This window comes from Buttiauxella ferragutiae (assembly GCF_022637515.1).
GTDB lineage: Bacteria > Pseudomonadota > Gammaproteobacteria > Enterobacterales > Enterobacteriaceae > Buttiauxella > Buttiauxella ferragutiae.
Genome location: NZ_CP093332.1, coordinates 692059 through 749729, shown reverse-complemented (window position 1 = coordinate 749729; position 57671 = coordinate 692059). Strand labels below are relative to the sequence as shown.

Sequence of the window (57671 nt, the reverse complement as noted above, 5' to 3'; positions counted from 1 at the left end):
TTGAGCGGGCAGGATTAACACTAGCGCTGTAGTGATGAGTAAGTTAGTCTCTGACCGTTTGCCGACGCTATACCCTATAGCATTCAATATGAAGCAAAGCGGCAATTGAGAAAATATCCCGTCATTAAGTTAACCCAATGACAGGAACCACCAAATCTGTTCAGAGCAGATTTGGACGCTGCTTAGAGCGGCCCCAAAAGGGTGAGGCTCATGATGAGTCAAATAACTAAGTGCCGCCAACGCCTCTGCATCTTGAATGATGATGGGTATAAGCCATTGATGACGGAACAACGAATAACACGTATGAAAAAACGTATTCCCACCTTGCTGGCCACCTTGATTGGCGCAGCGCTGTATAGTCAACAAGGCATGGCGGCCGATCTCGCGTCGCAATGTATGCTTGGCGTCCCAAGTTACAACCGCCCTTTGGTTGAAGGGGACACCAACAACCTGCCTGTCACTATAAATGCCGATCACGCAAAAGGAAATTATCCTGACGATGCGGTATTTAGTGGCAATGTGGATATACAGCAAGGCAATAGCCGCCTGCAATCTGACGAAGTTCTACTGCATCAGAAACAAGTTGAGGGTCAACCTGACCCCGTTCGTACTGTTGATGCCGTTGGCAACGTCTACTACGACGATAATCAGGTCATTCTTAAAGGGCCAAAAGCCTGGTCAAACCTGAATACCAAAGATACCAATGTCTGGGAAGGCGACTATCAAATGGTAGACCGCCAGGGTCGTGGTACTGCCGACCTGATGAAGCAGCGCGGTAATAATCGCTACACCATTCTGGAAAATGGCACCTTTACTTCCTGTTTGCCAGGTTCTAATACCTGGAGCGTGGTAGGTAGCGAAGTGATTCAGGACCGCGAAGAAGAAGTCGCGGAAATCTGGAACGCCCGCTTTAAGGTGGGTCCGGTTCCGATATTTTACAGCCCATATTTACAGTTGCCAATCGGTGATAAACGCCGTTCCGGTTTCCTGCTCCCAAATGCGAAATACAGTAGCAATAGCGGTCTTGAGTTCACTCTGCCGTATTACTGGAACATTGCACCCAACTTTGATGCCACCATTACTCCGCACTATATGGAAGAGCGTGGCATGCAGTGGCAGAACGAATTCCGTTATCTGACCAAAGCTGGGGCAGGTATCATTGAATTCGATTACATGCTTTCTGATAAAGAATATAAAGACAACACGGCTGCTAACCCAGACCAGGACGAGCGACGCTGGTTGTTCTACTGGAACCACGGTGGGGTGGTAGATCAGGTGTGGCGTTTTAATGTTGACTACACCAAAGTCAGCGATCCAACCTACTTCACCGACTTTAGTTCGCAATACGGTTCCAGCACCGACGGTTACGCAACGCAGAAATTCAGTGTCGGTTATGCCGTTGAAAACTTTGATGCAACGCTGTCAACAAAACAGTTTCAGGTCTTTGGTTCCCAGTTGAATAGCGGCACTAGCTCTTACAGTGCACAACCGCAGCTGGATATGAACTACTACCAAAATGATGTTGGGCCATTTGATACGCGTATTTACGGTCAGGCCGTTCATTTTACTAACGTAAATGACAGCCAGCCCGAAGCGACTCGTCTGCATATTGAGCCAGTCATTAGTCTGCCAGTGTCTAACGGCTGGGCAAGTCTGAATACTGAAGCCAAAGTGATGGCAACGCACTATCAGCAGACCAATCTGGATTCCTACAACGCTGCTCACGCTGATAATCAACTGGATGAGACTGTTAACCGTGTTCTGCCGCAGTTCAAAATGGATGGTAAGCTGATTTTCGACCGCGCCATGGACTCAGCCCTGGGCTGGGAACAAACGCTGGAGCCGCGTGTACAATATTTGTATGTGCCGTATCGCGATCAGAGCAATATCAATAACTACGACTCATCTCTGCTGCAGTCTGACTACAACGGCTTATTCCGTGACCGTAGCTATGGTGGGCTTGACCGTATCGCCTCCGCCAATCAGGTCACAACCGGTATTACCACCCGTATTTATGATGATGCCGCAGTTGAACGTTTTAACGTTTCTGTGGGTCAAATCTACTACTTCACTCCGTCTCGTACCGGTGACGAGACGATCAACAGTGAAAAAGGTGACGAAACTGGTTCTGTTGTATGGGCTGGTGATACTTACTGGCGTATGACCGATCGTTGGGGTGTACGTGGCGGTCTACAGTACGATACGCGTCTGGATAACATAGCGACCGGCAACGGCGTTATCGAATATCGCAAAGACAACGATCGTCTGGTTCAATTTAATTACCGTTACGCAAGCCCGGAATATATTGGTGCAACAATCTCAAATATTGATGTTAATGCGCCACAATACAAGAACGGCATCTCGCAGGTTGGGATGACAGCAAGTTGGCCAGTTGTTGATCGTTGGTCTGTCGTTGGGGCTTATTACTACGACACCAAAGCACAACAAACCGCAGACTCCATGCTGGCGGTGCAGTACAACTCTTGCTGTTATGCCATTCGCTTGGGTTACGAGCGTAAAATTAATGGCTGGGAAAACGACGAAAGCAAATACGATAATGTAATTGGCTTTAACATCGAGTTACGTGGCTTGAGTTCTAACTATGGCCTGGGCACACAGCAGATGTTGCGTTCAAACATTCTGCCGTATCAAAGCTCGATGTAATTCACTTTGACTAGTAAAACGTAATCCGCTTTGCGGCTAAGTAAATGGAAAAAGTATGAAGAATTTGAGAACGCTGCTTCTCGGTGTCGTCCTGGTGGCGAATACCTCTTTCGCGGCCCCGCAAGTGGTCGACAAAGTTGCAGCCGTAGTGAACAACGGTGTTGTGCTGGAAAGTGACGTTAACGGAATGATGCAGTCAGTGAAGACAGGTGCCCAACAAGCCGGGCAGCAACTTCCTGACGACAACACGCTGCGTCATCAAATTATTGAACGTCTGATCATGGACCAAATTCTGTTACAAATGGGCCAGAAAATGGGCGTCAAAGTGACAGATGAACAGCTTGATAAGGCGATCGCTGATATCGCAGCTCAAAACAAGATGAGCATGGATCAGATGCGTAGCCGTCTGGCCTATGACGGCATTAATTACAACACTTACCGTGCTCAAATCCGTAAAGAGATGACGATTTCGGAAGTGCGTAATAACGAAGTCCGTCGTCGTGTATCCATCCTGCCGCAAGAAGTCGATGCTCTTGCACAGCAAGTGGGTAGCCAGAACGACAGCAGCACTGAGCTGAACCTCAGCCACATCCTGATTCCATTACCGGAAAACCCAACCTCTACTCAAGTAGATGATGCGGAAAAACAAGCGCGTGACATCGTTTCACAAGCGCAAAGCGGTGGTGATTTCGGCAAACTGGCTATCACCTACTCTGCTGACCAGCAAGCCCTGAAAGGCGGTCAAATGGGTTGGGGACGAATCCAGGAGCTGCCATCTATTTTCGCACAGGCGTTAAGCACTGCGAAAAAAGGCGATATCATCGGCCCGATTCGTTCAGGTGTAGGTTTCCACATTCTGAAAGTGAACGACCTGCGTGGTCAAAGCAAGAGCATTTCTGTTACCGAAGTTCACGCCCGACATATTTTGCTGAAGTCGTCGCCAATCATGAATGATGACCAGGCGCGAGCTAAGCTGAACCAGATTGCAGCTGATATTAAGAGTGGCAAAACCACTTTCGAAAAAGCGGCAAAAGAGTTCTCCGACGATCCAGGCTCTGCTAACCAGGGTGGGGATTTAGGTTGGGCTTCAGCAGACATTTATGATCCGGCGTTCCGTGATGCCTTGATGAAACTGAACAAAGGCCAAACGAGCGAACCTGTTCACTCATCATTTGGTTGGCATTTGATTCAGCTTATGGATACACGCAACGTTGATAAGACTGATGCAGCACAGAAAGATCGTGCATATCGTATGTTGTTCAACCGTAAGTTCTCTGAAGAAGCACAAACCTGGATGCAGGAACAACGGGCTTCTGCTTACGTAAAAATTATAGGCGACAATGGCTAACATCCATCGTGTGGTCATCACTCCCGGCGAACCCGCCGGGATTGGTCCTGACCTGATTATCGCACTGGCAAACCGTGACTGGCCTGTTGAGCTGGTTGCGGTTGCCGCACCTGAACTCCTTCAGGAACGTGCAGCCCTCCTCGGCCTTCCTCTACAACTCAAAACTTACCAACCAGGCACACCTGCAACTCCGCATGTTGCCGGAACCCTGACCGTGCTCCCCATCGAATTACGCGCTCCAGTCATCCCTGGGCAGTTGGATGTGAGAAACAGTGAGTACGTGGTAGAGATGTTGGCTCGTGCCTGTGACGGCTGCATTAACGGCGAATTTGCGGCACTGATTACCGGGCCGGTGCACAAAGGCATCATCAACGATGCTGGCATTCCGTTTATCGGGCATACCGAATTTTTCGAAGAGCGATCGCACAGTGAAAAAGTGGTGATGATGCTGGCGACCGAAGAGCTACGTGTGGCTCTGGCGACAACACATCTGCCGCTAAAAGCCATTAGTGATGCAATAACGCCAGATTTATTACGCCAGATAATCACCATCCTGTATCATGACCTGCAAACCAAGTTTGGTATCGCACAGCCGCACGTGCTGGTTTGTGGCCTCAACCCCCATGCCGGGGAAGGTGGTCACATGGGTACCGAAGAAATTGACACCATCATTCCAGTACTGAATGAAATGCGCGCTCAAGGGATGAATCTTTCTGGCCCACTACCGGCAGATACCCTGTTTCAGCCTAAGTATCTCGATAATGCCGATGCAGTTCTGGCGATGTACCACGATCAAGGCTTGCCAGTCCTTAAGTACCAGGGCTTTGGCCGCGCAGTCAATATCACGCTAGGCTTACCTTTTATCCGCACTTCGGTTGACCATGGAACCGCGCTAGAACTAGCGGGTCAGGGGAAAGCCGAGGTCGGCAGTTTTATTACGGCGCTTAATCTCGCCATCAAAATGATTGTTAATACTCAATGAATACTCGTGTCCACCAGGGCCATTTAGCCCGTAAACGTTTTGGACAAAACTTCCTTAATGACCAGTTCGTTATCGACAGTATTGTCTCTGCAATTAATCCACTCAAAGGCCAGGCAATGGTTGAGATCGGCCCCGGCCTCGGCGCATTAACCGAGCCTGTGGGTGAACGCCTGGATGAAATGACCGTCATCGAGCTGGACCGCGATCTTGCCGCTCGCCTGCAAACGCATCCTTTCCTGGCACCAAAGCTGACAATTTATCAGCAAGATGCCATGACCATGGATTTTGGAGAGCTGTCGCAAAAAATCGGTAAGCCGTTGCGCGTATTTGGCAACCTGCCGTATAACATCTCCACGCCATTGATGTTCCATCTCTTTAGCTATACTGATGCCATTGCTGATATGCACTTCATGCTGCAAAAAGAAGTGGTAAACCGTTTAGTTGCTGGCCCTAACTGTAAAGCGTATGGTCGTTTATCAGTGATGGCGCAGTATTATTGCAATGTGATTCCAGTGCTTGAAGTGCCACCAACCGCCTTCACACCGGCACCAAAAGTGGATTCTGCCGTCGTGCGCCTGGTACCACATGCAACAATACCGAACCCAGTAAAAGAGCTGCGCGTATTAAGCCGCATCACTACTGAAGCCTTTAATAAGCGTCGCAAAACGATTCGTAACAGCCTTGGCCATCTGTTTAGCCCAGAGGTGATGGCGGAGCTGGGAATCGACGCAACTCTGCGCGCTGAGAACATCTCAGTTGCTCAATATTGCAAACTGGCAAACTATTTGGCTGAGCACCCACAGCAGCAGCCGAAGGAGAGTTAACGATGTTAAATTCGCCCCGCGTATGCATTCAGGTACAAAGCGTCTATATCGAATCACAGTCCTCTGTGGAGCACGAACGTTTCGTCTTTGCTTATACCGTAACCATCCGTAACCTGGGGCGAACACCGGTGCAATTACTTGGCCGTTACTGGCTTATCACCAATGGTAACGGTCATGAAACTGAAGTTCAGGGCGAGGGTGTGATTGGCGTCCAGCCGCATATTGAACCGGGCAACGAATACAGCTATACAAGCGGTGCGGTACTTGAAACACCGCTTGGCACCATGCAAGGCCATTACGAAATGGTCGACTCTCAGGGCGATGCCTTCCGCGTCGCTATTCCCGTATTCCGTTTGGCTATTCCAGCCTTCATTCACTAATCCAATGTCTACATACCTGATTGGCGATGTTCACGGCTGTTACGATGAACTGGTCGCTCTACTGCAACAGGTTGATTTTAAGCCTGGTGAAGATACTTTATGGCTTACGGGCGATCTTGTCGCGCGTGGGCCGGGTTCACTTGAAGTCCTGCGTTTTGTGCGTGGACTGGGTAACAGCGTGCGTCTGGTTCTCGGTAACCATGACCTACATCTGCTGGCCGTTTATGCAGGCATCAGCCGCAATAAGCCCAAAGATCGCGTGTCCCAGCTGCTGGAAGCACCTGATGCTGACGAATTGCTTAACTGGCTACGCCGCCAGCCGCTGCTTCAGGTTGATGAAGAGAAAAAACTGGTAATGGCTCATGCTGGGGTCACTCCGCAGTGGGATTTGAACACCGCAATGGCCTGTGCACGTGATGTCGAAGCCGTGTTATCGAGTGACAGCTATCCGTTATTCCTCGATGCGATGTATGGCGATATGCCTAACAACTGGTCACCAGAACTTTCAGGATTAGCGCGCCTGCGGTTTATTACCAATTCACTGACCCGTATGCGTTATTGCTTCCCGAACGGGCAACTGGATATGTACTGCAAAGACACGCCTGAAAGCGCGCCCGCTCCGCTGAAGCCGTGGTTTGCGATCCCTGGGCCTGTGACTGCTGAATATTCCGTTATCTTCGGGCACTGGGCATCGCTGGAAGGCAAAGGCACGCCAGAGGGCATATACGGGCTTGATACCGGCTGCTGCTGGGGTGGCGATCTAACTTGCTTACGCTGGGAAGACAAAACCTATTTCGTTCAGCCCTCCAATCGCCAGAAAGATGTGGGCGATGGTGAAACGGCTATCGCTTCATAAGAAAAAACCCGGTCATTAACCGGTTTTTTTCTTTTCCAGCCCGTCTTATCGACGTTCCAGAACCTCGAAACAGTAGCCGTGCGAGTTATTCTCGTCCGCATCATGGAATTCGCTGAACGTTGACTGCCACTCGTCCGGGTCGTAATCCGGGAAATGCGTGTCACCTTCCACTTCTGCGTCAATGTGCGTCAGATACAGACGCTGTGCTTTTGGCAGGAACTGTTCGTAAACACGCCCACCGCCAATCACCATAATTTCTTCCGCATCGCCACAGGCTTTAATAGCGTCCTCTACGGACGAAACCCACTCAACGCGGTCATCGGTGCCTGGCTTGCTGCTAATGACGATATTCTTGCGCCCTGGAAGCGGACGACCGATAGATTCCCAGGTCAAACGCCCCATAACGACAGGTTTATTCAGTGTATTACGTTTAAACCATGCCAGATCGGCAGGGATGTCCCAGGGCATGGCGTTTTCCATGCCAATTACACGATCTACCGCTAATGCAGCAATCAGACTGATCATTCTATTAACCCACGGGTGGTGAAAAAAATTGCCGCCACTATACGGAAAGCGCAATCTTTCGTCGACTATCCACAAGCTTCTGCGTAAGAATTTTTTCGTTCTGCGACTGTAAACCTGTCACGTAATGCTTCCTGATATAACAGGAACAATGAGTTAGCGTAAAAGCGCCCAAAGTAACGTAAAAAATTCTTAACTGTGGCCTGCCACAGACTATAAGTCTATGCTCTAGCTGCGGTATAGTTCACGATTATTGATCGTATCTTTACCGGACATTGCCATGCTGGAAACCACGCTTTTTGTCGCCACTATTGCCACTTTGGGGATGCTCTCCCCTGGGCCTGATTTCTTCCTGGTTATTAAGAACGCCGCTCGCTATTCACGCTCGGCAGCAATGATGACCTCGCTGGGAGTTATCAGCGGAGTGGCAACGCACATGACTTATTGTGTTGCCGGGTTAGCGGTAGTGATTACCACCACTCCGTGGTTGTTCGGCTTGCTGAAATATGCCGGTGCTGCATATCTAATTTGGATTGGCGTACAGGCACTGTTAGCACGCGGCGGCGGCAAAATGGATGTCAGTAATATTGAACGCCAGCAAACCGCGCTAACAAAAGCCTTTTTACAAGGCTATCTGTGCAACCTGTTGAACCCGAAAGCAACTTTGTTCTTCCTCTCTGTTTTCACCCAGGTTTTGAGCATCCATTCAGGCACCATGGAAAAACTGTGGTACGCAGGCGTCATCCTGATGCTGTCCGTCGTCTGGTGGCCGTTATTAGTGGTGCTGATTCAAAGCGAGCCGGTGCGTCGTGGACTTGCCAAAGCGCAGAAAATTGTTGATAAATTGCTGGGCGGGATGTTGATAGCTCTGGGAATAAAAGTCGCCTTGAGCTGATTTCTTACCGCAAAAAATCGGTGGATGTCGCTAACGCTAATCCACCCTAAAACGGTTTGCGTAGGTCGGATAAGCGTTAGCGTCATCCGACACAGCCTTTAGCTACTCGGGCTTAACAGGCGGTTCATCAGCCAGTTTCCCCGAATGAATCCCCTCCTCAGTACCCTGCCAACCATGGCGCTGAATCACATTGAGATGCGCACGGTCTTCGTTAATCACATCGGCCAACATGGCGCTGGTGCGTTTGAGAACATCGGCGCGTGCTGACCAGTCAGGTGCAGGCACCATTTCTTCCACCATCTGCGCATTGAAGCGGCGGAAATGGTCGGCTCGTTCACGTGCCTCATAACTCCCTACACCCAGCCCTTCGAGCGCCCTACGCCCCACTTTCAACGCACCTTCAAAAGTCTCACGCTCAGGTTGGTCAACCCCCAACTGTCGCAGGCGAATGAAATGGTCGAGGTCACGTGCGCGCGCAATCACTTTCAGATGCGGGAAATGCTCTTGTACAAGTTCTGCTAACTGCATATTTGCATCCGGATCGTCGATGGCATTGATCAGCACTTCCGCTTTTGCAGCACCCGCGGACTCCAGCAAATCCACGCGCGTCGCATCGCCATAAAACACTTTAGTGCCAAACTTTCTCAGCGTTTCGATATGATCTGGGTCGTGATCGAGAACCACCATTTTCACGCCGCTGGTCAGTAACAAACGCCCGGCGATTTGCCCAAAACGACCAAAACCTGCGATGATCACACGCGGCTGTTCCTCATCGATTTCATCCGCTTCTTGCGCCTGCTCTGGGCCTGATTTTTCCAGGCGGTTGAGCAGCACCAGCAACAATGGCGTGGCCGCCATCGATAGCGCGACAGCAAGCGTAAGCGATTTTGCCCAACTGTCGTCCAGTACCTCAGCCATTCTCGCAGTACCAAAAATGACGAATGCGAATTCACTGCCCTGCCCTAACAGGACGGCAAACCAGCGCCGTTGTTTACGCGGCACGTTAAGCGGTTTTGCTACGATCCATAGCGTGATGATTTTTATCGCCAGGAAACCGAGTAACAGAACGATAATCCGCAAAGGGCTCTCCAGCAAAGTGCCGAAGTCTATCGACATGCCCACGCCAATAAAGAACAGCCCGAGCAACAAGCCTTTAAACGGTTCAATATCACTTTCCAGCGCATGACGATATTCAGAGCTTGCCAGTAACACGCCCGCCAGAAATGCCCCCATCGCCATTGAAAGCCCGGCTTCTTCAAGCAATAGGCCAAAGCCGAACACCATAAACAACGCCATGGCACTGAACACTTCGCGCAGGCCTGAACGCGCCACAAACCGCAGAACCGGGCGTGTGACGTAACGCCCAAGCAAAACAACAATGGTCAAAGCGCCAACCACTTTCAGAGCCGAAATAGAAAAGGCGGCAAAGGTCGTGGTTGCGCTACTGCTGGCTAATAAGGGAATCATCGCCACCAGCGGAATTGCTGCAATGTCCTGGAATAACAGCACCGCAAAGGCACTGCGCCCCATTTGTGAAACGGTCAGGTTTCGCTCATTCATCGCCTGCATGGCGATTGCGGTAGAAGAAAGCGCCAGAGTCAGACCGATTAACACCGCCACTTGCCAGCGCAACCCTAAGAACATACAGAACAAGCCGAGCAGCAATCCACACGCCACCATTTGCAGCGCACCGCCGCCAAATACTGACGCACGCAGCGTCCACAAACGTTGTGGGTCCAGTTCCAGTCCGATGACGAATAGCATCAAGACCACGCCGATCTCCGCAAAGTGAAGAATAGTTTCGGCGTCCGTCACCAGTCGCAATCCCCACGGCCCGATAATGCAGCCTGCGATTAGGTAGCCCAACACTGACCCCAGGCCAAGACGCACCGCAATCGGTACTATGATCGCCGCTGAACCGAGGTAAATCAGCGCCTGGATCATGCTGTGGCTATCCATGATTTGCCTCCTGCCAGTCGAGCAAACGTTGCTTGTACATTTCGGCTTGTACCTCGAGGGTATTTTCGTCACAGACAAACGTGAAATGGATAGTGAAATGCGGCAGCCAGTTCATGCCGCAATACAGCGCCGTAGCTTGCAATGGTTGGCCGAGAACAGCAAAACCAGGATGGTCGCCGAGTTCGAAATGGTTATCGCCACCACCAGTGGTAACAGCCCACATCACGGGTTTACCGCGCAGCGCCTTGCCGCCGTGGCCATACGCCCAGCCATGAGCCAGCACTTTATCAATCCACAATTTCATCAAAGGCGGCGTGCTATACCACTGCATCGGATGTTGCCAGATAACCAAATCAGCGCGGCTTAGCGCTTCTTGTTCAGCGGCAATATCGATGTTGAAATCTGGGTATAACTCATAAAGAGAGCGCACTTCCACATCAGGTAGTAGTGAAGCCTGTTCGAGCATTTTTCGATTGGCGTGGGAGTGATGCGGGTAAGGATGTGCATAAATAATTAAGATCATGAATAAGCCTGTTGTTTTACTGCTCTCTTTTAACGAAAGAGTGTAGTCAGTAATTCAACAGGCTAATAGTCAATATTCTTGACGGGTTAAGTGGATAAGTCTGAATTAGTTATCCAGTTCGCCCATTGATTTAACCTGGTCACGGTTAATCTGTTCTGTTTTTCCGGTTTCCGCATTTTTGTATGACACCAGTCCGGTATCATCATCCACTTGCGGCTTGCCATCGGTGACAATAGTTTTCCCGTCAGCAGTTTTCACCGATTGGTTGGAAGAACAACCCGCAACAGACATCAGCGCAATAGCGGCAAGAATTGGAGTGATGATTGATTTATTGAGCATTATTTTCTCCCTGCGTTCAATTTTCATTAGCAGGGTAATTATAGTCAGCGGCATGCGCTTCGCTTTCAGAACCAGAACACTCTTAAACGACAAACGGCCCCTGCAATGAGGAGCCGTTTATTTTTTATCAGTTAAAGAAATTAGCCTTTAATCTGCGCGTGCATTTCCTGAACTGAAATCACTTTCTCTGTCGCGTCAGAGTTCAACGCCATCGCCGTAGCAAAGCCGCCGTTCAGCGTGGTGTCGTAATGCACTTTATATTGCAGTGCGCTGCGGCGGATGAGTTTGGAATCCTCAATCGCCTGGCGGCCTGCGGTGGTGTTGATGATGTAGGTGTATTCGCCATTCTTGATACGGTCCTGAATGTGCGGACGGCCTTCATGCACCTTGTTCACCAGACGCGGGTTAATGCCAGCTTCGCCTAACACCACAGCGGTGCCATGAGTTGCATCCAGTTCAAAGCCCTGTTTCAGCAGTTTTGCTGCCAGGTCAACCACACGCTTTTTGTCGCCTTCACGAACAGAAAGTAGCGCGCGGCCTGGTTTACGCATCGTAGACTGGCTGCCCAGCATCGCTTTGGCGAACGCTTCTGCGAAGGTACGACCCACGCCCATGACTTCACCGGTGGAGCGCATTTCTGGCCCTAACAGTGGGTCAACGCCCGGGAACTTGTTGAATGGCAGAACCACTTCTTTCACCGAGTAATACGGTGGGATGATTTCTTTGGTCATGCCCTGTTGCACCAGAGTTTGCCCAACCATCACACGCGCCGCCACTTTCGCCAGTGCCATGCCGGTCGCTTTAGAGACAAACGGTACGGTACGCGCAGCACGCGGGTTCACTTCAATCAGGTAGACTTCGTTGTCTTTCACCGCAAACTGCACGTTCATCAAACCGCGAACTTGCAGCTCGAAAGCCAGTTTCTGCACCTGTTGGCGCATCACGTCCTGGATTTCCTGGCTCAGCGTGTAAGCTGGCAGAGAACATGCGGAGTCACCGGAGTGAACACCAGCTTGTTCGATGTGCTCCATAATACCGCCAATCAGTACGGTTTCACCGTCGCAGATGGCATCAACATCCACTTCTACCGCATCGTCAAGGAAGCGGTCGAGCAGCACTGGCGCGTCGTTTGAAACGCTAACCGCAGTCTGGAAGTAACGACGTAAATCCACTTCGTCATAGACGATTTCCATCGCGCGGCCACCCAGAACGTAGGATGGACGCACAACCAGCGGGTAACCAATATGGGCCGCTTTCTCGACCGCCATTTCGATAGCGGTGACGGTGGCGTTGGCAGGCTGTTTCAGCTTCAGGCGGTCAACGGCGTGCTGGAAACGCTCACGGTCTTCTGCACGGTCGATGGCATCCGGGCTGGTGCCGATAATCGGTACGCCAGCGGCTTCCAGTTCACGAGCCAGTTTCAGCGGAGTCTGGCCACCGTACTGCACGATGACGCCTTTTGGTTTCTCAACGCGCACGATTTCCAGCACGTCTTCCAGGGTTACTGGTTCGAAGTACAGGCGGTCGGACGTGTCGTAGTCGGTTGAAACGGTTTCTGGGTTGCAGTTAACCATGATGGTTTCGTAACCATCTTCACGCAGCGCAAGGGATGCGTGGACGCAGCAGTAGTCAAACTCGATACCCTGGCCGATACGGTTCGGGCCGCCACCCAACACCATGATTTTGTCACGGTCGTTGTTCGGGTTAGCTTCACACTCGTCTTCATAAGTAGAGTACATGTACGCCGTGTCGGTAGAGAACTCTGCCGCACAGGTATCAACACGCTTATAAACCGGGTGTAAGTTGTATTGCTCACGCAGTTTGCGGATTTCTGATTCGCGAACGCCAGCCAGTTTCGCCAGGCGCGCATCGGCAAAGCCTTTGCGTTTCAGGAAGCGCAGGAAGTCATGAGTCAGACCGGTAATGCCGATCTCTTCTACTTTTTCTTCCAGGCGAACCAGCTCTTCAATCTGTACCAGGAACCAGCGGTCAATGTTGGTCAGGTTGAACACGCCATCAACGGAGAGGCCCGCACGGAAGGCATCAGCAACGTACCAGATACGCTCAGCGCCAGCGTCTTTCAGCTCGCGGCGGATTTTGGTCAGCGCTTCCGGGTCATCCAGATTCACTTTCGGGTCAAAACCGGTCGCGCCCACTTCCAGGCCGCGCAGGGCTTTTTGCAGTGATTCCTGTTGGGTGCGGCCAATCGCCATCACTTCACCGACAGATTTCATCTGCGTGGTCAGGCGGTCGTTAGCGCCGACGAATTTCTCGAAGTTAAAGCGAGGAATTTTAGTCACAACGTAGTCGATAGACGGTTCGAACGAGGCTGGCGTTTTACCACCGGTGATATCGTTCATCAGCTCATCAAGCGTGTAACCCACCGCCAGTTTTGCCGCGACTTTGGCAATCGGGAAGCCGGTTGCTTTAGAAGCCAGCGCAGAAGAGCGCGACACACGCGGGTTCATCTCGATAACAATCAGACGGCCAGTTTTCGGGTTAACCGAGAACTGCACGTTAGAACCGCCAGTTTCCACGCCGATTTCACGCAGCACCGCCATCGAGGCGTTACGCATGATTTGGTACTCTTTGTCGGTCAGCGTTTGCGCTGGCGCAACGGTGATGGAGTCACCGGTGTGAATACCCATCGGGTCAAGGTTTTCGATAGAGCAGACGATAATGCAGTTGTCGTTTTTATCACGCACAACTTCCATCTCGTACTCTTTCCAGCCAATCAGCGATTCATCAATCAGCAGCTCTTTGGTTGGCGAAAGATCCAGGCCACGCTCGCAAATTTCTTCGAATTCTTCACGGTTGTATGCAATACCGCCGCCGGTGCCGCCCATGGTGAATGAAGGGCGGATGATGCACGGATAACCGACGTCCGCCGCAACCGCCAACGCTTCTTCCATATTGTGAGCAATGCCAGAGCGCGCAGTATCAAGGCCGATTTTTTTCATCGCCACGTCGAAACGGCGGCGGTCTTCAGCTTTATCAATGGCGTCTGCGGTTGCACCAATCATGGTGACACCGAATTCTGCCAGCACGCCTTCACGCTCCAGCTCCAGCGCACAGTTCAGTGCAGTCTGGCCGCCCATGGTTGGCAGAACCGCGTCCGGGCGCTCTTTCTCAATGATTTTGCGAACCACTTCCCAGTGAATCGGCTCGATGTAAGTTGCATCGGCCATTTCCGGGTCGGTCATAATCGTTGCCGGGTTGGAGTTCACCAGAATGACGCGGTAACCCTCTTCACGCAGCGCTTTACACGCCTGGGCACCGGAGTAGTCGAACTCACACGCCTGGCCGATAACAATCGGGCCTGCGCCGAGGATCAGGATGCTTTTTATATCTGTACGTTTTGGCATTTTCTTAGCTCCTGATACTTACTTGCTATTAAGAGTGGCGGTAGAACGGTAGTGCTTAATCAATTCGATAAAGTGGTCAAACAGCGGCGCCGCATCGTGCGGGCCAGGGCTTGCTTCTGGGTGCCCCTGGAAGCTGAATGCTGCTTTATCTGTACGATGAATGCCTTGCAGCGTGCCATCGAACAGTGACTTATGAGTCACGCGCAGGTTCGCCGGAAGTGTTGATTCCTCTACGGCGAAACCATGGTTCTGAGCAGTAATCATCACGCAATCGCGATCCAAATCTTTAACCGGGTGGTTGCCACCGTGGTGACCAAACTTCATCTTCACGGTTTTCGCGCCGCTCGCCAGAGCCAGCAACTGGTGGCCCAGGCAGATACCGAATACCGGCACGTCTGTTTCCAGGAAGGATTTAATGGCGCTGATGGCGTAGTCGCACGGCGCCGGGTCACCAGGGCCGTTAGATAAGAAGATGCCGTCTGGATTCATCTTCAACACATCTTCAGCTGATGTTTGCGCCGGAACCACCGTCAGGCGGCAACCGCGGTCAACCAACATACGCAGAATGTTGCGTTTCACACCGTAATCGTAGGCGACGACATGGAACGGTAAATCTTCTTCTTTAGCCGCTTCAGGCAACTCGCCTTCAAGTGTCCAGCTCCCCTGCTGCCAGGCGTAAGCTTCCTTCGTGGTGACTTCTTTCGCGAGATCCATACCGTTGAGGCCAGGGAAAGCTTTTGCTTTTTCCAGCGCCAGTGCGGCATCAAGGTTATCACCGGCAATAATGCAGCCGTTCTGTGCACCTTTCTCACGCAGAATACGTGTCAGCTTACGGGTATCGATATCGGCGATGGCCACAATGTTATGGCGCTTGAGATAAGAAGAAAGGTCTTCGGTATTGCGATAGTTGCTGGCAATCAGTGGTAGGTCACGGATGACGAGGCCTTGCGCATGTACCTGGGAGGATTCTTCATCAGCAGCATTGGTGCCGACATTTCCGATATGAGGATAAGTAAGAGTGACAATCTGGCGGGAGTAGGAAGGATCAGTGAGGATTTCTTGATAACCGGTCAAAGAGGTGTTGAAAACGACTTCCCCAATGGCCGAACCCGATGCCCCAATGGCCCGACCGTGGAATTGGGTTCCGTCTTCCAGAACCAATATTGCTGACTTAATCAAAACGCCCTCCAGGGAATAAACAGTCAATTTATTTGCATATTAATTCAAAATGAATTCAGGAATCAATGCAAAACAGCCTGTCATTTGGATTTTTGACAAACGGCGGCATTCTAGTGAGAGGCCGGGTAAAAGTCTACCATAAGCGCAACTTTTTATGTGTTTTTTACCAATCTAATGGATAAAAGAGGAATTGACCGATGAAATCAACAACTAACTTATAGTGCGTAATCGGTTGCGGACCAGGATGAGCAGGAAAGCTGGGCATGGCGGCATGAAAAGTGGACCAAATGGTCAAAATTAGACATAGAACAACGATTATTAGCAGGAAAAGTAAAACTTATGATGGTTACGATTAAAAAGCATAAAAAACACGGATAAAACACAACAAATAAAAAGGGCAATAAAACATTGCCCTATCAATCAAACAGTTATGATTGCAATAACCACATCACGATGGGTAATAACGATTACAAACTATTGAGATCAAGCACATCTCGCATATCGTAAAGTCCACTTTTCATCGAACTCAGCCACAATGCAGATTTGACTGCACCGTTTGCAAAAGTCATGCGACTTGATGCTTTATGGCTGATCTCAATACGCTCGCCGATGTCCGCAAACATCGCCGTATGTTCACCAATAATGTCGCCCGCACGCACCGTCGCAAAACCAATAGTGCCTGGAACGCGCTCGCCGGTGTACCCTTCACGGGAGTAAACCGCGCAATCTTTCAAATCTTTGTCCATCGCATGAGCAATGGCTTCGCCCATTGCCAATGCGGTGCCTGATGGCGCATCCACTTTATGGCGATGGTGCGCTTCGATGATCTCAATGTCGGTATAATCCCCCATCACTTTGGCGGCTTTCTCCAGAAGCTTAAGCATCACGTTCACACCCACGCTGAAGTTGGCCGCAAAGACAATCGGCACTTCTGCTGAAGCATCAGTAATCGCCTGCTTGCCCGCATCATCAAAACCGGTGGTGCCGATAACCATGCCTTTAGCGTGCTGGCGGCAAAAAGCCAAATGATGAAGCGTGCCTTCGGGACGAGTAAAATCGATAAAGACATCGAAATCATTCACTACCGCATCCAGGCTATCGCTGACGATAACTCCCGTTTTAGCGACGCCAGCTAATTCACCCGCGTCGCTGCCCACTAAGGATGACCCCGTGCGTTCAAGCGCTGCACCCAGTTTTACGCCATCCATCTGTAATGCTGCCTGAATCAGCTGTCGCCCCATGCGACCACCCGCACCCGCGATTGCAACGCGGACTTGTGACTCATCCATATCGACTCTCTTTTCTTTATTCAATAACCAATGAAACTGTTCTCAGATTAACGAGGCCTTGGGAGGCTCGCCACATGAAAACACCGATAATAAGAAATTTATGACAAAACGGCGGAATTATCAGTAAAACCCATTAATGCCTTAAAAGAATTATGGAATTGAATGAGTTTGATACAGTTCCCGACGCCGCCAGTTCACATCTGCCACCGAATCCCCCGGCTGAATGGAACCCTGAAGCAATAAATTAAAGCGCGGGCTGACTTCACGCATTAAACGACTTTGCAGAACATAAACCGCTTCGCTGCCCAATTCACGGCAAGGCTGGCAGGCCGCGGATAAACCGAGCTGTTTAATTTCATCCATTTCATGGGAATAGGCGCAACTCATCAGAGAAATATCCTCAGGTACTTGCAGATGCTGGTTTTTTAGCTCACTCAATACGGCCCGCGCAATGGCTGCGCTGCCGCAAAAAATAGCCGAAGGGAGTTCGGCTTTAGTGCGCGACTGGAGGTATTTTTTGAAATTGGCGCGGGCTTCGGTTTCACCATAACCTTTGGTTACCAGCAAATGCTCGGATTCATCAAACACCAGGTGGTGGTCGAGGCAGGCTCTTTTAAAGCCGTCAAGACGCTGGATCATGGTTTCACGGCGCAAATCGGTAAATAGCAGAACGGGACGATGCCCCTTCTCTAATAAATAGTTTGCCGCGCTATAGCCAATGGAATAATGGTCTGGCGAGACACAATCAAGACGCATTTTCTTATCTCTGGCATTTATCGTCACGATAGGCTTATTGCTTTCCGCGGCTATGCGATACAGTGATTCATCATCAATACCAATAATTATTACGCCATCAACATCCGACTGACTAATCGACCTCATGAATAATGAAGTATCAGCTTCATTAATATCAAGAGAACACTTTTTAACATGCGTATCATAATGTGAGACAGCGGAAACAACCCCCTGAATCACTTCGTAATAATAATGATCACCATGAGGAGTAAACGCTTCCGCAGGGGCACATATTAATAATGAGTTAATAAGTAAACGGCTGGCGGGAATATCCCGTAAAATATCCATATGACGAGCATGGTAAAATACCTTTTCTTTGGCCTGCGGGCTGACATTACTTTTACCAGCCAGCACCCGTGACACAGTGCTCGGTGACAGCCCTGTCAGCACAGCTATCTCTTTAATTTTCAGCTTCCCCGTCATTTTGTGATCGATACCTCATTAGAGAAATTACATTATTTTCACCATCAACTCTTTATAATCCAGAGCATTTCACTTTCTGCTTGCCCGTAATATTTTCGTCGTGCAATTCCTGTCATAAATAGCTGTTGTGTGCAAAAAAAACCATAACTATGCTCTCAAAAAATGATTCTTGTTGAAAATAAACAGTAACTTTTATTGTCTGTATCAAACGCTACCCTTGATAAGAGAGAGCATAATGCAAAGAATCGCAATTATCGGAACCGGTAATATTTCCCACAGTCACATCCAAAGTTATCTTGAATTTCCTGATCGTTGCCAGATTGTCGCGCTGGTAGATATCTACCCAGAAAAAGCTGAAGAAAAGAAAAAACATTACGGATTAACAGCCGCAAAAGTTTACAACAACCACCAGGATATTCTTAATGATCCCACCATTGATGTGTTCGATATCTGTACCCCGCCTTATGTTCACGCCGCTATTTCTATTGATGCGCTGAATGCGGGAAAACACGTCCTGTGTGAAAAACCGATGGCTGCTTCACTTCAGGAATGCGACGCGATGATCAACGCCGCCGTGGCGAGCGGTAAAACGCTGTCTATCATTGCCCAAAACCGTTTTACCGATGCCTTCTGGCGTTTGAAAAAAGTGCTCGAAAGTGACCAAATCGGCAAAGTTTGCCACGCGCAGGTGGATTCATTCTGGTGGCGTGGCCACTCCTATTACGACCTGTGGTGGCGCGGCACATGGGAAAAAGAAGGCGGTGGTTGCACGCTCAACCATGCGGTACACCATATTGATGCCATTCAGTGGATGCTGGGCTTCCCGACTGAAGTGGTTGCGGTCACCACCAACGTCTCCCATGACAACGCCGAAGTGGAAGACCTCAGTGCGGCAATTTTCAAATATGGCAATGGTGCACTCACGCAACTGACCTCCTCCGTGGTGCATCACGGCGAAGATCAGAAGATTGTGATTCAGGGTGAAAAAGCACGTATTTCCGCACCATGGGATAAATTCGCCAGCATCGCCGCCGCCAACGGTTTCCCGCTTGAAGAGCGTAATACCCCGCTGGAAAACCAGCTTGAAGATAGCTACCAGTCGGTGCCGCGCCTGGCCTGGACACTGCACACCGGGCAAATCGATAACTTCCTGCACGCGCTACACACTGGCACCGCCCCGTTAGTTGATGGGCCGCAAGGCAAGCGTTCGCTGGAACTCATCACCGCAATCTATAAATCCGCCATCACCCGCAGCTTTGTCTCATTGCCGATCGCGGCCAGTGACCCGTATTACCTGACTGGCGGCCTGGTCAACCAGGCTCCCCACTTCTTTGAAAAATCGTCCTCGGTGGAAAATTTTGCCGAACAAGGCGCCATCCCGCTGGGCAAAAATATGGATCAAGGAGCATAAGCATGAGTCTCAACGACGGTATGAATTACGCGCCAACAGGCAAACCGCAGCCAGTCGTGCAACCGGGTGATTTCGTTTTTGCCGCCGCCGCACTCGATCACGGCCATATCTACGGCATGTCCAACGGCCTGATTGAAGCGGGTGCCACGCTTAAATGGGTTTACGACCCTGACCCGCAGAAAGTGGAACAGTTTGTTAAGCAATATCCGCAGGTCAACGTTGCACCATCACTTGAAGTGATTCTTGGCGATGACAGTGTGAACCTGGTTGCCGGAGCAGCGATACCAGAGGAGCGTTGTGCACTTGGCCTGAAGGTGATGGATGCCGGAAAGGACTATTTCACCGATAAAGCGCCGCTGACAACCCTTGCACAACTTGCCACAGCCAAAGAAAAAGTGGCGGAAACCGGATGCAAATATGCAGTGTATTACAGCGAACGTTTGCACGTTGAAAGCGCAGTTTTTGCCGGGCAACTGGTGCGCGAGGGTGCCATTGGCCGGGTTATTCAAACCCTGGGAACCGGGCCGCATCGCGAAGGGCAGGGCCGCCCGGACTGGTTCTACGTTAAGAAGCGTTTCGGCGGCATTCTCTGCGATATTGGCAGCCATCAAATCGAACAGTTCCTGTTTTATACCGGCAACCACGACGCGCAAGTTGTGGCAGCACAAACCAGTAATTTTACCCATCCTCAATACCCAGAATTTGAAGATTTCGGCGACGCCATGCTCAAGGGCGAAAACGGAGCCAGCGGCTATTTTCGCTGCGACTGGTTTACGCCAGAAGGTCTAAGTTCCTGGGGCGACGGGCGTCTTACCCTGCTCGGGACTGACGGCTATATCGAAATCCGCAAATACGTCGACATCACCCGCCAGCAACAAGACGTGGTGTATCTGGTAAATCAAGAGGGTGAATTCCGCTATCCGGTGGCCGGAAAAGTCGGCTTCCCGTTCTTCGGTGAGCTGATTCTGGATTGTTTGAATCGCACCGAAAATGCGATGACACAGGAACATGCGTTCAAAGCGGCTGAATTGTGTGTCCGCGCCCAAATGCTGGCCAATGGAGTGGAAGAATGATGAAAGCGATTCAAGCTGCGGTTGTCGGGTGTGGCGCAATCCACACCTTGCACGTGGAGGCCATTCAGTCCAACCCAGCCTGCCAATTACGGGCCATTGTCGAAACCGACCCCGTAAAAGGCCAGGCACTCGCCGAACGCTACGGTTGCCGCTATTACGCAGATTACTGTGAGATGCTGCTCGATAACGAGATTGATGTGGTGCATATCTGCACCCCGCACGCCGCGCATAAAGAGATGATTACCAAAGCGCTCATCGCCGGAAAACATGTGTTCACCGAAAAACCGGTGGCGCTCAATCCCGCCGAAGTCAAAGACATCAAAAATACGCTGGCGATTACGACCTCACAGCTTGGCGTTTGCTACCAAAATCGCCTGAACCCCAGCAGCCAGAAGATTAAAGCGTTACTAGAAGAGAACCACTACGGAAAAATTCTGAGTATTAAAGCAGTGTTGACCTGGAGCCGTTCGCTCGATTATTACGCGCAGAGCCCTTGGCGCGGGAGTTGGGCCAGCGAAGGCGGTAGCCTGCTGATCAACCAGGCGATTCATACGCTGGATTTAATGCAGTGGTTTGCCGGGGGCGTGGACGCAATAAAAGGTGTGGTGGAAAGCAGTTTTCTGAGCCACGCCACACAAGCTGAAGACACGGCAATGGCCAATATGGAACTGGCAAACGGGGCGCGTGGGATTTTTTATGCAACCAACTGCCATACCACCGACTCGCCGCTGCTTTTAGAGATCCACTGCGAAAACGGTTTACTGCAACTGCATCACAATAATTTGTGGTGCATTTCAGATGAAGGTAAAGAACTGCTGGCCAGTGATGAATCCCCCAATGCCGCGCAAAAATGTTATTGGGGCAGCAGCCACCAGTTAGCAATTAATAATTTTTATCACTCATTGTCAGAAACAAATGCCCGTAATTACGTCGATATTCACCAGGCAGAAATATCGCTACGGATGGTAGAGGCTATTTATCAATCTTCGATAACCAGGAACTGGATAGAGATTTCAGAATAAACACACTTTCCTTTTGCCCTACAAAAATGGAATAACAATATGAAACCTACTGAACGCAGAGTTGGCTACGGAACAGCCATAGGATATGGTGTTACCGATTTATTTGGCGGCGGAGCTTTTGCCATTATTGGCACATGGTTATTATTTTTCTACACCACCTATTGTGGATTATCAGTACTGGAAGCCGGTTCGATATTTGCTATTGCCCGTGTTATTGACGCCGTATTAAGCCCGATTATGGGTTATATCACCGATAACTTCGCCAATACCTGGCTGGGTAAACGTTTCGGTCGCCGTCGCTTCTTTTTACTGCTCAGCGCCCCACTGATGTTCTTATACGCCCTGCTGTGGGTAACAGATATGGGCTATTGGTATTATCTCGGTACCTATCTTTCCATTGAACTGCTGTCAGCAATGGTGCTGGTGCCGTGGGAAACATTGGCCGCAGAAATGACTAACCGCTATGCCGAACGCGCCCGTTTATCGGGTGTGCGAATGATCTGCTCACAACTCGGTGGTTTTCTGGCAGTTTCAGTGCCGGGCGTGATTATGCAGTTCACCGGCAAAGATAACCCGATGACTTATACCTACACCGGCCTGTTGTTCTCGGCTATTTTCTGCATCGCCGTCTTCACTACCTGGATGTGCACCTGGGAAGCGAAAGATGTGCGCGAAGAGTTTGAACCCGAAGCGGAAGGCGCAAATAGCGGCAATCTCTGGCATCATTTAAAGAGCCTGGTTTTAGACCTTCTCTCCTCATTTAAAATTAAAATGTTCCGCCAGCACATTATTATCTATATTGCCTCATTTACGGCGATGGATGTCTTTGGTTCAGTATTTACCTATTACGTGGTTTACGGTTTGCATCAGGATACGGCTGCGGTTTCAGGTTATTTAAGCGTTGCCGCATTTGTTTCTGTTCCGGGAACATTTGTCTTTATGATGCTCCTTAGCAAATTTGACTTCTCACCGTCCGCTGCTCTGCGTTTATCTTATGGCTGTATTTTCTCGGTATTAGCCTTCTTATTTTATGCCTATATCACCAACCTGAATGTCTCGTTCATGGTGTTCTCAGCAGTATTTGTGGTATTGGGTATTTCGCGTGCGGGTCTTTATTTTATCCCATGGAACATTTACAGCTTCATTCCCGATATTGATGAAATTGTCACCAAAAAACGCCGCGAGGGAATATTTGCCGGTGTCATGGTATTAACCCGCAAAAGTACCGTGGCGATAGCCATCATGTTGATTGGTGTGGTGTTGGAAGAGAACGGTTTTGTTAAAGGCCAGGGCGAGCAACCTATTCAAGCCTTGCACGCCATTGTTGGGCTAATGATCTTTGCCACCGCAGCCTTACTGGCTATCAGCTTCTATATGACGTTCAAATTCAAGTTAACGCGTGAATCCCACAAGACGCTAATCAAAGAAGTGGCGCGCCTGAAACTGGGCGGCAATCTGGAAGATTGCGACATGGAAACCCGCAAAGTCATCAAAGATCTTACCGGTTATGAATATGACAAAGTCTGGGGCAATACGCCGGGGCGTAAAACCACCGCAACTTTAACCCCAGATGCACCGTAAAGGAGCCGACACATGCGTACCCAATGGAGCAAACAACAAGCCGCAGAATGGCACAAAAATCAGGGCTGGATCTGTGGCTTTAACTACCTGCCCCGCAGTGCCGTGAACTGGACAGAACTGTGGCAACGCGAAACTTTTGACGCCGAAACCATCGACCAGGAACTGGGTTGGGCGCAGGAGATTGGCTATAACCAACTGCGCATCAATCTGCCGTTTATTGTCTGGCAGAACGACCGCGACGGGCTGCTGGAGCGTATCGAACAGTTTCTGGCGATAGCCGATAGCCACAGCATAAAAGTGATGCTGACATTAATGGATGACTGTGCGTTTTCCGGGGACGAACCATTTTTAGGGCCACAAAAAGCACCGGTTCCCGGCAAACATAACAGCCAGGCGGCAGCCAGCCCTGGGCGAGAAATTGTCTGCAACCGCGAGATGTGGCCGCAGCTTGAGCGCTACGTGCGAGACATTGTGCGCCATTTCAGAAGCGATTCGCGCATCGCTATCTGGGATTTGTACAACGAGCCAGGCAACCGTGGCACGTTTACCAGCGGGCTTGAGGAAATACAGTTCGATGAAAAACTGGAACATTTTGCGCTGGAGCTGCTGCATAAAGTTTTCGCCTGGGCGCGTGACGAAGATCCTGCGCAACCGCTGACTGTTGGCGCATGGCATATTTCGCAGGATCCCGATCAACCGCTAACGGAGTATTTCGCGCATCCAATCGACGTTGCCGCCGCCAGGCTTTCGGACGTGGTGAGTTTCCACGCATATCTTGCAACGCCGAAAATGCTGCAAGTATTGCGCTTCTGGCATACGTTCGAGCGCCCGCTGTTATGCACTGAATGGCTGGCGCGCCACGTCGGTTGCGTTATGGAGGAGCAACTGCCGCTGTTTGCCGCCCTGAACGTCGGTTGTTACCAGTGGGGGCTGGTACGCGGCAAAACGCAAACCACCCTCCCCTGGCCGTCAGTACGCAAAAGCGGCGTGGATTATGCGCAATTATGGTTCCACGATGTGCTCGACGAATACGGCATTCCCTTCCGCCAGCGCGAAATGGAATTGGTGCGCCGTTTAACTCATTCATACCCTAAATAATTCGAGTTGCAGGAAGGCGACCAGGCCGTAAGTTCCCAGGAGCATAGCTAACTATGTGACTGGGACGCGCGGGTGCAGTCAACGCACCTGCGGCTTGAAGTATGACGGGTAACCACATGACTCCCGCACCACCAGCGTGGGCGGGAGAATAATCCGTTTTGGCGGCTCGTCGTTGCCCTGAATGCGGCTAAACAACAACTCTCCGGCTTTGCGGCCAATCTCTTTGGCTGCCACCGAAACGGTGGTCAATGCAGGCTGCACTAACGACGCTTCGGTAATATCGTCAAACCCCACCAGCGCGAAATCCACACCGGTCTGACGCCCCATTTTGCGCAGCGTCTGCATCACGCCCAATGCCACAATATCCTGATAACACACCGCTGCCGTAATTTCCGGGTAACGGCGGAACAACTCCTCGGCCACCCGCGCCCCATCACTTTGGCTGGCAAGCGATGAAACCACCCATTCGCTTTTCGGCTGTATTCGATGCTCCAGCAATTTGCTGCTGTAACCACCGATACGCTGCGCCCGGCTGATAGAGTTTTCACTGCCGCCGATAAACGCAATATTGCGATGCCCCATACGCAGCAAATGTTGTGTTGCCAGTTGGGTGCCAAGGAAGTTGTCGGTGCCGACAAAATCGAAATCCACGTCATCCATCGGGCGCACCACCATAATCGCCGGAATATTGCGCCGCTTCAGGGTTTCAAAAAACAGCGGAGGCGTTTCCCGCGCCGCGCACAACACCATGCCGCAGGCGTTATTGCGCATCAGAGAATCAACGAACTTTTGCTGACGCTCGCCAGATTCCTCACTGTTTGCCAGAAACAGCAGCAAGTCATGGCGTTCCATTTCCTGGCTAAGTCCCGCCGTCATTTCACCGTAAAAAGGGTTGGTGATGTCGTGCAATAACAGCCCCACCTGGTTGCTGGTGCGGTTGCGTAAATTCGCTGCTGTCTGGTTGTACACGTAGCCCAAATCATCCAGAGCTTTGAGCACGCGTTGGCGAGTAGCGTCAGAAATGCGGCCACGATTGCGCAGCACCATCGAAACGGTTGCGGTGGAAACTTCCGCTTGTTTTGCCACCTGGGCAAGGGTAACGGTGCTCATCGGCACTCCTCGGAATTACGTAATTCCCAATAGATTAATCGAATAACCAAAAATTTGCTTATCCACGTGTGAATGCCATCACAGATAACCCAACTTTAGGCAACATCTTAGCAAAAGTGACAGGTTAATCGCGTTTACCACTCTGTTCAAAGACGGTTAATCGATTAATCTTAATCTATCAGAAACAGGGAGAAAACTATGTATCCGGCATCTTATGACAAGTATCCCGAAGTCCGCGTTTCGGGATTTGACCATCAAGCCTGGCAGGGATGGTCTGCCATCAAACATGCAGTAAGCGAGAAACTGACACGCTCAGCGAAAACCGTGCTGGTGATTGACTGCTATCCCGGCGTTGAACTCGACACGCTCCACGCACAATTGATTAGCCAACTGAACCCGCAATGCGTGATTAACGCGGAATCTGCGCGCATCAGTGAACAACATCTGCATGATTTACTGGCCTATAACCTGACGGATGACCGCGTATTCGGCGTACTTTCTTGCCACCAGTTACCTGAGTTTTTCTGCCCCGACAAACTGGCACAAGCGCAGCGTGAAGTCGCTGACATCACATCAGGCCTGGTGGTGGTTTACGGCCCAGGAGCCGCACTAATTCATAGCGGTGATGTGCTGGTGTATGCGGATCTGGCGCGCTGGGAAATCCAGCAGCGTTTTCGCCGTGGCGAACTCGGCAACTGGGGTGCGAATAACACCGATGAAGATATTCTGCGCCGTTACAAGCGTGCCTTTTTCATTGAATGGCGCGTGTTTGACCGCCATAAAACACCGTTGCTGAAGCGTGCGGATTTCCTGCTCGATACCAATAACGCCGAACAACCGGCGATGGTCAGCGGCGAAGCGCTGCGCTGCGCGCTGCAACAAACCACGCAACAACCGTTCCGCGTGGTGCCATTCTTCGACCCAGGCGTCTGGGGCGGGCAATGGATGAAAGATAAATTCGATCTCGATCCCTCAAAGCCAAATTACGCATGGTGTTTTGACTGTGTGCCCGAGGAGAACAGCCTGTTACTGCGTTTTGGTGATGTGCGGATCGAGATCCCCTCTCAGGATCTGGTGTTGCTTTACCCGCGTCCGCTGCTTGGCGAGCGCGTCCATGCCCGTTTTGGTGCGGAGTTCCCGATCCGTTTCGATTTCCTCGATACCATCGGCGGGCAGAATTTAAGCTTCCAGGTTCATCCGGTAACCGAATATATCCAGCAGCATTTCGGCATGCACTACACCCAGGATGAGAGCTATTACATGCTGGAAGCCGAACCGGGTGCCGAAGTGTATCTGGGGACCAAAACAGGTATCAGTCCACAAGAAATGCTCGACGATCTCGCGGCCGCCCAACGTGGCGAAAAAGCGTTTGATGACGAGAAATTTGTGAATCGTTTTCCGGCGCGTAAACACGATCACTTCCTGATCCCGGCAGGTACCGTGCACTGTTCCGGATCCGGCGCGATGGTGCTGGAAATCAGCGCCACGCCGTACATTTTCACCTTCAAATTGTGGGACTGGGGGCGTTTGGGTCTGGATGGCCTGCCGCGCCCGGTGCATCTGGAACACGGCGCACAAGTGATTGACTGGCAACGCGATACGCAATGGGTGTCCGAACATCTGGTCAACCATTTTGAGTCGATTGCCGCAGGCGATGGCTGGAGTGAAGAACGCACCGGCCTGCATGAACGTGAATTTATCGAAACCCGTCGCCACTGGTTTACTCAACCGGTCACCCACCACACCCACGGCGGCGTCAACGTATTGAATCTGGTTGAAGGCGATGCCGCTCTGGTTGAAAGCCCGCACGGCGCATTCGAACCCTTTGTGGTGCATTACGCCGAAACCTTCATTGTGCCGGCGGCTGTCGGCGAATATCGCATTTCCCCATACGGTTGTGCTGCGGGTCAGCAACTCGCCACCATGAAAGCCTGGGTAAGAGGATAACAAGATGATCAACGTGATTCTGGCAACACATGGCTCGCTTGCCGAAGCATTACTGGCTGGCGGCAAAATGGTCTACGGCGAACTGCCGCATGTTTTCCCCGTAATGCTGACGGAAAACAAGGGCATCAATAGTTTTGGCGATGAGTTTGCCGAAGTGCTGAAACAGGCCGGTAAAGGTGCTGACGGCGTGCTGGTGTTATGCGATTTGCAAAGCGGCACGCCGTGGAATATCGCCTGCCATCATGCATTCGACCCGCAAACGCAGCCACCTATGGCGGTGTTAGGCGGGGTGAATTTCCCGATGGTATTGCTGAGCGATGAAATAAAAGACCTGACCGATGTCGCACAGGCGGCAGAGGTTTTACTGGCAGAAACACACGACACGCTGGTTCAGGCGCAACTGACTGAAACCACACAATCTGATGATTTCTAAGGGGCAACGATGAGTATTTCTTTTGTGCGCATTGACGATCGAGTGATCCACGGCCAGCTGATCACCCGCTGGGCAAAAGAGTTGCCGTGCGATGGGATCGTCGCCATTGATGATGCCGTTGCCGCCGATCCGCTGTTGTCATCGGTGATGAAAGGCGCTGTGCAGGACACCAAAGTCTGGCTGTTTGATACCGCCACCGCGATTGAAAAACTGCCAAAGATCATCGCCAGTGAGAAGCACTATTTTGTGATTGGTAAATCTCCGGTAACGCTAAAACGCATTGAGGAAGCGGGTATCAGCCTGCAAAACAGCAATAAGAAAATCAACGTTGGCCCGATGAGCGCGCGAGCCACCACCACCACCATTGGCCCGAATCAATCTGTGAACCCCGAAGAGATAGCGGCGTTCGACTATCTGCTGCTGCGCGGGCATCAGATTGAATTTCGACTGGTACCTGATGCCAGCAGTTACAGCTGGCAGGATGCTCGACAAAAACTCAAATAAAGGAGTGCATTTATGGCTTTCGAAGCAGCTCTAATCGGCATTCTCTGTTACCTCGGTGCACTTAGCAGCCCATGGCTGCTGGGGTTGACCGGCGGCTGGTATTTAATTACCCGCCCACTGGTTTCAGGGATGCTGGTAGGTTTTATTCTCGGCGATGTGCAAACCGGGATTATCATCGGCGTGGCGGTTCAGGCCGTGTATATCGCGATGGTCACTCCCGGCGGTTCGATGCCTGCGGATCTCAACTTTGTTGCTTTCCCGGCAATCGCACTCGGCATTCTTTCCAATAAAGGCCCGGAAGTAGCTGTGGCGCTGGCTGCGACCATCGGCATTGCGGGTACGGTGTTGTTTAACGCCATGATGGTGCTCAATTCCTGGTGGAACCACCGCGCGGATATTGCGCTGGAGAAAGGCGACGAGCGCGGCGTGTATCTCAACAGTGCTATCTGGCCGCAAGCCACCAATTTCCTGATGCGTTTTATTCCGACGTTTATCGCAGTCTATTTCGGCGCGCAGTACATCAACGCCTTTATGGACAGCCTGCCGCACATCGTTCTTTCCACCATGAACGTGTTGGGCGGGATTCTGCCTGCGGTAGGTATCGCGATTTTACTTAAGCAAATTATCAAGAATTACAGCATGTTGATTTACTTTCTGGTGGGGTTTATCTGCATTGTTTTCCTGAAGCTAAACATGGTGGCGCTGGTGATTGTCGGCGCGTTGCTGGCACTGATTCACTACAACTACAAACCTGAGCCGCAGGCTGAACGCACAGCCTCCACGCCCGCTGATGATGAGGATGAATTCTGATGGAAGAACGTAAACTCACTCGCCAGGATTTGCGCCGTTGCTGGCGCAGTTGGATGATGTACAACCTTTCGTCCATGAGCTTTGAGCGCCTTGAGTCATTCGGCTTTTGTTTGAGTATGTTGCCGGTGGCGAAAAAGCTCTATCCCGATGACGAACAACGCAAAGAGATGCTCAAACGCCATGCGTCGTTCTACAACACCGAGCCGCAGCTGGGGGCGATTGTCAACGGCATGGTGCTGGGTCTTGAGGAGAAACGCGCCAACGGCGAGCCGATAGACGGCGAAACCATCAACACGCTGAAAGTGGGCCTGATGGGGCCAGTGGCGGGGATTGGTGATTCGATGATACCGGGCATGCTGATCCCGATTCTGCTCAGTATCGGTATGGCGCTGGCGGCGGGCGGCAACATTCTCGGGCCACTGTTTTATTGCGTGGCGTGGCTGGCGATTATTATTCCCGGCTCGTGGTTCCTGTTCCTGAAAGGCTACCGCATGGGGTCAACCTCGGTTGAGATGCTGGTAAGCAGCAAATCGACGCGCCTGCGTGAAGCGCTATCGTTATTAGGCGTGTTCGTGATGGGCGGCGTGGCGGCAAGTTACGTGAAACTCGGCACTGGGCTGGAGTTTGTCACCAAAGATGGCGTGAATATCCATGTGCAGCAGATGCTGGACGGAATTTTCCCTAATCTGCTGCCGCTGTTGGTGGTGATTGGCACCTGGTATTTGATGGCGAAACGCGGTGTGTCACCGGTGAAAGCAATGTTGTTGTTATTGGTGTTGGCGGCGGCGGGTGTGGCGGTGGGGCTGTTCTCGTAAAACATGGTGGATGACGCTGCGCTTATCCCCCCTACGACACCAAACTCGTAGGTCGGGTAAGCGCAGCGTCACCCGACTTTTTTAAGGATGGAACCCCACCCACTTCCCGCTCACCATTCCTGGCTTTGAAATAAACTGAAAACGCGCCGGATCATCAATAAATTGTTGATACAGCGGCGCATCGGTAATCCCAAACTCGATATATTGGCGTGGCGAGGTCACCTGTAAACGCCCCGGCATATAACGGCGATTATGCTGCCAGGCAATATGCTCATCTTGCAAAAGCGGATACCACGCCAGCCCCTTGTATGCCCGCACCGCATCGTATTCGAAACCATATTCCCGGTCGCACCAGGCACCAAACGTCAGCGGTTCATCCGGCGAGGCAGAAATCGTCGCGTGTGCCCAACCCGGTGGCACCAGCACTTTCTCACCAGGCCCCGCGCAAACCGCAAAACAGCGCCCTGGGTCGTCAGCTACATATTCCTGCATGTAGATAATCGCTTTACCCTGCCAGATTTCATACAGCTCAGGCGGCGACCAACCGCTGTGTTCACTGATGCGGTGAATATGTCCCTGGCTGCGAATCGGCTCATCGCCCAGGCGGCCAGAAGCGTAAGTCACCACGCCAAACAGCAGCATGCGTTTTTTAAGCTCATCGGTGTCCTGCAAACGCGCCACATCCATCACGATGGCATACACGTCTTCCGGGCCATTGCATGCCGGATCGCGCAACGAGGCGCGGATCTGATCGAGTTTACGGATCTCCGGTACGGGGCCAATCACCTCTTCGCCATAGCTAAAGCCCATCGGCTGGTGGTGGATCGCCATATCCAGCCCAAAATTCAGGTGCTGTTCAGCCATTTTGCACCTCTTTGCCGTGAATTTTTCCGCCTTGCAACACCACGCGCAGCGCAAAGCCTTGTGCCAGCGCCGCGTAATCATGCCCGGCGATAGTTGGCCAAACGGCAAGTGCGGAGAGAACTTCAGTTCCGGTGTTAATCAAACGGTGCGCTGTCGCACCTGGAATAATATGCACTGAACCAGGCGAAACCTGCTCAAAGCGCGCTTTTCCCTGCTCATCTTGCAGCAGCAATAAGCCCGTTCCGCGCAGGCCAAAATAGACTTCGCCCTGTTCGCGCCGCTGATGGAAATGCCCGCGCGTCATGTAAAACTCGTCGCCGATTCGCCCCGGATTCAGGTGCGTGGTGCCAGCATAAAGCTCACCTTCGCCCTGCGGAGATTTCAGCATTTCGACCTGATAGATTGCCGTTTCCGGCGGCAATGCTCGCCAGGCGTCGGTATCGTAAAAAACGCCAGCCAGATCGCCGCTACGGGTAACCTTAGTGATGAGATCTTCAGCCGTAAAATGGCCGTTGTGGAATGCCACGCAAGGCGGCATGTTGACAGAAATGTTCATTTTGTTTCTCCGGCCCAAGGAGAACTGCTTAATCAGCATAGCAAGGTTAATCGATTAACCCTAAGCCCAGGCCGGAGAATGTCGATCTGCGTCGCGTTAATTCATTACGGAGCCATGCTCTCTTATCTTTTAAGTACATACAGTGCGATCAAAGTGCGATTAGCTTATTATGTCGCTCATTTCCAGGTTCAGACTTGATCGAGAAAGTGTAATGAAACTCCCACAGGCCAGCATTTCAGAATCCGTCACCCAGCATCTTGCGCGGCGAATTATGCACGGCGATCTTGCGCCAGGACTGTCATTGCCTGGCGAGAACGAATTAGCCGTTGAATACGAAGTCTCCCGGACTTCAGTGCGTAACGCACTTCAGGTATTAGCTGCCAAGGGGCTTATCTCGATTCAGGCCAAGAAACGCAGCACGGTGAATAGCCGCGAACTGTGGAGCCTGTTGGATATTGATGTGTTGGGCTGGCTGGCTGAAGGTGAACTTGACCTTAAACTGGTTGAGCAACTGATTGTGACGCGCCTGATTTTCGAGCCTAATGTGGCAACGCTTGCGGCGTTAAACGCCAACGGACACGATCTGGCGGCGATGGAAGATGCACTCCAGTTAATGCGCAATGGCCAACTCGAAGCACAAAGATCGTTATTCGAAGAAGGCGATATGGCGTTCCACCATGCGTTATTACGCGCCACGCATAATCCCTTTCTTTTAGCCCTTGGCAACGCGCTTTCCGCCGCCATGGCGCTCTCCTTTAAGCAAACGCTGGAAAAAGATGTGCGCCAGACCAAAGCCGCCGTCGACGAACACTACCTGCTATTCGATGCTATCCGCCTGAAAGAATTCGATAAAGCCCGCCTGCAAATGCGTAATATTTTGCTCAATGCCGCTAAAAAACGCATCTGGCAGGATCGACCGGAAATGTTCGACCACATTATTTGATCCTCATCTGACGTAATTTCGATCTCCCTCACACACTGTGGGTGCTTTTTGTTCTAGCATTCTTGTATTACAAGATTGCATGGTTTGTATTACTTGAATGAAAACTCACTGGATTGCCATCGACTGGGGAACCACCAACTTCCGTGCATTTTTAATGTCCGGTTCGCAACCTGTTTCCCGAATTAGCCAGTCTTGCGGGTTGTTATCCGTTGAAAAGGGGCAATTTGCCTCGACGCTGCAAACGTTGCTGCACGCGTGGTTAGAAGAGCTCGGCAACCTGCCGATTGTGATGGCGGGAATGGTTGGTTCGCAGCAAGGCTGGCATGAAGTGCCTTATGCACCGCTCCCCTGTCTTGCCGAAGATCTGGCTGCTCGTACGCTGGCTTTCACCACCGACTGGGGCAGCCCGGCGTGGATTATTCCCGGCGCGAACGGCAACAGTCGGTTCTCTCAGCCAGACGTAATGCGCGGTGAAGAAGTACAACTATTAGGCCTGGCGTTGCTGCATCCTGCCAGCCAGCACACCGCCTTGTTGCCCGGCACGCACAGCAAACATGCGCAAATGGTGAATGGTGAAATTACCTCGTTCGCCACCTTTATGAGCGGCGAAATATTCTCGCTGCTCAGTCAGCATTCCATTCTCGGGCGTGCGCTGCCAGAACAGCAGGAAGATACAGACGCTTTCTTGTCAGGTGTGAAAGCCGCCCGGCAAGGCGCGCCATTTACCCACTTAATCTTCTCAGCCCGCACCCGCCGCCTGGCCGGCGAAATTGCTGAAACTGGTGTTCACAGCTATTTGTCCGGCTTAACCATTGGCTACGAATTGCAGGCCGTACCCGCCGGGCAACAGGCGTGGCTGGTCGGCAGCCCGTCACTAACCGCCCGCTATCAGCTTGCCGCAGGCGAGTTGGGCCTGAACCTCTCCGCAATTAACGGCGATGACTGTTTTATTCATGGCCTGTGGCACCTCTTTACCCAGCTTCAAGGAAACCCATCATGAGCCCGGAAAATTTCATTGCCCAATGGCAACAAGAGCCGTTACCGCTGGTCGCCATTTTGCGCGGCATCACGCCTGAAGATGCCGTCGAAGCGGCAGAAATCCTGCTCGAGTGCGGTTTTCACTATCTTGAAGTGCCGCTGAATAGCCCGTCACCGCTGGAGTCGATTGCTTTGATGCGCAGCGTGGTGGGCGAGCGTGGCTATGTGGGTGCCGGAACGGTGCTGACAGTTGAACAAGTTGATGCGGTAGCCGAATGCGGCGGGCAACTGATTATTTCCCCAAGTTGCTGCCCTGAAGTGATTCGCCGCACGCGCCTGCTCAAGTTGATCAGCATGCCGGGGATCATGACGCCCAGCGAGGCGTTCATCGCGATCGGCGCCGGAGCCAGCGCACTGAAGTTGTTCCCGGCGGAGCATGTCAGCCCGGTCGTCACCAAAGCTTTCCGCGCGGTGGTTCCACGCAGTGTCGCCATGCTGCCGGTTGGCGGTATCCAGCCAGACGCCGCACAAATGCGCAGTTACATCCAGGCAGGCGCTAACGGTTTTGGTCTTGGCGGCGGTTTGTATCAGGCCGGTTTGAGCATGCCGACCCTTCGTGAACGTGCCCAGGCTTATCAACACGCCTGGCGCCAGTGCGCGGGCTAAATCATGAATCAAGGTATCGGCGGCAATATCGAGGCTATCGGTGAATATCGTGCGCAGTTGGGTGAAACGCCGGTGTGGTGTCGCCGGAGCGGTTCGCTGTTGTGGGTCGATATCTTGCAAAATCGCCTGTTGCGTTACTGGCCGAATCAAGCCGGAAGCGTTGATGTTCGCCCGATGCCGGTTTTCACCAGCGCGGTGCTGCTGACCTCTGAGCCAGAGATTTTCCTGGTGGTCAGCCAGAGTGGTATCTCGCTGTACAACTACCAAAACCAACAGTCGAGTGCGGTTTGTGCGTGGCCGAATGAGGCCCACGGAACACGCCCAAATGAAGCCGCCATTGCGCCTGATGGTTCGCTGTGGTTTAGCACCATGGACCCAACCGCTCAGAAGGCGATTGGCAGCTGGTATCGAGTCTGCGCGGATTCCCCCACGCCTCAGCATTTGCTGGGCGGTTTGGTAGTCCCGAATACCCTGCAATGGATCGGCGAAAACGTCTGGTTTGCCGATTCGTTACGTCACCGTTTTTACCGTGCGACGTCGCAGCCACACGGGCTGCACATCGAACAGGAATACCAGGTCAACGGCATTCCCGATGGCTCGACGCTGACCGACGATGGCGAACTGATTAACGCTTGCTGGGGAAGTTCCTGCCTGGCGCGCTACCGAATAGACAATCTCCAACTGGTTGAATCTGGCCGCATAGCCTTGCCCGTCAGCCAGCCCAGCAGTTGCACGTTCGGTGGCCCAAATTTATCCGATCTTTACATCACTTCTGCACGAGATGGACTTGCCCGACCCGTCGCCCTGGATGGCGCGGTTTTAAAAATAACAACAACAATTGCAGGCACACCCGCCCGCAAATTCAGGATCTAAAAATCCATAACTTTGAGGCGTTATTAATGAATACGATCTCTTCCCCTACACAGACTAATCGGCAGACTTTACTGGTCTGCTTCCTTGCCGCACTCGCCGGGCTGCTATTTGGCCTCGATATGGGCGTCATCGCCGGCGCACTGCCGTTTATCGCTAGCGAATTTAATCTCAGCAGCCATCACCAGGAAATTGTCGTCAGTATCATGATGTTAGGTGCGGCGCTCGGCGCACTGTGCAGCGGCCCGATGTCATCAACCCTTGGGCGCAAGAAAAGCCTGTTGCTCGGTGCAGTGCTGTTTATCGTCGGTTCTCTGGGTTGTGCCGTCGCGCACAGCATGGAAGTGCTCGCGGTATCGCGCTTTATTCTCGGCCTGGCCGTGGGCGTTGCATCGTTTACCGCGCCGCTGTATCTGTCTGAAATCGCACCGGAACGTATTCGTGGCAGCATGATTTCTCTTTATCAGTTGATGATTACGATCGGCATTCTGGCGGCGTTTTTGTCTGATGCGGCATTGAGCGAAGGCGGCCACTGGCGCTGGATGCTGGGCGTTATTACATTCCCGGCGATCATCCTGTTTGTCGGCGTGCTGACACTGCCCGAAAGCCCGCGCTGGCTGGCAATGAAAAACAAGCATGAACTGGCTGGAAAAGTGCTGAAGCTGCTGCGTAACTCCGATAAAGAAGCGCAGGACGAGCTGAATCAAATTCGCGAAAGCGTGAAGATGAAGCAACGCGGTTTGCAGCTTTTCTTGCACAACCCACACTTCCGCCGTTCCACTTATCTCGGTGTACTACTCCAGTTTATGCAGCAATTCACCGGTATGACGGTGATCATGTACTACGCCCCGAAGATCTTTGAGATCGCCGGTTTTGCCACCACCCGCGAACAAATGTGGGGCACGGTAATTGCAGGCTTAACCAACGTGCTGGCAACGTTCATCGCGATTGCTCTGGTTGACCGTTGGGGACGCAAACCTATCCTGAAACTGGGCTTCTCAGGCATGGCCATCTGCATGGGCATTCTCGGTTATATGTTCCATAGCGGTATTTCTAACCCGACCGAGCAATATACCGCCGTTATCGTGTTGCTGGTTTTCATCACCGGTTTTGCGATGAGTGCTGGCCCGTTGATTTGGGTGCTGTGTTCGGAGATCCAACCGCTCGCCGGGCGCGATTTTGGCGTCACCTGTTCCACGATGGCGAACTGGATCGCCAATATGATCATCGGTGCTACTTTCCTGACGCTGATCGACACCATCGGCAGCCCGAATACCTTCTGGCTGTATGGCGCGCTGAACGTGGTGTGTATTGTGCTGACCCTTCTGTTCATTCCTGAAACCAAAAATATTTCTCTGGAACATATCGAACGCAACTTAATGCGCGGTAATGCGCTGCGCCATATCGGCCAGCCGCAACAGAGCAAGACCAGTAACCCAATCACCACCGAATAAAACAACAACAGGCCTGAGCTCAGAATTCAGGCCCCCTACCTCTGGAGATGACAATGAGTAACATAATCGAGAGTACATCAGCGAATGCGGCCGCTGAATCGCGGGTTTACAGCAAGATAACCCGGCGACTGATTCCGTTTTTGATTTTGTGTTATTTCTTCGCCTATCTGGACCGCGTTAACGTCGGCTTCGCCAAACTGCATATGCAGGATGCGCTGAATTTCAGTGACACGGTGTATGGCCTGGGTGCCGGTATTTTCTTTATCGGCTACTTCCTGTTTGAGATGCCAAGCAACTTGCTGATGCAGAAGTTTGGGCCACGTTTCTGGATTGCCCGCATTATGGCAACCTGGGCGGTGCTCTCAGCAGGCATGATGTTCGTCACCACGCCGACCCAATTCTACGTGGTGCGGTTTTTACTCGGCGTGGCCGAAGCAGGTTTCTTCCCTGGCATCGTGTTTTATCTCACGCTGTGGTTCCCGTCGTGGCGTTCTGCGCGCACCCTGGGGCTGTTTATTCTGGTCACCCCACTTTCAACGATTATCGGTAGCCCGCTGTCCGGACTGATCCTCAAACTTTTTGAAGGCGTTGGCAGCCTGCATAACTGGCAATGGCTGTTTTTGGTTGAAGCGATCCCCTCTTTCCTGCTCGCTTTTGTGGTGCTGCGTTATCTCGATAACGACGTGAAGTCAGCGAAATGGCTGAGCGATGCCGAAAAGCAGGTGGTCATTAACGATCTGGCAAAAGATGAAGCCAACCGCGCTCTGCTCAATAAAGGCAAAGTGGATAGCAGCCTGAAAGGGATGCTGAAAAACGGTTATGTCTGGCTGCTGGCACTGGTGTTTTTCAGCTTCAACATCGGCTATTACGGCATCAACTTCTGGCTGCCTTCGATCATCAAAAGCTCCGGCGTGAATGACGATTTGTATATCGGCCTGCTGGCGGCGCTGCCGTATGTCTTCGGCGCGGCATTTATGGTGTGGAACAGCCGCCACTCTGACCTCAAGCAAGAGCGCCGCTGGCATATCGCCATCCCTGCGCTGGTTGGCTGTATCGGCCTGACGTTAAGCGCGTATTGCAGCGGCTCTACCTTCTGGATGATGGCGTGGATTTGCGTGGCGATGTCCGGCACCCTGGCGCTAATTCCAACCTATATCAGTCTGCCTGGCGCGCTGTTGTCTGGCACTGCCGCCGCTGCGGGTATCGCTTTCGTGAACTCGATTGGCAACCTGGCCGGTTTCTTCGGCCCGACTGTGCTGGGCTGGCTGAAAGATACCACCGGGCGTACAGATATCGGCTTATACATTCTGGCGGGTTTCCTGCTGCTTTGTGTGCCGCTCATCCTGCTTTTGCCTGCACGCCTGGCAAACCCTAAAAAAGTGATAGTTCAACCTGAACAAAGCGGTGTGCAGCCTAATGCTGCCCATCAAATCAATGCGGCACCTCGTCGTTAACGAACAAAAAGAGATGGTGAATATGAGCGGATGTGGCGGATGTGCCAGCTGTGGCACGCATTTCAACCCGATCCTCGAAGGTGATGATGGCGCATTGAAACGTGCGCTATACAAATCCATGGGGCATACCGATGAGCAACTGCGCAAACCGGTAATCGCCGTGGTGAACAGTTATACCAATGCTACGGCGGGCCATGCCAACCTGAATGAGCTGACGGCAAAAGTGCTGGAAGGCATCGACGAAGCCGGTGGCGTGGGCATGGTGTTTGGCACCATCGCGCCGTGTGACGGTATCGCCGAAGGGCATTTGGGGATGCGTTATATCCTCGCCGCCCGCGAAGTGATTACCGCGTCTATCGAAGTGATGATGCGCGCTCACCGTTTTGACGGCATGGTGCTGCTTGGCTCATGCGACAAAATCGTTCCGGCGATGTTAATGGCGGCGGCGCGTTTAGATATACCGGCGATTATGGTTAACGGCGGGCCAATGTATCCGGCTGAATACAAAGGTAAACACTGGGATGGCAATATCGTCACTGAAGCCATCGGCTGGAAGATGCGCGGTGAAATCAGCGAAGAAGAGTTTGCCCATATCGAGAATATTGCCGAGCCGGGCCCTGGCTCCTGCACCATGTACGGCACCGCGAATACCATGTGCTGCATTGGTGAAGTATTGGGTATGAGTTTGCCGGGCAGCAGTACGCTGCCTGCGGTGTCGCAAGAACGCCGCGATTGCGCCGTAGAAACCGGGCGTCAGGCGGTGGAACTGGTGCTCAATGGCGTGAATGCGCGCCAGATTATTACCGCGCAATCCATTCATAACGCGATGGTTTATTTGCTGGCAACCGGCGGTTCAACCAATGCAATTTTGCATCTACAAGCCATTTATTACGAAGCCGAGCTAGGCCATCTGCCGCTGTCCGCTTTTGATGAGCTCAGCCACCGTGTGCCGCTGGTCGCCTCGCTGTATCCGGCATCCGAGCACGACATGATCGACTTCTGGGAAGCCGGTGGTGTGCAGGCGGTAGAAGTTGAAATCAGCAAACTGATGCACCTGGATGCGCTGACAGTTGCCGGTAAAACTAAAGCCCAGTTGCTTGCCGACACTAAACGCAGTTGCCGCCCGGAAGTGATTCACACGCTGGCTATTCCGGTGCGTAACGAAGCGGGTGTCGCCGTGCTGCATGGCAACCTTTCGCCGCTGGGTTGCGTAGTCAAACCGGCTGCCGTTCCGGAAAACCTGATGGTGTTCCGTGGCCCTGCGGTGGTGTTCAACAGCGAGCAGGAATCCGTAGAAGCGATTATGTCCGGCCAGATTCAGCCCGGCAGCGTGCTGGTGCTGCGCTACGAAGGCCCGAAAGGCGGACCGGGGATGCCGGAAATGTATAAGCCGATGAAATCGCTGGAAGGCATGGGGCTTTCTGATACTTGCGCGTTGATTACCGACGGGCGTTTTTCTGGCTCCAACCGTGGGCTGTTCGTCGGCCATATCTCGCCGGAAGCGGTAGATGGCGGTGAGTTAGGGCTGGTGGAAAACGGCGATGAAATCTCAATTGATATTCCATCACGCTTGCTGACGCTGCATGTGGCGGAAGAAGTGCTGGCAACACGCCGTGAAAACTGGCAGCCGGTAAACAAAGAAGTGCCTCGCGGCTTCTTACGTTTGTATCGCCGCTGGGCGCTGCCTGCCGCGCAAGGCGCGGTGCTGGCTGACCGGGAGGACGACTGATGACTAAGCACTATACGGCGCAAGACATCGGTGGCGTGAATCCCATTACCGCGATGCCGTTTACGCCTGCGGGTGAAATTGACGAACACAGTTTTGTGCGCCTGCTGGAGCATCTTTCCACCAGCGGAGCGCAAGGCACCACGCTGTTTGGCATCGCCAGTGAATTCCCGAAATTGCACGATCAGGAACGCGATCGGCTGGCACAAATGTTTGTCTCGACGCTGGCAGGAAGCCCGCTTTATCGGGCGATGTCGGTGACCGATCACAGCACTGAGCTGGCGATAAAACGTGCGCGTGACTACGCCAAATTAGGTGTGGATGCGCTGATGCTACTGCCACCGTTCTTCCTTAGCCCTAATCCACAGGCCATTCAGGAACATATTTTTGCCGTGCTGGAAGCGGTGGATATTCCGGTCATGGTTCAGTACGCGCCGGGTGAAACCGGCCTACCGATTACGCCGGAACAACTGGCAACTGTCGCGGCTCGTTATCCGCATGCGGTATTCAAAATCGAGTGTAACCCGCCCGTAGACTACACCCGCGAGTTTCTGAAACTGGCACCACAGGCCAGCGTGCTGAACGGTTATGCCGGGCTGTATATGCTGCAAATGCTGGCGGCAGGCGGAAAAGGTGTGATGCCGGGTTGTTCGTTTACCGAGGTTTATGTGCGGATTTACCAGCACTGGCAACGGGGCGAAACGGCGCAAGCCGAGGCGTTACATCAGGCGTTGTTGCCGTATATCCAGCGCTGGATGACGCACTGCGAATACATCATTCAGGTTGAGAAAACCCTGCTGCAACGACGTGGGATTATTGCCAGCGATTATTGCCGCAAGCCGGGCTGGCAGCTTTCTACGGAAGACCATCAGACCCTTGATCGCTTCCTGAACGAATTCCAACTCTAAGCTTAGCTTTTTGAGGTTAACGAAATGAGCAGTCAAAAATCAGCACGCGTTGTGATTGTTACCGGAACCAGCCAGGGTATCGGCCAGGCCATTGCACAGACCTTTCTGAGCAATGGCGATATTGTTATCGGTTGTGCTTTTTCAGCGCAGGAAAGAGCGCCAAATGCCCAAAAGATGCTGGCTGAATATCCCGAACGCTATTTCTATTTTTCCGTCGACGTGACCAAAACGGAGTCTATTAAGCAATTCGTTATTGATGCCGAAAAGCTGTTCGGCCGCATTGATGTGGTGGTGTCTAACGCCGGTAAAAACGTCTTTAAAGGGATCGATTGTGAAGAGAGCGATTGGGCGCATAACTTCGATCTGAATTTGCGGTCGCACTGGTATCTGGCGAAATGCGCCCGCCCGGCGCTGCAAAAAAGCAAAGGGACGATCCTGGTGATCACCTCGAATCATGCGTTTTCAACCATGCCTGGCTGCGCGCCGTATAACATCAGCAAGCGCGCCCTGCTTTCACTGGTGCAAAGCCTGACTATCGAATGGGGGCCAGAAATTCGCACCGTGGGTATCGCGCCTGGTTTTATCGACACCGACGGCAATCAGGTCTGGTTTGACTCGCATGCCGATGGCAAAGCCGCCCGCGACAAAACTATTCGCAAACACCCGGTAGGCCGCATTGGGCGTGCCGAGGAAGTCGGCGATTTGTGCCTGTTCTTATCCAGCGATAAAGCCGGGTTTATTGCCGGAACGACAATTGTGATGGATGGCGGGCGCAGTGCGATTATGCAGGATGAGGACGACGCGTAAGGAAAAAGGGGAGCAAATGCTCCCCCGAAACTGATGACAAACGTCTTCGTAGGTCGGATAAGCGCAGCGTCATCCGACACTTTTATCTGCAATAACAGGCGTAAATGGTGGATGACGCTACCGCTTATCCACCCTACACTTCTTTCACATCCACACGCAGCTCACGCGGAACTTCGAAAACGATGTTTTCTTCGCGCCCTACCAGTTCACGGGTGTCGCTACCGCCGAGTTCACGCAGGCGAGCCAGAACGTTTTGCACCAGAATGTCGGGGGCTGATGCCCCTGCCGTCACCCCAACACAAATAGCGTCTTTTACCCACTCTTCCTGGATGTCCGCTGCGTCGTCAATCAGGTACGCCGCTTTGCCCATGCGTTGCGCCAGTTCAGCAAGACGGTTGGAGTTGGACGAGTTTTTCGAGCCAACTACCAGCACCACATCTGCTTCGTCAGCCAACGCACGGACCGCTTCCTGGCGGTTGGTGGTGGCGTAGCAAATGTCGTCTTTACGCGGACCGATAATATTCGGGAAGCGGGTACGCAGCGCGTCAATCACGTCAGAAGTGTCATCTACAGAGAGTGTGGTCTGGGTCATAAACGAAAGTTTATTTTCGTTTTTCACATCCAGCTTGCTGACATCTTCCGGCGATTCCACCAGGTACATGCCCCCTTTCGGGTTACTGTACTGGCCCATGGTGCCCTCCACTTCCGGATGGCCAGCATGGCCAATCAGAATGGATTCCTCACCACGACGACTGGCGCGAGCCACTTCCATATGCACTTTGGTCACCAACGGGCAGGTCGCATCAAACACCGTTAAATCACGGCCTTTGGCTTCACTGCGTACTGCTTGAGAAACACCATGTGCTGAGAAAATCAGGATTGCGCCATCAGGCACTTCACTGATCTGCTCGATGAAAATCGCCCCGCGTTCCCGCAGGCTATCAACCACGTAACGGTTGTGCACCACTTCGTGACGGACATAAATCGGCGCGCCGTATATGGCCAGCGCGTTTTCAACAATGCTGATAGCGCGGTCTACCCCGGCACAAAAGCCACGAGGGTTAGCCAACAGGATCTGCATTCAACGCCTCCAGTACCGGGTCAATTTCCAGTACTTCGATATCAAAATGAATGGTTTGCCCGGCAAGTGGGTGGTTAAAGTCAACGGTGATGGAATCGCCGTTAACTTCACGTACTACACCTGGCATCTCGCTGCCATCCATTGCAGTAAACAACATAATGGCACCCGGTACCGGTTCACCCGCGTCAATAAATTCACGACGAGAGAAATACTGGATCATGTCCGGGCTTGGAATACCAAACGCCGATTCCGGTGCCAGAGAGAACGCTTTTTTGTCCCCTGCTTTCAAACCGACTAGCTGGTCTTCCATGCCTGGCGACAGTGTTTCGTCACCCAGCGTGAAGAGTGCCGGTTTGCCGTTGTTGCGGGTCGACTCGGCGGTGGAGCCATCTTCGAGTTTCAGCGTGAAATGCACGAAAACTCTGCTATTAGCCTGGATAGACTCAGCCATGGGTTACCCTTTTTGCTTAGCGGGCTTGTCGGAGGAGACAAAGAACCCCTCCAGAACAATCAGCGCCGCACCGATACAGATAGCCGTATCGGCCAGATTAAACGTGGCGAAGTGCCAGTCGCCGACATAGAAATCGATCATGTCGACCACAAAGCCATGCCATAAACGGTCAAACAAGTTGCCGAGTGCGCCGCCGATGATTAAAGCATAGGCGATGTTATGCAGCTTCTGCGTCGCTTTTGAGCGATACATCATTACCGCTAAAATCACGCATATGCCGATAGCAATACCCGCAAAGAACCAGCGCTGCCAGCCGCCTTTATCCGCAAGGAAACTAAACGCAGCGCCGTAGTTACGGGCGTAGTGCAGATTCAGCGATGGGAACAGGGATACGGTGTCCCCCAGCATGAAATGCTGGAGGATCAGGTATTTGCTGCCAAGATCGATGATCAGTACCACCACCACAAGCCACAGCCAGCTCAGGCCGGTCGAACAAATCGATTTACTCATCAGGCAAATTTACGCTTTTCGCCGTCACCGGCTACGTTAGTTACACAGCGGCCACAGATTTCTGCGTGTTCCGCCACCAGGCCGACGTCGGTGGTGTAATGCCAGCAACGCGGGCATTTTTCACCGTCAGCTTTACGCAGAGCAACTTTCAATCCTTTGAGGATTTCGCTTTGCTGCGCGTCTTCAGTTGCCTGTGCATAATCGGCAACTGCTGCACCCGAGGTCAACAAGACAAATCGCAATTCATCACCGAGGCTGTTGAGCTTCGCTGCCAGTTCGCTGTCGGCAAACAGAGTCACATCAGCTTCCAGAGAACCGCCCACACGCTTATCAGCACGTGCTTGTTCGATAACTTTGTTCACTTCGCCACGCACGGTTAACAGCGTGTCCCAGTAATCATTGTTCATCGTTTCGCTGTCAGCCAGACCGAACAGACCTTCGTACCATTCACCGGTGAAGACATATTTCTCACGGTTGCCTGGCAGGAACGCCCAGATTTCATCGGCGGTGAAGGACATGATAGGTGCCATCCAGCGAACCAGCGCTTCTGCAATGTGGAACAGAGCGGTCTGGCAGCTACGACGCGCTACGCTGTCGGACTTCGCAGTGTACTGGCGGTCTTTGATGATATCGAGATAGAACGAGCCCATTTCGATGGAGCAGAAACGCATCAGGCGTTGCACAACTTCGTGGAAATCGTAGTTTTCATAAGCGGCAAGGATATCGGCTTGTGCTTCTTGCGCACAGCTGACGGCCCAGCGATCCAGTACAACCATTTCTTCCGGTTTCACCATATCGGTTTCTGGATTGAAACCATTAAGGTTCGCCAGCAGGAAACGCGCGGTGTTACGGATACGACGATAAGAGTCGGCAGCACGTTTCAGGATCTCATCGGACACAGCAATTTCGCCGGTGTAATCCGTTGATGCTACCCACAGACGCAGAATATCGGCGCCCAATTTGTTCATCACGTCCTGCGGAGAAACGGTGTTACCGATGGATTTAGACATTTTGCGGCCCTGACCATCAACGGTGAAACCGTGAGTCAGTACCTGGCGGTAAGGCGCTTTGCCTTTCATCGCTGTCGAAATCATCAGTGAAGACATGAACCAGCCGCGATGCTGATCCGAACCTTCCAGATACATGTCTGCCGCGTGGCCGCTGAATTCAGGGCGCACATCAACAACCGATGAATGCGTTGAACCGGAGTCGAACCACACATCTAAAGTGTCTGGCACTTTGGTGTAGTTATCAGCGTCGTCACCAAGGATGTCGCGCGGGTCGAGATCCCACCACGCCTGGATGCCGTCTTGTTCAACACGCTTCGCCACTTCTTCCATCAGTTCCAGCGTGCGCGGGTGCAGCTCTTCAGTGTCTTTGTGGACGAACATCGACATCGGCACGCCCCATGTACGCTGGCGAGAGATACACCAGTCCGGGCGGTTAGCGACCATTGATTCAATACGCGCCTGACCCCAGTCTGGGATCCACTGCACGCCTTTGATCTCTTTCAGAGACTGCGCGCGCAGGCCTTTTTGATCCATGCTGATGAACCACTGCGGAGTGGCACGGAAGATGATTGGCGTTTTGTGACGCCAGCAGTGCGGGTAGCTGTGCAGCAGTTTTTCAACGTGCAGCAAGACGCCTTTATCACGCAGGATGTTAACGATCAGGTCGTTAGCTTTAAACACCTGAACGCCATCCAGACCTTCATAGGTACCAGGCAGGTAGCAACCGTCCGGGCCAACCGGGTTGGCAATTTCCAGATTGTATTTCTGGCTGATAACGTAGTCGTCAGGACCGTGACCACCAGCTGTGTGCACCGCACCAGTACCGGCTTCAAGGGTTACGTGCTCACCCAGAATAGCTGGCACGTCGAAATCTAAGAACGGATGCTTGAAGCGCAATAATTCCAGGTCTGCGCCTTTGGCAGTACCCAGAACTGTCCACTCGACGATTGCCGCGCTCTTCATTACGCTTTCGAGCAAGTCTTTGGCGACGATCAGCGTCTGGCCATCAACCTGCACCAGCACATATTCGAATTCTGCGTTCAGAGAAACTGCGCGGTTAGCAGGCAGCGTCCACGGAGTGGTGGTCCAGATAACCATCGAAACTGGGCCATTAACTTGCGTGGCACCGAATTTCGCTTTCACGGCATCAGCATCGACAGCCTGGAAGTTAACGAAGATAGAAGGAGAGGTTTTGTCGTAATACTCAACTTCCGCTTCAGCCAGGGCCGAACGACAGTCGACGCACCAGTGCACAGGTTTAGCCCCTTTATGCAGGTGGCCGTTACCGACGATTTTACCCAGCGCACGAATGATGTTCGCTTCGGTTTTGAAATCCATGGTCAGGTAAGGACGTGACCAGTCGCCCAGCACACCCAGACGGATAAAGTCGGCACGTTGGCCATCAACCTGCTCTGCGGCGTATTTGCGGCACGCCGCACGGAATTCAGCGGCGGAGACTTTCTCACCCGGTTTGCCAATCAGCTGTTCTACTTTCAGCTCGATTGGCAGACCGTGGCAGTCCCAACCTGGAACATACGGCGAGTCAAAACCAGAAAGCCCTTTGGACTTAACGATAATGTCTTTCAGAATCTTGTTAACGGAGTGACCAATGTGAATGCTGCCGTTCGCGTATGGAGGGCCATCATGCAGAATGAAGGATTTTTTGCCTTTCTTTGCATTACGGATGATGCCGTACAGGTCATCATCATTCCAGCGAGCCAGCATGCCCGGTTCACGTTTAGCGAGATCGCCACGCATCGGGAACCCTGTTTCCGGCAAATTCAGGGTAGATTTAAAGTCACTCATTAGATTCTCGGTTCCGTAGTTAGCTTGCTCAGGTCTTAGACCCAAAAAATTCGCGGGTGGTTACCACATCTTTGGCGATTTGCGCTTTCAGTTCATCAAGTGAAGCAAACCGTTGTTCATTGCGTATTTTTTTACGCAGCACCACATCTATATGGTGCCCATATAAGTCCATTGCAACGTCCAGCAAATGGACTTCCAGCTGTTGGCGCAGACCCGACACCGTTGGCCGCGTGCCTATATTGGCAACGCCCGGCAGCAGTTTATCGCCAAGGCCTGCGACTTCTACCGCAAACACCCCTTTTACCGGGGAAACCTGACGACGCAACGGTAAATTCGCCGTTGGGAAACCAATGGTTCTTCCCAGTTCATCACCGTGGACAACTCGCCCGGAGATGCTAAACGGATGACCCAGTAAACTTTCGGCAAGTGCTAAGTCGTCTTCAGCCAGAGCCTGACGCACCGCTGTGCTGCTGATGCGCACACCGCCTTCACAGAAAGTTTGCGTACTGGTGACGTCAAAGCCATATTCAACGCCTGCCTTCTGTAATAACAAGAAATCCCCCTGGCGACCAGCACCAAAGCGGAAATCATCCCCCACCGCGAGAAATTTTACCCCGAGGCGGTTGACCAACAGATCGCTGACGAAGTTTTGCGCAGTGAAGGCAGCAAAACGACGATCGAAGCGCACGCACAGCACGTAGTCCACACCACATTCGGCCAGATAACGCAGCTTTTCGCGCAGACGTGTCAGGCGCGCAGGAGCCTTATCGCCCGCGAACAACTCAAGCGGTTGCGGTTCAAAGATCATGACCATCACCGGCAGATTGCGCGCACGCCCTTGGGCACATAGCCCTTTTAACAGGGACTTGTGGCCTCGATGAACACCATCAAAATTACCAATGGTGAGGACACACCCGTGGTGGTTCTGGCGTAGATTATGTATGCCGCGTATCAGCTTCATGGCTGGCTCAAGACAGTGGAAATCGGCGGATTATATCAATTACCGCGGTGAAGGTTAACCGGCGATTGTACCCTTAGACATAAAGCATTAAGGATTTCATCGAACTGGCACTGAGTTTCTACATAGATGCGCATCACTGGACGATTTTTGTTGCTTAAAGCTGTATTCATGACCATGAAGCTGTTAGAATCCGCGCCATCACAACGTAAGAGGCACCGAAAATTTAACGGCGCTTATTTGCACAAATCCATTGACAAAAGAAGGCTAAGAGGGCATATTCCTCGGCCTTTGAATTGTCTACACAGATCATATTTGGGAGTTGGACCTTGGCTAATATCAAATCAGCTAAGAAACGTGCTGTACAGTCTGAAAAGGCTCGTAAGCACAACGCAAGCCGTCGCTCTATGATGCGTACTTTCATCAAGAAAGTATACGCAGCGATTGAAACTGGCGACAAAGCTGCTGCACAGAAAGCATTTAACGAAATGCAACCAATCGTGGATCGTCAGGCTAGCAAAGGTCTGATCCACAAAAACAAAGCTGCGCGCCATAAGGCTAACCTTGTAGCGCAAATCAACAAACTGGCTTAATTGCCAACTTGTTGTTAGCTTAAAAAAAACCGGCTTATGCCGGTTTTTTTATGTCTGCAATTCAGGCCTCTTTGAACAGGGCTGAGTAATCACGGTTACATACGCGCTGAACCGCCGGATGCTGAATCATACGTTCGGCAAATATCGCGTGATATTCTTCCATCACATTCTCAACGCGCCCGATTTCAACAATGCTCTCATCTTTGTAGGTGTCTTCACCGTAAAGCGTCGGTGCGACAAATATCGCATTGTGTGCCGCACCAAAGGCTTTCATTAGCGCCGCATCATCAAACTCACCCAGAATTTCGACGTTCAGTCCTTGAGTGTTAATCCAGTTCAGGATCTTGCGCCCTAACATTGAACGACGGCCAGGAATCAGCAACCGTCGGGTTTCAAGGCATGCAGGGAAAGGTAAATCGGGTACTGGATTCTGGCTCCAGAAGCTAATGCCGCATTCGCCAATTTTCACCGAGAACAGCCCTTCTTGCTGAGTTGAGTCAATCGGGCAATCCGAGATAATCATATCGAGTTTATGCTGGCTGAGTTGCTCAAGCAGCATTTCGTGAGTTGATTCGAAACAGCGCAGGTGGATTTGCTCATCTTCAACGACAGCCGCATCAAGCACACCACTCACCAGGCGTTTTGACAACGCATCCGCAATACCCACATCAAACAACAAGCTGGACTCTTTGCGATAGTTAACGATATCCAGCATTTCCTGGCTTAAAGTAAACATACGATCCGCATAACGGAAAACGAGCTGCCCCAATTCAGAAGGCACCAGGCCACGGCCCTGACGGCGGAAGAGTTTACCTTGCAGGCGTTCTTCTAATGCTTTGATCTGACCGGTGATGGTCTGCGGCGTTAAATAAAGTGCTTCCGCAGCTCCAACAACTGAACCTTCTTTGCAAACATGCCAGAAGTAGTAGAGATGATTGTAATTGATGTGTGACATACGGTTTTCGCTCCCTGATCAACAGTCCATGAGATAACGGCTCCTGAGGAGCCGTTAGTGGAAATATTAATTGTGTTGGTGTTGTGGGCTGAAGCGGCTTCTCAACATCCAGTAGCCAACCACAGCCGAGAACAGCGACCCCAACAGAATACCCAGTTTCGCCCAGGTAATGAGTGCCGGGTCAGCGCCATCAAACGCCAGTGAAGCGATGAAGATAGACATCGTGAAACCAATGCCACACAGTACGCCCACCGCCATAATTTCCTTGCACGTCGTCCCTTCTGGCAAGGTCGCCAACTTCAATTTGAGAGCCGCCCAGCAAAACAGGCTAATACCCAGCGGCTTGCCGATAAACAGACCCGCCATAATTCCCATTGGTAGCAGTGAGGTCAACCCTGCAAATGTGACTCCACTTAACGACACACCGGCATTGGCGAAAGCAAACAGCGGCAGAATCAAGAACGCGACCCAAGGATGAAGCACATGCTCGAGTTCTTTTGCTGGGGAACGGCCTTTTTCGTCTTTGAGCGGAATAAGGAAACCAATAATTACCCCAGCAAGCGTTGCGTGTACGCCCGATTTTAACACCGCCGTCCATAACACTACGCCGACCAAAATGTACAGCCCGGTGCGACGTACGTTGAAGATATTCAGTAATGCCAGAACTGCGATAGCACCTGCTGCAACAGCCAACGAAAGCATAGAAAGATCATTGGTGTAGAACAGGGCAATGATAACAATCGCGCCCAGGTCATCGATGATAGCCAGTGCCATCAGGAATACTTTCAATGCTACCGGCACTCGATTGCCCAGCAACGCCAGAATACCCAGCGCGAAGGCAATATCTGTTGCTGCGGGAATCGCCCAACCTTCACGAGTGATTGGGTCCTGGAAGTTGAACAACAGGTAAATTGCCGCAGGGACAACCATCCCCCCCAGAGCAGCAATGACCGGGAATGACGCCTGGCGCATGCTGGCAAGCGATCCACTCACCATTTCGCGTTTTACTTCAAGGCCAATCATCAGAAAGAAGATCGCCATCAACGCATCATTCACCCACAACAACAGGTTTTTACTGATATCCAGTGAACCGATGCGAACTTCAACCGGTGTATTCAGAAATGATTGATACAACTCGCTGGTGGAACCCAGATTAGCAAGAACCATTGCCAGAACTGCTGCAAGGATTAAAAAGATACCGCTTGAGGCATCGCTATGGAAAAAGCGTTTTAGTTTTTTTGTCATTATTTCACCCAACTTATTTTTACTGCCTTAAACATTTAGGGCATTAATATGTATTAAGCATAACCCAACCAATACCTCGATAAAAGTAGATTATATGTCACGAATAACTCGAAAAAATCGAATTTGAATGTTAATTGAGCTAATCAAATTCGGCGCATAAAAAAGCCTGAATCAAAAATATTCGATTCAGGCTTTGGCGCTACACAAAGGAGTGTGAAGTTTAGCGGGTTAAGTCATCAAAGAATTTCTTCACGCCATCAAAGAAATTCTTTGAACGCGGACTGTTCTTTTCACCGCTTGGCCCACCAAAACTTTCAGCCAGATCGCGCAGCAACTGCTTCTGCTTTTCGTTCAGGCTGACAGGTGTTTCCACCACAACGCGGCATAACAGGTCGCCCTGAGCCCCGCCACGTACGGATTTCACCCCTTTGCCACGCATTCTGAACAATTTGCCAGTTTGCGTTTCACCAGGTACTTTCAGGTTCACACGACCATCCAGGGTTGGCACTTCAATCTCACCACCCAACGCCGCCATTGCAAAGTTAATTGGCACTTCGCAATACAGGTTATTGCCTTCACGCTCAAAGATTGGGTGCTGTTTGACCTGAACCTGAACGTACAAATCACCTGATGGTGCTCCGTGTTCGCCTGCTTCACCTTCACCAGCAAGACGAATACGATCGCCGGTATCCACGCCCGCCGGGATCTTCACGGACAGGGTTTTGGTTTTTTCTACACGACCATGGCCATGGCAGGTATTGCACGGATCTTTAATAATCGAACCACGACCCTGGCAGTGCGGGCAGCTTTGCTGCACTGTGAAGAAGCCCTGGCGCATCTGCACCTGGCCTTGCCCATGACAAGTCGGGCAAGTCTGCGGTTTAGATCCCGCTTTCGCGCCGCTACCGTGGCAAACGCCACACTCTTCGAGTGTTGGAATGCGGATCTCTTTGGTGACGCCACGAACCGCTTCTTCCAGCGTTAAGTCCATGTTGTAGCGTAAATCGGCACCACGGGAAGCGCGTTGACGACGGCCACCACCGAAGATATCGCCGAATACGTCGCCAAAGATATCGCCGAAGTCAGCACCACCGCCACCAAATCCGCCGTGACCGCCGCCACCCATACCACCCTGTTCAAACGCGGCATGACCATACTGGTCGTAGGCTGCACGTTTTTGTTCGTCGGTAAGGATTTCGTAGGCTTCTTTAATTTCTTTAAACTTCGCCTCGGACTCTTTGTCACCCTGATTACGATCCGGGTGGAACTTCATTGCCAGGCGTTTATAGGCTTTCTTGATTTCACGCTCTTCCGCGTTTTTCGGAACGCCTAAAACCTCGTAATAGTCTCTCTTCGCCATCTTTTTTGTCTGCCCCTAACATGCGGGCACGGGCGCAGAGGAAAACCTCAACGCCCGTGCCAGTTACCAACCGCTCTATTCATCATTCTTCGAGCTGCAGGGGTGTTGGCTGCGCTCATTCACCCCAGTCACTTACTTTAGTAAGCTCCTGGGGATTCACTCCCTTGCCGCCTACCTGCAACTCGAATTATTTCGAATATGAATAAAAGGGCGATTATTTTTTGTCTTTAACTTCTTCGAACTCAGCGTCAACAACGTCGTCGTCTTTGCCAGCTGCGTTGCCAGCATCAGTCGCGTTACCCGCTTGTTGTTCAGCGTGCTGTGCCTGAGCCAGTTCCATCAGTTTCTGAGAAACTTGCGCCAGAGCCTGCATTTTCGCTTCGATGTCAGCTTTGTCTTCGCCTTTCAAAGAAGTTTCCAGCGCGCTCAATGCAGACTCAATAGCAGTTTTGTCGTCAGCTGGCAGTTTGTCGCCCGCTTCTTCAACTTGCTTACGAGTGCTGTGCATCAGGTGGTCACCCTGGTTGCGAGTCTGAACCAGTTCTTCGAACTTACGGTCAGCTTCGGCGTTAGCTTCTGCATCACGCACCATTTTCTGGATTTCTTCTTCGTTCAGACCAGAAGATGCCTTGATAGTAATCTTCTGTTCTTTACCGCTGTTTTTGTCTTTCGCAGACACGTGCAGAATACCATCCGCATCGATGTCGAAGGTGACTTCGACTTGCGGCATACCACGTGGTGCCGGGCTGATACCATCCAGGTTGAACTGACCCAGAGATTTGTTATCAGCTGCACGTTTACGCTCACCCTGAATCACATGGATGGTCACCGCAGACTGGTTGTCTTCAGCGGTAGAGAACACCTGGCTGTGCTTAGTCGGGATTGTGGTGTTTTTGTTGATCAGTGAAGTCATCACACCGCCCATGGTTTCGATACCCAGAGACAACGGGGTAACGTCCAGCAGCAGTACGTCAGTCACGTCACCAGCAAGCACACCACCCTGAACAGCAGCACCGATTGCAACAGCTTCGTCCGGGTTAACGTCTTTACGTGGTTCTTTACCGAAGAACTCAGTCACTTTCTTCTGCACCATTGGCATACGAGTCTGACCACCGACCAGGATAACGTCCTGGATATCGGATACAGACAGGCCAGCATCTTGCAGCGCAACTTTCAGCGGCTCGATAGAACGGTTTACCAGGTCTTCGACCAGGGATTCCAGTTTTGCACGAGTCACTTTGATGTTCATGTGTTTTGGACCAGTTGCATCTGCAGTGATGTACGGCAGATTCACGTCGGTCTGCTGAGCAGAAGACAGCTCAATTTTCGCTTTTTCAGCAGCTTCTTTCAGACGCTGCATAGCCAGTGGATCGTTACGCAGATCGATACCTTGATCTTTCTTGAACTCTTCCACTAAGTAGTTGATCAGACGGCTATCGAAGTCTTCACCACCCAGGTGGGTATCACCGTTGGTTGCCAGAACTTCGAAGGTTTTCTCGCCATCAACTTCGTCGATTTCGATAATAGAGATATCGAAAGTACCACCACCCAAGTCGTAAACCGCGATAGTACGGTTGCCAACTTCTTTATCCAGACCGTAAGCCAGAGCGGCTGCGGTTGGTTCGTTGATGATACGTTTTACTTCCAGACCTGCGATACGGCCAGCATCTTTCGTTGCCTGACGCTGTGCATCGTTGAAGTACGCAGGAACGGTGATAACAGCTTCAGTTACTGGTTCGCCCAGGTAATCTTCAGCGGTTTTCTTCATTTTCTTCAACACTTCAGCAGAGATCTGCGGAGGTGCCATTTTCTGGCCTTTAACGTCAATCCATGCATCGCCGTTATCAGCGCCAATAATTTTGTACGGCATGATGGCTTCATCACGCTGCACTTCTTCATCCTGGAAGCGACGGCCAATCAGGCGTTTGATCGCGAACAGAGTGTTCTGCGGGTTAGTCACTGCCTGACGTTTAGCCGGCTGACCTACCAGAATCTCACCATCCTGCGTATAAGCAATAATAGAAGGAGTGGTGCGGTCGCCCTCGGCGTTCTCCAGCACACGTGCAGTAGTACCATCCATAATTGCTACACAAGAGTTGGTAGTACCCAGGTCGATGCCAATAATTTTACCCATCTAAACGTCTCCACTTAAAATTTGTTCGTCATGTGGTTGTGAACCTGTTATGCGGGCAAACAAGAGTCTTTCAACTGCCCAAACGTGCTTTTTTTGCAGGCTCATCAACTGCGGTTGGATACAAGATGGGGTCACTAAGCTCGCCATCAAGGGGCAAGGTAAAAAAAATTTTCATCTTCACACCTGTTTAGATCATAGACTCGCGCCCTTCACCTGATTATGATGCCGCGCCCCGCTGCCCTTTAGCGGTTATGCGGCGCTCACATATATCCATTTTCAGACGAATTTTAGAGGAACTATGGGCAACACTAAGTTGGCTAATCCAGCTCCCCTGGGCTTGATGGGCTTCGGCATGACCACCATCCTGCTCAACCTGCATAACACCGGCATCTTCCCTATGGATGTCAACATTCTTGCAATGGGTATTTTTTACGGTGGTATCGCGCAAATTTTTGCCGGCCTGCTGGAATTCAAGAAAGGTAATACTTTCGGCCTGACAGCATTCACTTCTTATGGCTCTTTCTGGCTGACTCTGGTCGCCATTCTGATCATGCCTAAGATGGGTCTTGCAGACGCGGCAAACGCACACTTCCTTGGCGCGTATCTCGGCCTGTGGGGTGTCTTCACTCTGTTCATGTTCTTCGGCACCCTGCAAGCTAACCGCATGCTGCAGTTCGTGTTTGCTAGCCTGACAGTTCTGTTTGCCCTACTGGCTATTGGCCACCTGGTTGATAACGAAAGCATCGTGCGCGTTGCGGGTTGGATCGGTCTGGTTTGTGGTGCTAGCGCCATTTACCTGGCGATGGGCGAAGTGCTCAACGAGCAGTTTGGCCGTACCGTGCTGCCAATTGGTGAAAAACACTAATTCCGGCAAGCAACGAGCCAGAAGACAAAAACGCGGAGCCAGGCTCCGCGTTTTTTATGAATGTTGCAGCGGTCTTTCAACCACCTTCCCTTCATGCGTTAAATCATTTCTCAGCCAAATTCCCAGTGCCAGGCCAACCATTGCCAGTGCCAGCACATACCAGGCAGGCGCCATCGGTGATACTGCCGACAACATGGTGACAAAGATAGGTGTCAGACCACCGAAAATGGCATAAGACATATTATAAGAGAACGAAATCCCACTAAACCGCACTTCTGCCGGGAATGCCCTGACCATTACGTATGGCACCGCACCTACCACTCCAACGCTCAAACCAACCAGGCCATATAAGAAGAACAAATATTCAGGATGGCTCGCCGTCAGGTGATAGAACATCCAGCTACAAACCGCCAGCAACACACTACCGATGATAAAGGTCTTGCTGGCACCAATACGGTCGATAATCATCCCGGCTAAGATACACCCGATACACAACATCACAATCGCAATACTGTTTGCCTGAAGCGTCAGTGCTGGCGCGATGCCCAACTGTTTTTGCAACCAGGTTGGCGCCATCAAAATAACCACAACAATTCCTGCAGACAGCAACCAGGTCAGCAGCATCGAAACCACGACAGCCTTTTTATGGTTCACGATGACGGATTTCAACGGCAACTCTTCTGCCAGTGCTTTACGTTGCTGCATCTCAATAAAAATCGGCGTCTCTTGCAACCAGCGGCGCAAGTACATCGCCACCAGCCCGAAAATACCGCCTAAGAAGAACGGAATACGCCAGCCGCCATCATGAATCGCCTGCTGCGTCATCGAAGTATTAATAATGGTGGCGACAACGGAACCCAGCAAAATCCCGGCAGTTAAACCAGCAGTTAACGTGCCACAGGCGATGCCGATACGTTTATAAGGTACGTGCTCGGCAACAAACACCCAGGCGCCCGGCACTTCACCGCCGATTGCCGCCCCTTGAAGAACGCGCATCAACAGCAGTAATACCGGTGCGGCAATGCCGAGAGTTTCGTAGGTCGGCAACATACCAATCGCCAGAGTCGGCAACGCCATCAGCAAAATGCTCAGGGTGAACATTTTTTTGCGTCCCACCAGATCACCAAAGTGCGCCATGATGATGCCACCTAGCGGGCGCGCCAGATAACCCGCAGCAAAGATGCCGAACGTTTGTAGCTGACGTAGCCATTCAGGAATATCCGCGGGGAAGAACAGTGCCCCGACGACGGTGGCAAAGAAGACGAAGATGATGAAGTCGTAGAATTCGAGCGCGCCACCAAGGGCGGCAAGGGTCAGGGTTTTGTAATCCTGACGATTCAGAGGTCTTGTGTGTGGTGTTGACGGCAATTGTTGTGACATAAGAACCTGCGCATAAAGATGAGTGTGGTTTTTAGTTTCCATTTTGCTGTAAAGCAAAACTTACTATAACGTTCCCCACACGACATACCAGAGCCACTACATCTTATGTCACAAACAACCTATTTTTAGATATTTACTTCACGGATTGCACTTTTTGGACGAAAAGATGCTACGACATTCGTATCTGTTTCAATGTAAGGACCATCCAGAAGCTGTATACAATACGGTACACTTGCAAAAATACCCGGTACCACAACTTTGCCATCAGCATCTTTAACGCCTTCAAGCGTTTCTTGAATCGATTTTGGCTGGCCAGGTAAATTGAGGATTAGCGCCTGCTTACGGATAACGCCCACCTGGCGCGAAAGAATCGCCGTTGGCACAAACTGCAGGCTGATCTGGCGCATCTGCTCGCCGAAGCCCGGCATCACACGGTCAGCAATGGCAAGCGTTGCGTCAGGAGTGACATCGCGACGCGCCGGCCCCGTACCACCCGTGGTAAGCACCAAATGACAGGCCATTTCATCCACCAACTCACACAGCGCTTGTTCAATCAGCGGCTGTTCATCAGGGATTAAGCGGGTTTCTATTTGAAAAGGAGTGGTTAAGGTTTTCTCCAGCCAGGCAACGAGCGCCGGAATGCCTTTATCTTGATAAACGCCGCTTGAAGCGCGGTCAGAGATCGAAACTAAGCCAATGCGTAAGGTATTCATATCATTCCCGGGAAATCAGCAAACTTAACGGAATGATACACGGCGAAGGGAATTGCAGACAGGGTGAAACACTAAAAAGCGTGACCGGAACACTCCGGTCACGCCAATGATTACAGCAGGTCGCCGATCATTTTTTCCAGTTTTTCCTGGTCGACAGCAAACTTACGGATGCCGTCAGCCAGTTTATCAACTGCCATTGGATCCTGGTTATGGCTCCACAGGAACTCGGATTCAGTCATACGCTCAGGGCGTGCTTTAACTTCACCGGTGTAAGCCAGTTTACGCTCAACCGCACCTTCGCTTTCAGCCAGCTCTTTGAGCAGAGCAGGCGCGATGGTCAGACGGTCACAACCAGCCAGTTCGATAATCTCGCCCAGGTTACGGAAGCTTGCGCCCATAACGACGGTTTCGTAACCGTGTTGTTTGTAGTACTGGTAGATTTCAGAAACAGAAACCACACCTGGATCTTCGTGCGCAGCGTACTCTTTCTTATCGGTATTGGTTTTGTACCAGTCGAGGATACGGCCCACGAATGGAGAAATCAGGAACACGCCAGCTTCAGCACAAGCACGAGCCTGAGCGAAGGAGAACAGCAGCGTCAGGTTACAGTTGATACCTTCTTGCTCCAGCTGTTCAGCAGCACGAATGCCCTGCCAGGTAGAAGCCAGTTTGATCAGGATACGGTCATTGCTGATGCCCGCATCGTTATACATTTTGATCAGACGTTTTGCTTTGGTGATGCTGGCATCGGTGTCGTAAGACAGACGCGCATCAACTTCAGTAGAAATGCGACCAGGGATCAGTTTGAGGATTTCCAGACCAATATTCACCGCAAGCTTGTCAGTTGCATCCACAACTTGTTGTGCACGATCGCTGCTTTGCTCACGCGCCCATGCAACCGCATCATCAATCAGTTTGCGGTATTCAGGAATTTGCGCAGCGTTCAGGATCAGAGATGGGTTGGTGGTAGCATCTTGCGGTTGATACAGCTTCATTGCCGCAATATCCCCGGTGTCCGCCACAACTGTGGTTAGCTGACGCAGGGAGGTCAATTTATCCGTCATGATAGTGTTTCTCGTTAGGTGTAACTTGTTAGGGGGATGTAACCGGTCTGGCTTGATGATATCACGACGTCATTCAGGCGCAACCGCAGCAACACATCGTCAGGAACTGAACGCGAAACTGATATATTCTGTGTATTATTCGCCTGCAATCTAATGGAACATGCGCAACCACC

At 51.7% G+C, this 57671-nt stretch carries 51 protein-coding genes; 28 read left to right on the top strand and 23 right to left on the bottom strand.

The features are described from left to right. The first annotated feature begins 303 nt into the window (after positions 1–303). Genes lptD through apaH form a run of 6 tightly spaced genes read left to right on the top strand, consistent with a single transcriptional unit; the run spans position 304 to position 7054 of the window. Entirely contained in the window at positions 304–2664 is a 2361-nt protein-coding gene (gene lptD, locus MNO13_RS03480) for an LPS assembly protein LptD (protein WP_064543485.1), read from the top strand. 55 nt (positions 2665–2719) lie between these two features. After that, the gene (gene surA / locus MNO13_RS03475) at positions 2720–4012 is read left to right on the top strand and encodes a peptidylprolyl isomerase SurA (RefSeq protein ID WP_064543483.1); all 1293 of its coding nucleotides are present in this window, start codon (positions 2720–2722) and stop codon (positions 4010–4012) included. Further along, entirely contained in the window at positions 4005–4994 is a 990-nt protein-coding gene (gene pdxA, locus MNO13_RS03470) for a 4-hydroxythreonine-4-phosphate dehydrogenase PdxA (RefSeq protein WP_064543481.1), read from the top strand. Before surA ends, pdxA begins: the two co-directional genes overlap by 8 nt. Next, positions 4991–5818, top strand: coding sequence for a 16S rRNA (adenine(1518)-N(6)/adenine(1519)-N(6))-dimethyltransferase RsmA (rsmA, locus tag MNO13_RS03465; protein WP_064543479.1), 828 nt, complete (start codon positions 4991–4993; stop codon positions 5816–5818). The genes pdxA and rsmA overlap by 4 nt, the downstream gene beginning before the upstream one ends. 2 nt (positions 5819–5820) lie before the next feature. Then, positions 5821–6198: a Co2+/Mg2+ efflux protein ApaG gene (gene apaG, locus MNO13_RS03460; RefSeq protein WP_064543478.1), complete on the top strand. Its 378-nt coding sequence runs from the start codon at positions 5821–5823 to the stop codon at positions 6196–6198. Positions 6199–6202: 4 nt separating this feature from the next. After that, positions 6203–7054 carry a bis(5'-nucleosyl)-tetraphosphatase (symmetrical) ApaH gene (gene apaH / locus MNO13_RS03455; RefSeq protein WP_064543476.1) on the top strand — a complete coding sequence of 284 codons (852 nt, stop codon included), beginning with the start codon at positions 6203–6205 and terminating at the stop codon, positions 7052–7054. Between the two features lie 45 nt (positions 7055–7099). On the opposite strand, the gene folA is transcribed toward apaH, so the two are convergent. Then, a complete protein-coding gene (gene folA / locus MNO13_RS03450) occupies positions 7100–7579 on the bottom strand; it encodes a type 3 dihydrofolate reductase (protein WP_064543474.1) in 480 nt (159 codons plus the stop codon). 277 nt (positions 7580–7856) lie between these two features. On the opposite strand from folA, the gene MNO13_RS03445 reads away from it, so the two are divergent. Further along, a complete protein-coding gene (locus MNO13_RS03445; RefSeq protein ID WP_241939532.1) occupies positions 7857–8471 on the top strand; it encodes a LysE family translocator in 615 nt (204 codons plus the stop codon). Positions 8472–8573: 102 nt separating this feature from the next. Here MNO13_RS03445 and kefC read toward each other — a convergent pair whose 3' ends face one another. The 7 genes from kefC to MNO13_RS03410 form a co-directional block, all read right to left on the bottom strand. Next, positions 8574–10430: a glutathione-regulated potassium-efflux system protein KefC gene (gene kefC, locus MNO13_RS03440; RefSeq protein WP_064543470.1), complete on the bottom strand. Its 1857-nt coding sequence runs from the start codon at positions 10428–10430 to the stop codon at positions 8574–8576. After that, on the bottom strand, positions 10423–10953 hold the full coding sequence (kefF, locus tag MNO13_RS03435; protein WP_121814892.1) for a glutathione-regulated potassium-efflux system oxidoreductase KefF: 531 nt from the start codon (positions 10951–10953) through the stop codon (positions 10423–10425). Before kefF ends, kefC begins: the two co-directional genes overlap by 8 nt. A gap of 105 nt (positions 10954–11058) precedes the next feature. Further along, complete coding sequence (locus tag MNO13_RS03430; protein WP_064543466.1) at positions 11059–11292, bottom strand: YgdI/YgdR family lipoprotein; 234 nt, start codon at positions 11290–11292, stop codon at positions 11059–11061. Between the two features lie 140 nt (positions 11293–11432). Further along, the gene (gene carB, locus MNO13_RS03425; RefSeq protein WP_064543464.1) at positions 11433–14657 is read right to left on the bottom strand and encodes a carbamoyl-phosphate synthase large subunit; all 3225 of its coding nucleotides are present in this window, start codon (positions 14655–14657) and stop codon (positions 11433–11435) included. Between the two features lie 18 nt (positions 14658–14675). Beyond that, positions 14676–15836 (bottom strand): glutamine-hydrolyzing carbamoyl-phosphate synthase small subunit, encoded by a 1161-nt coding sequence (gene carA, locus MNO13_RS03420; RefSeq protein ID WP_064543461.1) that lies wholly within the window; start codon positions 15834–15836, stop codon positions 14676–14678. A 467-nt stretch (positions 15837–16303) separates the two neighbouring features. Continuing rightward, the gene (dapB, locus tag MNO13_RS03415) at positions 16304–17125 is read right to left on the bottom strand and encodes a 4-hydroxy-tetrahydrodipicolinate reductase (protein ID WP_121814891.1); all 822 of its coding nucleotides are present in this window, start codon (positions 17123–17125) and stop codon (positions 16304–16306) included. A gap of 150 nt (positions 17126–17275) precedes the next feature. After that, positions 17276–18343 carry a LacI family DNA-binding transcriptional regulator gene (locus MNO13_RS03410; protein ID WP_064543457.1) on the bottom strand — a complete coding sequence of 356 codons (1068 nt, stop codon included), beginning with the start codon at positions 18341–18343 and terminating at the stop codon, positions 17276–17278. Positions 18344–18578: 235 nt separating this feature from the next. On the opposite strand from MNO13_RS03410, the gene MNO13_RS03405 reads away from it, so the two are divergent. The 5 genes from MNO13_RS03405 to MNO13_RS03385 are packed head-to-tail and all read left to right on the top strand — an operon-like array spanning position 18579 to position 24528. Beyond that, positions 18579–19754, top strand: coding sequence for a Gfo/Idh/MocA family protein (locus tag MNO13_RS03405; protein ID WP_241939531.1), 1176 nt, complete (start codon positions 18579–18581; stop codon positions 19752–19754). A 2-nt stretch (positions 19755–19756) separates the two neighbouring features. Then, entirely contained in the window at positions 19757–20827 is a 1071-nt protein-coding gene (locus MNO13_RS03400; protein WP_232886388.1) for a Gfo/Idh/MocA family protein, read from the top strand. Next, entirely contained in the window at positions 20827–21849 is a 1023-nt protein-coding gene (locus MNO13_RS03395; protein ID WP_121815738.1) for a Gfo/Idh/MocA family protein, read from the top strand. The genes MNO13_RS03400 and MNO13_RS03395 overlap by 1 nt, the downstream gene beginning before the upstream one ends. A gap of 39 nt (positions 21850–21888) precedes the next feature. After that, on the top strand, positions 21889–23430 hold the full coding sequence (locus tag MNO13_RS03390; RefSeq protein ID WP_064543452.1) for an MFS transporter: 1542 nt from the start codon (positions 21889–21891) through the stop codon (positions 23428–23430). 12 nt (positions 23431–23442) lie between these two features. Next, positions 23443–24528 (top strand): cellulase family glycosylhydrolase, encoded by a 1086-nt coding sequence (locus MNO13_RS03385; RefSeq protein WP_237931444.1) that lies wholly within the window; start codon positions 23443–23445, stop codon positions 24526–24528. Positions 24529–24606: 78 nt separating this feature from the next. Here the strand turns inward: MNO13_RS03385 and MNO13_RS03380 are convergent, their stop codons facing one another. Next, complete coding sequence (locus MNO13_RS03380) at positions 24607–25638, bottom strand: LacI family DNA-binding transcriptional regulator (RefSeq protein ID WP_064543448.1); 1032 nt, start codon at positions 25636–25638, stop codon at positions 24607–24609. A 198-nt stretch (positions 25639–25836) separates the two neighbouring features. On the opposite strand from MNO13_RS03380, the gene MNO13_RS03375 reads away from it, so the two are divergent. From MNO13_RS03375 to MNO13_RS03355, 5 genes are read left to right on the top strand one after another with little or no spacing between them, the layout of a single operon-like run. After that, the gene (locus tag MNO13_RS03375) at positions 25837–27585 is read left to right on the top strand and encodes a class I mannose-6-phosphate isomerase (protein WP_064543446.1); all 1749 of its coding nucleotides are present in this window, start codon (positions 25837–25839) and stop codon (positions 27583–27585) included. Positions 27586–27589: 4 nt separating this feature from the next. Further along, positions 27590–28018 carry a PTS sugar transporter subunit IIA gene (locus MNO13_RS03370; protein ID WP_064543444.1) on the top strand — a complete coding sequence of 143 codons (429 nt, stop codon included), beginning with the start codon at positions 27590–27592 and terminating at the stop codon, positions 28016–28018. A gap of 9 nt (positions 28019–28027) precedes the next feature. Then, complete coding sequence (locus MNO13_RS03365) at positions 28028–28522, top strand: PTS sugar transporter subunit IIB (protein ID WP_064543442.1); 495 nt, start codon at positions 28028–28030, stop codon at positions 28520–28522. Between the two features lie 12 nt (positions 28523–28534). Further along, positions 28535–29332: a PTS mannose/fructose/sorbose/N-acetylgalactosamine transporter subunit IIC gene (locus MNO13_RS03360; RefSeq protein WP_064513773.1), complete on the top strand. Its 798-nt coding sequence runs from the start codon at positions 28535–28537 to the stop codon at positions 29330–29332. Beyond that, positions 29332–30147, top strand: coding sequence for a PTS system mannose/fructose/sorbose family transporter subunit IID (locus MNO13_RS03355; RefSeq protein ID WP_064543441.1), 816 nt, complete (start codon positions 29332–29334; stop codon positions 30145–30147). The genes MNO13_RS03360 and MNO13_RS03355 overlap by 1 nt, the downstream gene beginning before the upstream one ends. A gap of 81 nt (positions 30148–30228) precedes the next feature. Here MNO13_RS03355 and MNO13_RS03350 read toward each other — a convergent pair whose 3' ends face one another. Then, on the bottom strand, positions 30229–31011 hold the full coding sequence (locus MNO13_RS03350; RefSeq protein ID WP_241939530.1) for a glucose-6-phosphate isomerase family protein: 783 nt from the start codon (positions 31009–31011) through the stop codon (positions 30229–30231). Next, the gene (locus tag MNO13_RS03345) at positions 31004–31567 is read right to left on the bottom strand and encodes a glucose-6-phosphate isomerase family protein (protein ID WP_064543439.1); all 564 of its coding nucleotides are present in this window, start codon (positions 31565–31567) and stop codon (positions 31004–31006) included. Before MNO13_RS03345 ends, MNO13_RS03350 begins: the two co-directional genes overlap by 8 nt. Before the next feature lie 211 nt (positions 31568–31778). Here MNO13_RS03345 and MNO13_RS03340 point away from each other — a divergent pair, with 211 nt between their 5' ends. The 9 genes from MNO13_RS03340 to MNO13_RS03300 all read left to right on the top strand — a co-directional run bounded on the left by MNO13_RS03340 (position 31779) and on the right by MNO13_RS03300 (position 41373). Then, on the top strand, positions 31779–32510 hold the full coding sequence (locus MNO13_RS03340) for a FadR/GntR family transcriptional regulator (RefSeq protein ID WP_241939529.1): 732 nt from the start codon (positions 31779–31781) through the stop codon (positions 32508–32510). Positions 32511–32607: 97 nt separating this feature from the next. Then, positions 32608–33510 carry a 2-dehydro-3-deoxygalactonokinase gene (locus MNO13_RS03335; protein ID WP_241939528.1) on the top strand — a complete coding sequence of 301 codons (903 nt, stop codon included), beginning with the start codon at positions 32608–32610 and terminating at the stop codon, positions 33508–33510. Further along, on the top strand, positions 33507–34154 hold the full coding sequence (locus tag MNO13_RS03330) for a 2-dehydro-3-deoxy-6-phosphogalactonate aldolase (RefSeq protein WP_241939527.1): 648 nt from the start codon (positions 33507–33509) through the stop codon (positions 34152–34154). The genes MNO13_RS03335 and MNO13_RS03330 overlap by 4 nt, the downstream gene beginning before the upstream one ends. A 3-nt stretch (positions 34155–34157) precedes the next feature. Continuing rightward, complete coding sequence (locus MNO13_RS03325; RefSeq protein ID WP_241939526.1) at positions 34158–35027, top strand: SMP-30/gluconolactonase/LRE family protein; 870 nt, start codon at positions 34158–34160, stop codon at positions 35025–35027. A 26-nt stretch (positions 35028–35053) separates the two neighbouring features. Then, on the top strand, positions 35054–36478 hold the full coding sequence (locus MNO13_RS03320; RefSeq protein ID WP_241939525.1) for a sugar porter family MFS transporter: 1425 nt from the start codon (positions 35054–35056) through the stop codon (positions 36476–36478). A 53-nt stretch (positions 36479–36531) separates the two neighbouring features. Beyond that, positions 36532–37932, top strand: a complete 1401-nt coding sequence (locus tag MNO13_RS03315) for an MFS transporter (protein ID WP_241939524.1) — start codon at positions 36532–36534, stop codon at positions 37930–37932. Between the two features lie 22 nt (positions 37933–37954). Further along, a complete protein-coding gene (gene ilvD / locus MNO13_RS03310; protein WP_241940040.1) occupies positions 37955–39661 on the top strand; it encodes a dihydroxy-acid dehydratase in 1707 nt (568 codons plus the stop codon). Continuing rightward, positions 39661–40566, top strand: a complete 906-nt coding sequence (locus MNO13_RS03305) for a dihydrodipicolinate synthase family protein (protein ID WP_064543426.1) — start codon at positions 39661–39663, stop codon at positions 40564–40566. The genes ilvD and MNO13_RS03305 overlap by 1 nt, the downstream gene beginning before the upstream one ends. A 24-nt stretch (positions 40567–40590) precedes the next feature. Further along, a complete protein-coding gene (locus tag MNO13_RS03300) occupies positions 40591–41373 on the top strand; it encodes an SDR family NAD(P)-dependent oxidoreductase (RefSeq protein ID WP_241939523.1) in 783 nt (260 codons plus the stop codon). Positions 41374–41506: 133 nt separating this feature from the next. On the opposite strand, the gene ispH is transcribed toward MNO13_RS03300, so the two are convergent. The 5 genes from ispH to ribF are packed head-to-tail and all read right to left on the bottom strand — an operon-like array spanning position 41507 to position 47192. Next, a complete protein-coding gene (ispH, locus tag MNO13_RS03295; protein ID WP_121814878.1) occupies positions 41507–42454 on the bottom strand; it encodes a 4-hydroxy-3-methylbut-2-enyl diphosphate reductase in 948 nt (315 codons plus the stop codon). Further along, entirely contained in the window at positions 42435–42905 is a 471-nt protein-coding gene (fkpB, locus tag MNO13_RS03290) for an FKBP-type peptidyl-prolyl cis-trans isomerase (RefSeq protein ID WP_064513795.1), read from the bottom strand. Before fkpB ends, ispH begins: the two co-directional genes overlap by 20 nt. 3 nt (positions 42906–42908) lie before the next feature. Continuing rightward, entirely contained in the window at positions 42909–43415 is a 507-nt protein-coding gene (lspA, locus tag MNO13_RS03285; protein WP_064543410.1) for a signal peptidase II, read from the bottom strand. Beyond that, a complete protein-coding gene (gene ileS, locus MNO13_RS03280; RefSeq protein WP_232886410.1) occupies positions 43415–46231 on the bottom strand; it encodes an isoleucine--tRNA ligase in 2817 nt (938 codons plus the stop codon). Before ileS ends, lspA begins: the two co-directional genes overlap by 1 nt. Positions 46232–46259: 28 nt before the next feature. Next, the gene (gene ribF / locus MNO13_RS03275) at positions 46260–47192 is read right to left on the bottom strand and encodes a bifunctional riboflavin kinase/FAD synthetase (protein WP_241939522.1); all 933 of its coding nucleotides are present in this window, start codon (positions 47190–47192) and stop codon (positions 46260–46262) included. Positions 47193–47518: 326 nt separating this feature from the next. Here ribF and rpsT point away from each other — a divergent pair, with 326 nt between their 5' ends. Beyond that, a complete protein-coding gene (rpsT, locus tag MNO13_RS03270; protein ID WP_034459390.1) occupies positions 47519–47782 on the top strand; it encodes a 30S ribosomal protein S20 in 264 nt (87 codons plus the stop codon). A 61-nt stretch (positions 47783–47843) separates the two neighbouring features. Here the strand turns inward: rpsT and nhaR are convergent, their stop codons facing one another. From nhaR to dnaK, 4 genes are all read right to left on the bottom strand, one after another. After that, positions 47844–48737 (bottom strand): transcriptional activator NhaR, encoded by an 894-nt coding sequence (gene nhaR / locus MNO13_RS03265; protein ID WP_064543405.1) that lies wholly within the window; start codon positions 48735–48737, stop codon positions 47844–47846. Positions 48738–48803: 66 nt separating this feature from the next. Next, positions 48804–49982, bottom strand: coding sequence for a Na+/H+ antiporter NhaA (gene nhaA / locus MNO13_RS03260; RefSeq protein ID WP_064543403.1), 1179 nt, complete (start codon positions 49980–49982; stop codon positions 48804–48806). A 220-nt stretch (positions 49983–50202) separates the two neighbouring features. Beyond that, positions 50203–51342: a molecular chaperone DnaJ gene (gene dnaJ / locus MNO13_RS03255; RefSeq protein WP_064543401.1), complete on the bottom strand. Its 1140-nt coding sequence runs from the start codon at positions 51340–51342 to the stop codon at positions 50203–50205. Between the two features lie 214 nt (positions 51343–51556). Further along, entirely contained in the window at positions 51557–53476 is a 1920-nt protein-coding gene (dnaK, locus tag MNO13_RS03250; RefSeq protein ID WP_064543399.1) for a molecular chaperone DnaK, read from the bottom strand. Positions 53477–53774: 298 nt separating this feature from the next. On the opposite strand from dnaK, the gene satP reads away from it, so the two are divergent. Continuing rightward, entirely contained in the window at positions 53775–54341 is a 567-nt protein-coding gene (gene satP, locus MNO13_RS03245; protein ID WP_064543398.1) for an acetate uptake transporter, read from the top strand. Positions 54342–54395: 54 nt separating this feature from the next. On the opposite strand, the gene MNO13_RS03240 is transcribed toward satP, so the two are convergent. The 3 genes from MNO13_RS03240 to tal form a co-directional block, all read right to left on the bottom strand. Continuing rightward, positions 54396–55721, bottom strand: coding sequence for an MFS transporter (locus tag MNO13_RS03240; protein ID WP_064543560.1), 1326 nt, complete (start codon positions 55719–55721; stop codon positions 54396–54398). Positions 55722–55846: 125 nt separating this feature from the next. Continuing rightward, on the bottom strand, positions 55847–56434 hold the full coding sequence (gene mog, locus MNO13_RS03235) for a molybdopterin adenylyltransferase (protein ID WP_237930064.1): 588 nt from the start codon (positions 56432–56434) through the stop codon (positions 55847–55849). A gap of 110 nt (positions 56435–56544) precedes the next feature. Further along, positions 56545–57498, bottom strand: a complete 954-nt coding sequence (gene tal / locus MNO13_RS03230) for a transaldolase (RefSeq protein WP_241939521.1) — start codon at positions 57496–57498, stop codon at positions 56545–56547. Positions 57499–57671 lie beyond the last annotated feature (173 nt).

Coding starts and splice junctions, on each gene's coding strand:
- lptD (WP_064543485.1), top strand. CDS start 304: ATGAAAAAACGTATTCCCACCTTGCTGGCCACCTTGATTGGCGCAGCG.
- surA (WP_064543483.1), top strand. CDS start 2,720: ATGAAGAATTTGAGAACGCTGCTTCTCGGTGTCGTCCTGGTGGCGAAT.
- pdxA (WP_064543481.1), top strand. CDS start 4,005: ATGGCTAACATCCATCGTGTGGTCATCACTCCCGGCGAACCCGCCGGG.
- rsmA (WP_064543479.1), top strand. CDS start 4,991: ATGAATACTCGTGTCCACCAGGGCCATTTAGCCCGTAAACGTTTTGGA.
- apaG (WP_064543478.1), top strand. CDS start 5,821: ATGTTAAATTCGCCCCGCGTATGCATTCAGGTACAAAGCGTCTATATC.
- apaH (WP_064543476.1), top strand. CDS start 6,203: ATGTCTACATACCTGATTGGCGATGTTCACGGCTGTTACGATGAACTG.
- folA (WP_064543474.1), bottom strand. CDS start 7,579: ATGATCAGTCTGATTGCTGCATTAGCGGTAGATCGTGTAATTGGCATG.
- MNO13_RS03445 (WP_241939532.1), top strand. CDS start 7,857: ATGCTGGAAACCACGCTTTTTGTCGCCACTATTGCCACTTTGGGGATG.
- kefC (WP_064543470.1), bottom strand. CDS start 10,430: ATGGATAGCCACAGCATGATCCAGGCGCTGATTTACCTCGGTTCAGCG.
- kefF (WP_121814892.1), bottom strand. CDS start 10,953: ATGATCTTAATTATTTATGCACATCCTTACCCGCATCACTCCCACGCC.
- MNO13_RS03430 (WP_064543466.1), bottom strand. CDS start 11,292: ATGCTCAATAAATCAATCATCACTCCAATTCTTGCCGCTATTGCGCTG.
- carB (WP_064543464.1), bottom strand. CDS start 14,657: ATGCCAAAACGTACAGATATAAAAAGCATCCTGATCCTCGGCGCAGGC.
- dapB (WP_121814891.1), bottom strand. CDS start 17,125: ATGGATGAGTCACAAGTCCGCGTTGCAATCGCGGGTGCGGGTGGTCGC.
- MNO13_RS03410 (WP_064543457.1), bottom strand. CDS start 18,343: ATGACGGGGAAGCTGAAAATTAAAGAGATAGCTGTGCTGACAGGGCTG.
- MNO13_RS03405 (WP_241939531.1), top strand. CDS start 18,579: ATGCAAAGAATCGCAATTATCGGAACCGGTAATATTTCCCACAGTCAC.
- MNO13_RS03400 (WP_232886388.1), top strand. CDS start 19,757: ATGAGTCTCAACGACGGTATGAATTACGCGCCAACAGGCAAACCGCAG.
- MNO13_RS03395 (WP_121815738.1), top strand. CDS start 20,827: ATGAAAGCGATTCAAGCTGCGGTTGTCGGGTGTGGCGCAATCCACACC.
- MNO13_RS03390 (WP_064543452.1), top strand. CDS start 21,889: ATGAAACCTACTGAACGCAGAGTTGGCTACGGAACAGCCATAGGATAT.
- MNO13_RS03385 (WP_237931444.1), top strand. CDS start 23,443: ATGCGTACCCAATGGAGCAAACAACAAGCCGCAGAATGGCACAAAAAT.
- MNO13_RS03380 (WP_064543448.1), bottom strand. CDS start 25,638: ATGAGCACCGTTACCCTTGCCCAGGTGGCAAAACAAGCGGAAGTTTCC.
- MNO13_RS03375 (WP_064543446.1), top strand. CDS start 25,837: ATGTATCCGGCATCTTATGACAAGTATCCCGAAGTCCGCGTTTCGGGA.
- MNO13_RS03370 (WP_064543444.1), top strand. CDS start 27,590: ATGATCAACGTGATTCTGGCAACACATGGCTCGCTTGCCGAAGCATTA.
- MNO13_RS03365 (WP_064543442.1), top strand. CDS start 28,028: ATGAGTATTTCTTTTGTGCGCATTGACGATCGAGTGATCCACGGCCAG.
- MNO13_RS03360 (WP_064513773.1), top strand. CDS start 28,535: ATGGCTTTCGAAGCAGCTCTAATCGGCATTCTCTGTTACCTCGGTGCA.
- MNO13_RS03355 (WP_064543441.1), top strand. CDS start 29,332: ATGGAAGAACGTAAACTCACTCGCCAGGATTTGCGCCGTTGCTGGCGC.
- MNO13_RS03350 (WP_241939530.1), bottom strand. CDS start 31,011: ATGGCTGAACAGCACCTGAATTTTGGGCTGGATATGGCGATCCACCAC.
- MNO13_RS03345 (WP_064543439.1), bottom strand. CDS start 31,567: ATGAACATTTCTGTCAACATGCCGCCTTGCGTGGCATTCCACAACGGC.
- MNO13_RS03340 (WP_241939529.1), top strand. CDS start 31,779: ATGAAACTCCCACAGGCCAGCATTTCAGAATCCGTCACCCAGCATCTT.
- MNO13_RS03335 (WP_241939528.1), top strand. CDS start 32,608: ATGAAAACTCACTGGATTGCCATCGACTGGGGAACCACCAACTTCCGT.
- MNO13_RS03330 (WP_241939527.1), top strand. CDS start 33,507: ATGAGCCCGGAAAATTTCATTGCCCAATGGCAACAAGAGCCGTTACCG.
- MNO13_RS03325 (WP_241939526.1), top strand. CDS start 34,158: ATGAATCAAGGTATCGGCGGCAATATCGAGGCTATCGGTGAATATCGT.
- MNO13_RS03320 (WP_241939525.1), top strand. CDS start 35,054: ATGAATACGATCTCTTCCCCTACACAGACTAATCGGCAGACTTTACTG.
- MNO13_RS03315 (WP_241939524.1), top strand. CDS start 36,532: ATGAGTAACATAATCGAGAGTACATCAGCGAATGCGGCCGCTGAATCG.
- ilvD (WP_241940040.1), top strand. CDS start 37,955: ATGAGCGGATGTGGCGGATGTGCCAGCTGTGGCACGCATTTCAACCCG.
- MNO13_RS03305 (WP_064543426.1), top strand. CDS start 39,661: ATGACTAAGCACTATACGGCGCAAGACATCGGTGGCGTGAATCCCATT.
- MNO13_RS03300 (WP_241939523.1), top strand. CDS start 40,591: ATGAGCAGTCAAAAATCAGCACGCGTTGTGATTGTTACCGGAACCAGC.
- ispH (WP_121814878.1), bottom strand. CDS start 42,454: ATGCAGATCCTGTTGGCTAACCCTCGTGGCTTTTGTGCCGGGGTAGAC.
- fkpB (WP_064513795.1), bottom strand. CDS start 42,905: ATGGCTGAGTCTATCCAGGCTAATAGCAGAGTTTTCGTGCATTTCACG.
- lspA (WP_064543410.1), bottom strand. CDS start 43,415: ATGAGTAAATCGATTTGTTCGACCGGCCTGAGCTGGCTGTGGCTTGTG.
- ileS (WP_232886410.1), bottom strand. CDS start 46,231: ATGAGTGACTTTAAATCTACCCTGAATTTGCCGGAAACAGGGTTCCCG.
- ribF (WP_241939522.1), bottom strand. CDS start 47,192: ATGAAGCTGATACGCGGCATACATAATCTACGCCAGAACCACCACGGG.
- nhaR (WP_064543405.1), bottom strand. CDS start 48,737: ATGTCACACATCAATTACAATCATCTCTACTACTTCTGGCATGTTTGC.
- nhaA (WP_064543403.1), bottom strand. CDS start 49,982: ATGACAAAAAAACTAAAACGCTTTTTCCATAGCGATGCCTCAAGCGGT.
- dnaJ (WP_064543401.1), bottom strand. CDS start 51,342: ATGGCGAAGAGAGACTATTACGAGGTTTTAGGCGTTCCGAAAAACGCG.
- dnaK (WP_064543399.1), bottom strand. CDS start 53,476: ATGGGTAAAATTATTGGCATCGACCTGGGTACTACCAACTCTTGTGTA.
- satP (WP_064543398.1), top strand. CDS start 53,775: ATGGGCAACACTAAGTTGGCTAATCCAGCTCCCCTGGGCTTGATGGGC.
- MNO13_RS03240 (WP_064543560.1), bottom strand. CDS start 55,721: ATGTCACAACAATTGCCGTCAACACCACACACAAGACCTCTGAATCGT.
- mog (WP_237930064.1), bottom strand. CDS start 56,434: ATGAATACCTTACGCATTGGCTTAGTTTCGATCTCTGACCGCGCTTCA.
- tal (WP_241939521.1), bottom strand. CDS start 57,498: ATGACGGATAAATTGACCTCCCTGCGTCAGCTAACCACAGTTGTGGCG.